This window comes from Streptomyces reniochalinae (genome assembly GCF_003323735.1).
In the GTDB taxonomy this organism is placed as follows: Bacteria; Actinomycetota; Actinomycetes; order Streptomycetales; family Streptomycetaceae; genus Streptomyces; species Streptomyces reniochalinae.
The window spans coordinates 57,672-111,524 of the sequence record NZ_QOIM01000018.1 but is presented as its reverse complement, the minus strand read 5'-3'; the positions used below and the strand labels follow the sequence as shown (position 1 = coordinate 111,524).

Below are 53,853 nucleotides of genomic sequence, written 5' to 3'. Positions count from 1 at the left end.
CGCCTCAGACGTCCACACCCCGGTTGCGCAGCCACGGCACCGGGTCGACGCCTGAGCCGACCTCCGGCGTGACCCTGACCTCGAAGTGCAGGTGCGGACCTGTCGAGTTGCCCGTGTTGCCCGACAGCCCGATCCGCTCCCCCGCGCGCACGTGCGCGCCCTTCTTGGTCTGGATGCGGGAGAGGTGCGCGTACTGGGTGTAGTAGCCGTTCGGGTGCCGGATGACGATGTGGTTGCCGAACGGGCCGCCGCACTCCGTCTTGACGACGGTGCCCGCGCCGACCGCCCGCACGGGGGTGCCGACCCCCACCGCGAAGTCCTGTCCCGTGTGGCTGTGCGCCCAGCGCTTGCCCGAGGAGGCGAAGCCCGCGGAGAGCGTGTAGCCCTTCACGGGCTTCACCCACTTCGCGCCGCTGTGCCCCCGCTTGGCCGGCGGCGGGCTGTAGGCGCAGCCACCCGAGGAGCTGGCGGGCACCGCCTGGAGCGCCGCGCGCGTCACCGGGCCTGCGGCGCGTGCCGCCCGGTCCGCGCGCTCCTGCCGCAGCCGCACCCTGGCCTGCGCGAGCCGCCGCTCGACGGTGCGCGCGGCGCGCTGCTGACGCGTGGCGTCCGCCTTCAGCCTGCCCAGCAGGGCGCGTTCGTGCGCCCGGTCGCGCACGAGCCGGCGCTGGGTGCCCTTGGTGGTGTGCAGCAGCCGCCGGAAGGCGTGGTCGCCCTGGCGCTGCGAACGCAGCTTGCCGAGCAGGACCTCGGGCGAAGAGGTCGTCAGCAGGCGGGTGCTGGGGGCCCAGCCGCCCTGCTGGTACTGCAGGCGTGCCACGGCACCGAGTTGCCTGTGCAGCGTCCGCAGTCGCCGCTCGCCACGGTGGACGGCGCGAGCGGCGTGCCGGGCGGCCACCCGCTGTGCCGACGCCTTGCGCTGGGCGGCCTCGAACCGCGCGGAGGCGGCGGTGGCCTCGCGGTAGAGGGCGGCGATCCGGTCGGGCAGGGGCTGCGCGGCCTCGGAGGGGCCCTTCGCCTGGGCGGCCCCCGTGGCGTGCGGCGCACCACCGGCGAGCACCGCGGCGCACAGCAGTGCGGCCAGTGGAGCCGCCGCCCGTCTCTTTCGTACGGCCTGAGTCATGGCACGATCGTGCGTCCGCGCACCCCGCAGGACGGGGCGCGCGGGCGCGGCACGCGGGCGGCTTGGGCCGTTCGACGCAGCCGGCTGTCGCCGGGACGGGTGCTTTTCGGCCCGGCCCTGATAGCCGGACCGAGCCGGCCCGGGCGCCCAGCGGACGCCCCCGAGGCCCCTCCGGCCCGCTGCCTGCTGTCCGGTGCCCGGTGCCCGCCGCACCCCCGAAAACTTGTTTCAACGTACACGGAAGTGCATCATGGGCGTATGCATAAGCGGGTTATGGACTCGACGGCCTCCCAGGAGGAGCCGGACGAGCTGATCATCGCGGTCGAGCAGATGGTCCGCTACGTACGCCGCAGCGCCACCGCGGGCGACCTGAGCACCGCGGCCAGCCAGGCGCTGGCCCGTCTCGGCCGCGAGGGCCCGCAGCGGCTGACCGAACTGGCCAGGGCCGAAGGCGTCTCGCAGCCGAACATGACCCAGCTCATGACCCGGATGGAGCGCGCCGGGCTCATCCGGCGCACCGCGGACACCAGCGACGGCCGCGGCGTGCTCGTGGAGGCCACCGACGCGGGCCTCGAACTCTTCCACCGGCGCCGCGCCGAGCGCGCCCAGGCGCTCGAGGAGCTCCTCGGCGAGCTGAGCGAACCCGAACAGCGCGCGGTGCGCCTCGCGCTGCCCGCGCTGGCCCGCGCGATCCAGGGCCGCAGGCCCGGCCCCTGACCCCGCGCCCCACCCATCCCCCTCGTCCCCTCGTCCCTTCGTCCCCGCATCCGCCAACGTCCCGGAAGAGAAGCACACATGAGTGCACCGCAAGGAAAGGCCGCCAGCCCCTTCAAGCAGCCCAAGGCCGTGTGGGCCGTCGCGTTCGCCTGCGTGATCTCGTTCATGGGCATCGGACTGGTCGACCCGATCCTGCCCGCACTGGCCGAGAGCCTCGACGCCACCCCCAGCCAGGTCTCCCTGCTCTTCAGCAGCTACCTGATCGTCACCGCGGTCGCCATGCTGATCGTCGGCTGGTTCTCCAGCCGCTTCGGCGCCAAACGCACCCTGGTCATAGGCCTGTCGGTCATCGTCGTCTTCGCGGCGCTGGCCGGCGCCTCCGGATCCATCAACGGCATCGTCGGCTTCCGGGCCGGCTGGGGGCTGGGCAACGCCCTGTTCATCGCCACCTCGCTGGCCGTGATCGTCGCCTCGGCCAGCGGCGGATTCGGCGGCGCGATCATCCTGTACGAGACGGCCCTGGGGCTCGGCATCGCCGTCGGACCGCTGCTCGGCGGCGAACTGGGAGCCATCAGCTGGCGCGGTCCCTTCTTCGGCGTCGCCGTCCTCATGGCGATCGCGCTGGCGGCCACGGTGGCCTTCGTGCCCAACCTCCCCAAACCCGCACGCCCCACCTCAGCGCTCGCCCCGCTCAAGGCGCTGCGCCACCGCGGCCTGCTGACCATGGGCATCATGGCGCTGCTCTACAACTGGGGCTTCTTCACCATGCTCGGCTACGCGCCCTACCCCATGGAGCTGAGCGCCCACGAACTCGGGCTGGTCTTCACCGGCTGGGGGCTGCTGGTGGCCGCCTTCAGCGTCTTCTTCGCCCCGCGCCTCCAGGCCCGCTGGGGCACGGCGCCGGTGCTCTACGCCAACCTGCTGGGCCTGGGCATCGTGATGGCCGTCATCGCGGCGGGGGTCACCACACCGACGACGGTGATCGTCGCGGTCATCGTCAGCGGCGCCTTCATCGGCATCAACAACACCCTCACCACCCAGGCCGTCATGCTCGTCGCCCCCGTCGAGCGCCCCGTCGCCTCCTCCTCCTACGGCTTCCTGCGCTTCATCGGCGGCGGCCTGGCCCCCTACGTGGCCGGCAAGCTCGCCGACGCCACCGACCTGAGCGTCCCCTTCTACCTGGGCGCCGCCACCTTCCTGCTCGCCATCCCGGTCCTGGCCAGCGGCCACCGGCTGCTGCGCCAGGCCGAGGCGAGCCCCGACGCGGAGGAGCCCGTCACCCCGGCCCTGCGGCCCGTCGGTGACGCGGCGGCCGCGGGCGGCGCGCCCCCGGTCATCGTGGCCGTCGGCGCCCACGCGCGGGCCGCCACGATCGTGGACACCGCCGCCCGGTACGCCGAGCACTCCGGGAGTCCGCTGGAGGTCGTCCACGTCCGGCAGTCCGCCGTCGTCGAGGAGCAGGCCGTCGAGACGGAGGACGCCGACCAGGCCCGCGCCGCCGTCAAGGCCCACCTGGACCGGCTCGCTGCGGGCGGTGTCCCCGCGACGGGGCAGGTACTCGACAGCGTCGGCGACCACGCCGCCGCGGGGCGCGTACTGGCCCGGCACGCCGCCGAGGTCGGGGCCCGGGCCGTCACGGTCGGCCGCTCGCCGCGCGGCGCGCTCGCCCAGTTCGCGGACGGCAGCTTCACCGCGGCGCTCACCCACGCCGCCGCCTGCGACGTACTCCTCGTCGACCCCGACGCCGGGCCGCGGCCGCTGACCGCAGGCACGCTGACCGAACTGCGGAGCGGGGCGGCGTGAGCGCCACCGGCGGCTGAACGCGGCAGGGCCCCGGGGGACTTCCCCCGGGGCCCTGCCGCTTGAGAGGCCGGGGCGCCTGACACGGCCCCCGGCGTCACGCCCGGCGGGTGGACGACGTGGGCGTCAGGCCCGGGGAGAGTGCCTGGCGCCCGGCTGCCCGCGGCCGGTGTCCGGGTGCCCGTGGCCGGCGTCCGGCTGCTCGTGGTGGGAAGTGCCGGACTCGGCGTCGTGGCCGCCGGGTTCGGGCCGCGGGCGCAGCAGCACCCAGGCCAGTGCGGCGGCCACCACCAGGAGGGCGGCGCCGGCCATGCCGGTGAAGCGGATGCCGGTGGCGAAGGCGTCCCTGGCCTCCTCCGCCAGTACCCTGCCGGGCTGGCCGCCCAGCCGTGCGGCGGCCGCCAGCGCGTTGCCGAGCGTCTCGCGCGCGGCCTCCAGCACGCGCGACGGCACCCCGTCCACCGGGTCGAGGCCCATGCGGTACGCGGAGGTGAGCACGCTGCCCAGCACGGCGATACCCAGCGCGCCGCCCAACTCGATGCCCGTCTCGGAGACGGCCGAGGCGGCACCGGCCCGTTCGGGCGGGACGGTGGAGAGGACCATCTCGTTGGTCAGCGTCATGACCGTCCCCACCCCGAGGCTCACCAGGCAGAAGGCGAGGACGACCACGGCGACCCCGTGTCCCAGGGGCACGGCGGTCATGGCGGCGAACCCGAGCGCGGCGGTCGCCAGCCCGGCGCTGATCAGCTGCCGCAGCCCGGTGCGCCGCGCCGCGGCCGCGGCGAAGAAGCCGGAGGCCACCGACAGTGCGGCGCCCGGCAGCAGCATCAGTCCGCCGCGCAGGGGCGAGAGCCCTTCGGAGAGCTGGAGGAACTGGGGGATGAAGAAGAGGGATCCGGCCATCACGAAGATGACGAGCATGTTGGTGACGATGGCTGCGGAGAAGTGGCGGATGCGGAAGAGCGAGATGTCGATGAGCGGGTCGGCCAGGGTCCGCTGGCGGCGTACGAACACGGTGCCGAAGGCCAGGCCCACGAGCAGGAACGGCAGGGATTGCAGCGCGTCGCCGTGCGCGAAGGTCTTGATGGCGTAGACGACGGGCAGCACCGTCAGCAGGGTGAGCGCGGCGCTGGGCAGGTCGAAGCGGCCCGGCGCGGGATCCTTGGTCTCGGGCACCAGCAGCGGCAGCCCGACGAGGGCGAGTACGACCAGCGGCAGGTTGATCAGAAAGACCGAGCCCCACCAGAAGTGCTCCAGCAGGATGCCGCCGACGACGGGCCCGAGCGCTGATCCGGCGCTGAACGCGGAGCCCCAGGCGGCGACGGCGACGAGGCGCTGCCGCTGGTCGCGGAACATGCTGCGCAGCAGCGAGAGCGTGGAGGGCATGAGCGTGGCGCCGGCGACACCGAGCAGCACGCGGGCGCCGATCAGGGCCACGGCGCTGGGGGCGTAGGCGGCGAGTGCGGAGGCCACGCCGAATCCGGCGCAGCCGGCCATCAGCAGTTTGCGCCTGCCGATGCGGTCCCCGAGCGTGCCCATGGTCACCAGCAGCCCGGCGAGGACGAAGGAGTAGATGTCCACGAGCCACAGCAGCTGGGTGCTGGAGGGGGCGAGGTCCTCGCTGAGCGCGGGTACGGCGAAGCCGAGGACCGTCAGGTCGACGGCGATCAGCAGCACGGGCAGTGTGAGGACGACCAGCCCCGCCCACTCGCGCGGTCCGGCCTTCACGGTCGCCTCGGGTGCCATGGGAGGGGTCTCTCCGTTCGTGTCAAACGATTTTTGTGTACGAGCGTACATAAAGCTGTGTACTAGGGTACACAAAATCGCCGCAGGAAACGGAGAGAGGCGGGGTGCGCCCATGGGAGCCAAGCGGGGACCTGCCGACCCGGAGCGCCGGGAGCGGATCATGGCCGCCACCGAGCGGATCCTGCTGGAGAACGGCATCACGGGGCTCAGCCACCGCGCGGTCGCCCGCGAGGCGGACGTACCCCTCGGCTCGACCACCTACTACTTCGCCACCCTCGACGACCTGCTGGACGCGGCCATCCGCAGGCTCAGCGAGCGCTACGCGCGCGCCCTGCACGAGTGGGGCGCGGCCCTGGGCGAGGTCTCCCCCGGCGAGCTGGTCGAGGCGCTGGCCGACCTCGTCGTCAGCCAGCTGCGCGACAACCGCGCCGAGCTGGTGCTCTCCTTCGAACTGTCCACCGCCGCCATGCGCCGCCCCGAGCTGCGCGACTCGGCGCTGCTCTACGCCGAGACCGAGCGCGAGGTGCTGAGCGCGCACACCGACGAGCAGACCGCCCGGGCACTCTCCCGCGTGCTCGACGGCCTGCTCCTCCAGTCCCTCGCAGCCGCGGCGCCGCCCGACCGGGCCGACATCACGGGCCCGCTCGCGGCGCTGCTGACCCCCTGAGAGGCCCCGACGCCAGGTCGGCGCCTGGTGCGGCGCCGGCCGTACGGGCAGCGGCAAGGGGCAGGGCCCGGATCCGCCCCGTTGCGGGTGGATCCGGGCCGTGCCCCTTCGAGGTTCCCGTCGAGCCGGCCGGGATCAGCCGGGGCCGCCGCTGCCGAAGGACCCGCTCTGGCCGGGCTCCCACTTCTTGCGGCGCGGCGGCTCGCCGGGATGGTCCTCCCGGTCGCCGGTGTCGTGCACCCCGTCGTGCGGCAGCCTGCGGACGCCGTCCCTGGGCATCTCGTCGGGCTCCCGGTTGCCGACGATCTCGTCGGTCGGCCCTTCCTCGGGCAGGTGCGGCTGGTCCTCGGGCTCCGGCGGCTCGGGCTCGCGGTTCTTCACCCGGATGCCCAGCCAGACCGCCGCGACGAGCGCGCAGACGATCAGCAACCCGATGATCAGGGGCGCGAGGCCCACGAGGTGGTCACGGGCGGCGAGGTCCATGGCCGTCTGGGTGACGTCCGCGTTCATGTGCTCAAGCCCCCTTCGGCTCGCGTGTCATACGACGGGGTTTCCGCGGGGGACGAGGGGAAACGTGCGGCCGCCGATCAACGGGCACCCGGGCGTGCCCGGCGCGCGTCACCCGCGCGCGCCGCGTCTACTCGCCCGACATCCCCGGCTGACGGGCGTTCACGGCGATCATTCCGGGAATCTCGATCAACTCGGCCACCAGTTCGGGCACGGACCCCTTTCCCGCGACGGCGAGCGCCAGCCGGGTACGCGGCGTCCGCGCCACGTCGTCGCCGAGGTCGTCCTGCGTGGCCTGGGTCTCGGTGACGGCGAAACCGCGCTCCGTGCAGTGGCCCAGCGCCGTGCGCAGCACCCCGCGCCCCTCCTCGTAGGTGAGCAGCAGCCGGCTCGGTTCCACGTCGGGCAGGTGCTCGCCCAGCTTGGTGAAGCCCCACACCGTGAGGAAGTGCAGCGCCACGACGACGAGCGCCAGCAGCGGCAGTCCGGCACCGCACGCCATGCCCACGGCGGCGGAGACCCACACGATCGCGGCCGTGGTCAGTCCCCGCACCACGTCCCGCCGTACGAAGATCAGCCCGCCGCCCAGGAAGCCGACGCCGGAGACGACCTGGGCGGCGATCCGCGACGGGTCGAAGGAGACGCTGTCGGCGTCCATCAGGTCGGTGAAGCCGTACTTGCTCACCAGCATGAACAAGGCCGCGCCGAGCCCCACCAGCGCATGGGTGCGCAGCCCCGCGCTCTTGCGTTTGGCCCGCCGCTCCAGACCGATCAGCGACGTCAGGACGAAGGCCAGGGCCAGGTCGGCGATCTGCGGCCAGCCCTGGCCCAGGGAAGAGGAGAAGGCGTCGTGCATAGCCGAGGTCTAGCAGTCGTCAGTCGGTGGGCAGCAGGGGACCCAGCGGGCCGAGGTCCAAGTTCAGCTCCTCGGGGGTCAGGCCGAAGCGCTCGCGCAGCAGCTCCATGCGGTCCTCCAGGAGCATGAGCGTCATGCCGATGCGCTCTTCCTGGTCCTCGCTCAGGTCGCCGACGTCCACCCGGCGCAGTGCCTGGCGCTCCACGAGCTGACGCAGCAGTTCGACGATGGTCAGCACCAGCGCCGCGAGGTCGCGCTCCACGGTGTCGGGGTCGAAGTCGAGGCGGCGTGTCGTCACAGGGGGTTCCCTCCCTCCCACGGCGAGGGGACGCGTTCGTTGACCGAGCTGACCAGGGCGCGCAGGTCGATCCGCACCAGGTCCACGTCGGCGATCCCGAGGGTGAGCGAGCCGGCGAGCACCACGCCCGAGCCCAGCAGCCGGTCCAGCAGGTCCACCAGTGCGACCTGCCGCCTGGCCATCGGCCGCTGGGAGTCGACGGCGACCGGACCGGGGGCCGGCGCCACGGACGGTTCAGCGGACGGCGCCGTCATGGCGGCCCTCCACGTTCGCCTCGGCGCCGGCCTGACCGGACGCGAAGGAGTACGGCGCCCACGGCCCGGTCAGCTCGACCCGGACGGCGGGGTCGTGTCCGCCCAGCTGTTCGACGCGCTCGACGAACTCCTCCGACCGCTCGCGCGGCACCAGATAGGCCGCGTTGAGCAGGTTCTGGCCCGGGGCCTGGGAGAGCTGCGGGTTCTGTGCCGGATGGACCCGCACGTCCTCCGCCTGCGCGGCGAGCGCCGCGTGCAGCGTACGGCCGAGCTCCTCGGCCTCCTCCAGCGCGTTCTCCCTGGCCGTCACCTCCTGCTTGCGGCGGCGCAGGAAGTCCCGCCCGCTGCTGGGCGCGGCCCCGGCGGCGGCGGGTTCCGGTGCGCGGCGCTGCGCGTACACCTTCACCCCCCACTCGACGCGGCCCTCCAGCCGCTCCAGGGTCGCCGCGAACTCTTCCCTGCCCTCCTCCAGCGCGCGCCGTACGCCGTCGTCGTCGAGGTAGACGGTCGCCAGGCGCAGTGGAAGCGGACAGGTCAGCGCGGTCAGCGCGTCCACGACGCCCTGGTGGGCGCGTGCCGTCTCCTCCAGCCAGCGCAGGTCCTCCAGGTGGGCGCGCAACGGCTCCTCGGCGAAGTCGGCCTCGGGCACGACGCCCGTCACCGCCACCAGCCCCGCGTGCTCGACGGTGTAGGGGGCCGCGCCGCCGACGCCCCGCAGTTGCGCCGGCAGCGGACCGGCCAGTGGCGCGGTCACCGCGTAGACGTACCGCAGCTCACCGCTCACGGCCTTCCACCTCCTTGTGCTCCCTGTGCTCGGCTTCCTCGGCTCCGGTCGCCCCGGACCCCGGCGCCCTGCCCTCCAGCTCGGCGACGCGCTCACGCAGCCGCGCGTTCTCCTCGGACAGTTCGCCCCTGCGGGCGTTCGAGCTGAGCGCCGGATCGGTCTCCCACCAGTCGATGCCCATCTCCTTGGCCTTGTCGACGGAGGCGACGATCAGCCGGAGTTTGATGGTCAGCAGCTCGATGTCGAGCAGGTTGATGCGGATGTCCCCCGCGATCACCACGCCCTTGTCGAGGACCCGTTCGAGGATGTCGGCGAGGTTCGCGCTGCTGCCGCCCTCGTAGCGGTCGGGCAGCCTGCTCGCCCCCGGCATCGGCGTGCTCACCGGCGCTCACCCGCCGTGGCGTACTCGCCCTCGGCCTCCTCGGGCTCGACGTCCTCCGCTTCCTCGTCCGTCTCGTCGTACTCGCCCTCGGGCTCCTCGCCCTCCTCGTCCTCGGGTTCGCCGTCCTCGTCGTAGGCCGCCTCCGGCTCCTCGAACTCCTCGGAGTCGTCGGTGTCCTCCTCGTCCTCGGCGTAGGCGTCCTCGGGCTCCTCCGCTCCGCCCTCGGCGTCCTCGTACTCCTCGTCGTCGTACGTGTCCTGAGCCCGGTCTTCGGCCTCGCCGTCGCCCTCCTCGGAACTCCCGGCGTCCTCGGCCTCGTCCGGCGCGTCGGTTCCGGCGTCCTCGGCGTTCTCGTTCTCCTCCTCGGCGACCGCGTCCTCGTGGGAGACGACGACCTCGCCGTCGCGGATCTCACCGCGCCAGCCGTCGTCGGCCTCGCCCTTCATGGCGATGTGGCGGACGTAGTGCTTGAGGTCGAGCCTGGCCCGCCTGCCCTGGGCGCGCCAGATGTTGCCGGTCTTCTCGAACAGGCCCTTGGGGTAGTACTCGATCAGCAGCACGACCCGCGTGAGGTTGTCCGTCAGCTCATGGAAGGTCACCACGCCCTTCGTGCTGCCCTTGGCGCCCTCGGAGGTCCAGGCGATGCGCTGGTCGGGGATCTGCTCCGTGGTCGTGGCCTTCCAGCTCCGGTTGGACCAGAAGATCTTCGCCTTCCAGTCGGAGGTCGTGTCGTCGGCGACCGTGACGTCCTTGACGCCCTTGCTGAAGGAGCTGAAGTCCTGCAACTGGGTCCACTGGTCGTAGGCGTCTCTTATCGGCACGCCCACGTCCACGTACTCCAGGATGACGACCGGCTTCTGGCCGCCGCCCTTGCGCTTCTTGCCTCCGCCGCCGAACACGCCCTTGATGCCCTCGACGGCCTTGTCCTTGAGGTGGCCGCCGCCCACCTCCATGGCGGTGCGCAGCGGTCCCTTGCCGTCCATGATCTTGCGGCCGCTGTCCAGCGCCAGCTTGCCCAGCCCCGGGCTGTTGCCCTCGGCGACGTCGTTGAGCTTGCCGGTGGTCTGGCCCAGCTTGCGGCCCACCCCGCTGAGCAGCTTCTCCGCCTCCGCCATGGCGAACTCCTTCGCCACCGACTTCAGCCGGTCGGTCGCCGCGGTGTCGAGCCCGCCGAGCAGCTTTCCGCCGCCGTCCTTCGCCTCGGTGTCAGCCACGGCTCCGGCCTCCCTTCGCGCCACTGCCCTGCGCCCTCGTCGATGCCGACTTGGCGGCCGACGCGGTGCCGGTCCGCTTCTCGGTCGAGGAGCGGGACGACGACCTGGCGGTGCCGGACGAGGACGAGGCCGCCTTCTTGCCCGGCGCCCGCCCCTGCGACTGCTTCTTGGCCGGGCGCTCGGCGGCGGTCTTCTTCGCCGTGCCGGCGGACTTCCTCGCCCTGCCGGCCGTCTTCTTCGCGCCGCCGGCCGTCTGCCGGCCGGTACCGGAGGAGCGGGAGTCCGTCGGGGCCTCGGACTCGTGCTCCCCCTCGGCGCGCTCGTCGCTCTCCTGACCGTCCCGCTCCCGCGCGTCCTCGGCCTCGTCGGCCTCGTCCCGGGTGCGTGCGCGGCGGCTGCCCGGCAGGGCCTTGGTTGCGGCGCCCGCGGCGCCCTCGCCCGTGTCCTTGGCGGTGGAGGCCGCGGTCCCCGCCGTCTCCTTCGCGCTGTCCGAAACTCCGGACAGCTGGTCGCGCACGTCGAGGGTGCGCTCGTGCAGCCGGTCGGCCAGCGCGTTGACCTGGCGGTTGACCAGGGCGCCCGTGGCGGCCTTGCCCGCGCCGCGCAGATCGGTGCGCAGCTGGTCGCCCAACTCCTTGAACTGCGGATTGTTCGCGAGCTGGTCCTTGGCGAAGCCGACCAGCGCCTGCGGGTCGAGCTTGAGCCGCTTGCCGGCCACCATCGTCGCGACGCCGAAGGCGAACTTCGCCTTCTTCGTACGGCCGAGGACATAGCCCCCGGCGACGGCCAGCGCCATCGTCAGTCTGTTGTTCATGTCCATGGGTTCCTGTTCTCCAGACGCGCGAGGAGTTCGTCCTCGCGCCGGTCGAACTCGGCTTCGTCGATCTCACCGGCCAGCAGTGCCCGCTCCAGCTCGCGCAGCTCGCGCTGCACCGTGGCGGGGTCGCGGTACTGCCGTTCGGCCTCGTCCCGCACCTGCCGCAGCACCCACGCGGTGCCGCGCAGCGGAGCGGCGGGCAGCAGCAGCAGTTCGCTGATCAGGCCCATACCGGCCGCCCGTCAGCCCGCCGCGGGAGCGGTTCCCGCGGTGCCCGCGGCGCCGGCCGACGCGTCGGCCTTCTCCACGAAGCTGTAGGGCGGGAGCGGGCCGTTGACCGTGAGGTCGAGCTGGGGCGCCGAGGTCTGCAACTCCTCCAGCGCCGCGAGCAGTTCGTCGGCGCCTTCCCGGTCGACGAGGAAGGAGAGGTTGGTCAGCCAGCCACCGCTCTCGGGCCCCTCGCTGACCTCGGCGGCCAGCGGTTCCAGCGCCCGCCGCACCAGGGCGGCGTCGGTGGCCTCCCGGGCCTGTACGGCGCGGGCGACCTTCTCACCGAGCTGGAGCTTCTGCTCGTAGGTCCCGCCTCCCGCCGCGCGGTTGGCCTCGCTCTCGGCCCGCAGCTCGGGCTGCTCCGCCATGACGACGTGCAGCACCGCTTCCTCGTCGTGGCTGGCCTTGACGTTGTACTCGACCCTGCCCTCCAGCGCGTCCAGCCGTTCGCGGAAGTGCTCGGCGCGCTCCACCAGGACGTCACCGACGGTGTCGTCGTCCTCGGAGAGGCTGCCGAACCGCATCGGCAGGACAGGGCGCTCGGCGCTCGCCTGCGCCAGCACCTGCTGGTGGGCGAGGAGCTCCCTGCGCTTGGGCTTCAGATCGTCGGGGGCGTCGCTCACCAGCGCGACCAGCCCCTCGCGCTCGACCACGCGCACCGGGCGCGGGGGGTCGCCCACCCCGGTCAGGTCGCCGTGGAAGGGCGGGGCAGGCGTCCGGGCGATCCCGTAGACGTAGGTACTCACTCCCGCTCCTCCTTCCTGCGGGCCGGGGCGGCACGGCGCTTGCCGCCGCCGTTCTCCTGAGACTCGTCACGCGCCTGCTGGAAGGCGTCGGACACGGTCTGCGCCGCGCCGCTCAGCGCTCCTTTGGTCTTCCCCTTGGCGCCCGACTCGGTCATCTCACCGACCAGGTCCGGCAGCCCGGGGTCCTTGCGGGGGCCCGCCTCCAGGTCCAGCCTGTTGCAGGCCTCGGCGAACTTCAGATACGTGTCGACGCTCGCGACCACGACGCGGACGTCGATCTTGAGGATCTCGATGCCGACGAGGGACACCCGCACGAACGCGTCGATCACCAGCCCCCGGTCGAGGACGAGCTCCAGTACGTCGTAGAGATTGCCGGTGCCGCCGCCTTGCTGTTGTGCCGGAGCGACAGTCATGAGGACGGAGCCTCCTTCGCTTCTTGGCGTCACTTGTGGCCCAGCTCGCGGTCAACTACCGCGCATGGCCCGCCATTTCACGGGCCTCATCTGTCTCGATGGCCGCGGCCTCGCCGCGGCGCCGGACCGGGTAGCCCTCGGGCCAAAGGTCAAACCCCGCGTGCTCCGTCGCAGGTCAGAGCCCGTTCCACGGCAGCACCCAGCTCCCGCCTCTCGCGGTGTCCCAGCCGTTCCCGCAGCGGTGCGAAGACCTCTTCCTCGTCGCCGCGCGCCGTGGCACGGACCGCGTCCAGCACCGCGGCGATCTCCTGGTCGGCGGCCGGCGCGTCGGGCGCGAGGCCGTGCAGACGGCGCACCGCCGCGCACGTCGCGGCCGCGCGCCGGGCCGCGGCGGCGGCGACCCGGTCCCCGTCGGGCAGCACCCGCCGCAGCACCGGGCCGAGTTCCCGCTCCAGGGCGAGAGCGCGCCGCCTGGCCCCGGAGCCCAGCTCCTCGGCCAGAGCGGCGCGCCGCTCGGGGTCACTCGTCGCCTCGTACGCGGTGACCAGCCGCTCCGTCTCGGCGTACGCGTCCGCGAGCAGCTCGGTCACCTCAGGGTTGTGCGCCATCTCATCTCCTTGGTCCCCTTCCCTCCCCCGGTGACCGTTTCGCCCCGCGAGGCGTGGGGACCCGGGTGTGCGTCGAACACGGAGGTGATCGCGGTGCAACGAAGCCAGGGCACCAGGCACGAAGAGGACGCCCGGGACCAGCGTCACGCTCCCGTGCTCCTCGCACGGACGACGCGCCGCCCGGACGGCCCGATGGGCTACGGGCCGCGTGCTCCGTCCGGGGACCGGGACCCGGAGTCCCACATCTTCCGCGGCGAGGACTGACCCGCCCGGTCTCCGGCCCTCACCGGTACCCGGCCTGCCCAGGTTCACTCGGCGCACAGCGGGCACCCGCCCGGTCCGCCGGACTTCCCCGCACGCGTGGGGAGAGAGGAGAACCGGGATGAGTGAGAGCGCGGGCGGCACGGCCAAGAAGACGGCCCAGGCGGCAACCCCACGCAAGAAGACCGGCTCGGCGAGCCCGGGCACGGGCACGGGCCCGGGCACGGGCAAGCAGCGGAACGCCACCTCGGGTACGCGGCAGAACACCGTGCGCAAGCGGACCACCGACGAGACCCGCAGGCGGCCCGCGGCCGAGGAGCGGAAGCAGTCCGCGCCCGAAGACGGCAGGGAGTCCGGCGAGGAGAGCCGCGAGCAGCCCACCGTCGAGGCCAAGGCGCCCAGCACCGCTCAGGTGCTGCGGTCCGCGCGGGAAACCATCGAGGAGCTGACCGGGCTGGAGGCGGAGACGGTCTCCTCGGTCGTCAGAGGCGAGGACGGGGGGTGGACGCTGCACGTGGAGGTCGTCGAACTGCGGAAGATCCCGGACAGCGTGAGCATGCTCGGCTCGTACGAGATGACCCTGGACTCCGACGGGGAGCTGACCGCCTACCGCAGGCTCCGCCGCTACGAGCGCGGCAAGGCCGACCCCCGGTGACGCCGGCGCCCCGCGGGCGCTCCCCCTCGCCGGCTCGCGCCACAGCCGGCTCGCGCCACAGCCGGCTCATGACGCTCAGGACACCTGGATGGCGAGGATCGTCGCGTCGTCCTCCGCCTCGGGGCCCAGCAGCTGGGCGACCATGCGCTCCGACGCCGTCTCGGTGAGCCGCCCCTGGGCCATCCACCTCCGCACGGCCTCCAGGAGGGCGGCGGAGCCGGTCTCCAGGTCGCTGCCGCGGCGCTCGACGACGCCGTCGGTGTAGAGGAGCAGCAGGTCGCCGGGGTGCAGTTGGGCGGTGTTGGTCGTGTAGTCCGCGTCCGCGAGCACGCCCAGCATCATGCCGTGCTCGCCCTCCAGCAGCCGCGGCTCGCCGTTCCTGACCAGGATCGGCGCGGGGTGTCCCGCGCTGGCCCAGCGGAAGGCCCGCGCCTCGGGGAACAGGTGCCCGACCACGCAGGTCGCGGTGGTGTCGAGGTTGCCGTAGTAGTCGTTGTAGACGACCTCCCCCAGCGCCCACAGCAGCTGCGCCGCGTCCCCGCCCGTGTAGGCGAGCCCGGCGAGCGCGGAGCGCTGCTGCACGGCACGGCTGGCCGCCTGCACCCCGTGCCCCGAGGCGTCCCCCATGGCCAGCAGCACCCGGCCGTCGGGGAGCTCGCGGCACTTGTACCAGTCACCGCCCACGCCCGAGTCGGAGGGCACGTAGGCGGAGCTGACCGAGATCCACGGCGGTGTCAGCGCCTCCAGCGGCGGGACGAGGGCCTTGCGGAACGTCTCGGAGACCCGCCGCTCGGTGGCCGCTTCCTGCCGCAGCCGTTCGGCCTCGACGAGGGCCTGGCGCAACTGCTCCTCCTGCCCGGTGATGTTGCGCGCGGCGAACAGCAGGGACTCGGGCACCTCGGCGCCCTCCGGCTGGGCGTGCCCCACCCAGCGGATCCGCCGCCGCGAGCCCTCCACGCGGACGGTCAGCTCGCGGTCGGGCACCCCGACGCCGCGCAGCAGGGCCCGCATGTCGGCCACGAACCCGGGCAGGTCCGCGGGGTCGACCTTCCGTCCGACGGTGAACAGATCCGCGGCGACGTCCCTGGCCGAGGCGACCGTGCGCGCCGCCCCCTCCGCCGCGTGCACGTCCTCGAGGGTGACGCCCTCCGGCGGCGGCGCCCGCAGCCCCAGCAGTTCGCGCAGCCCGTGCGACCAGCGGGTGCGGCCGCTGATCAGATCCCATTCGGCCCACCCCATCCGGCCGCCCTCCTGGACGCGGTGGCTGAGCCGGGCCTCGCCCGCCGGTTCCCAGTTCGTCAGCAGCAGCCCGAGCCGGGGCAGCACGGTGACGGTGCCGCGCAGCCTGGCGCGCTGGAGCACCCCGTCCACGACGTCCACGTAGTCGACGGTGCCGCTGGAGACTGGGGTGCCCTTCTCCAGTGCCGCGCGGTACACGTCGTACAGCCCGCTGGTGCGCACCCCCGGCCTGGTCTCTGACAGGCGCTTGCCCAGGAAGTCGAACGAGCCGCGTTCCACCCCGCTCAGCTCGAAGTGGTTGGCCCCGACGACCGTGAAGTCGCACACCGTCCCGTCCGGCGCGATGTCGGGCCGCAGCACCGTCGAACTGCCCCGCAGGACGCCCAGCACCGCCGGCACCCAGGACGGCAGGCCCGGCAGCACCGCCACGTCGCTGGGCGGCGCCTGCCCGGCGCCGTCGGACACGAACGGGCTCGGTGGGCCCTCCTCCCGCCCCGAGCGGCCCCCGGTCCGCTCGGCGGCGATACGGGCGCGCGCCCTGTGCCGTGCCCGCGCGACCGTACGCAGCGCGAGCCGGTGCAGCTCGGCGAGAGCGTCCTCGGTGGCGCGGTCAGACGAGACGTCCATATGTCGGCATTGTGCGCCCGCACGCGGCGCCGTGCCGGGTGGGAGCCGGCCGGTACCGCCGAGCGGGTCCCAGCCGGCCTCCCCTGCCTTAGAGTCGGACAGCATGACGGCAGACGAAGGACCGGTGCGGGTCGACAGCTGGATCTGGTCCGTGCGGCTGACGAAGACCCGCTCCCAGGCGGCGACCGCGGCGCGCGGCGGACACGTCAAGGTCAACGGTGAGCGGGTGAAGGCGGCGCACTCCGTCAAGGCCGGGGACGAGGTGCGGGTGCGGCACGCCGGGCGCGAACGCATCGTCGTCGTCAAGCGCCTGCTCAAGAAGCGGGTCGGGGCGCCCGTGGCCGAGGATGCCTACGTGGACAACTCTCCCCCTCCGCCGCCCGTCACCGAGATCCCCGTCGTCGCCCGCCGCGAGCGCGGAGCCGGGCGTCCCACCAAACGCGACCGGCGCGAACTCGACCGCCTCCGCGAGACCCGCTGAAGCGGAGGACCGCGTGTGCGGCCGGGCGGACCGGCGCCGAGGACCTCAGGAGCCGCGCGGCCCCACACGGCACGCCCCGCGCCGGGCCCGGGCGCCTACAGTGTGAGGTCTCCCGGCAGGCGACCGCCGCCGGGTACGGGGGGCTCCTCCCTGAGCCGCTCGGCGAGCACCGCGGCCTGCACCCTCCGCCCCACGCCGAGTTTGCCCAGGATCGCCGAGATCCGGTTCTTCACGGTCTTCTCCGCGAGGAAGAGCCGCTCACCGATCTGCCGGTTGGTCAGCCCCTCCCCCACCAGGGCCAGCACCTCCCGCTCGCGCGGGGTGAGCCGCGCCAGCTCGGCCGGTACGGCCCGGGCCTCACGGCCCGCCCCCGGCGCAGCGGCGCGCGCCGTGACCCGCGCCCGCGTGCCCGAGTCGATCAGCGAGCCGCCGGACGCCACCGTCCGGATCGCGCTCACCAGGTCGGCGCCCCTGATCTGCTTGAGCACGTACCCGGCGGCGCCCGCCATGACCGCGTCGAACAGCGCCTCGTCGTCGTCGAACGAGGTCAGCATGAGGCAGACCAGGTCGGGACTCAGCGCCCGCAGCTCGCGGCAGACCTCGATGCCCCCGTGGTCGCCGCCAGCCTCCCCGGTCTTCTCGCCGCTGCTCCCGCCGGGTCCCGCGCCGCTGCCGAGGCGCACGTCGAGCACGGCCACGTCGGGTCTCAGCGCGGGGACCCTGGCCAGCGCCTGTGCCGCGTCGCAGGCCTCGCCGACGACGCTGAGGTCGTCCTCCGCCTCCAGGAGGTCGCGCAGCCCGCGCCGCACCACCTCGTGGTCGTCGAGCAGAAACACACGGACAGGGGCGGCGGGGCGCGCTGACCTCGCGCCCCGGCTCTCGGAACCCGGCACTTGACCTCCTCGGAACGCCCCCAGCCTGGGGCATGGCCCGCCCGGTGAGTAGGGGCCGTTCGGCACCCGGAGCACGGGGGTCCCGCGGCACGGGGCGGCCCGGCGACCGCGAGCCCGCACCCCTTAGAGTGCGGTCCATGACGGAGCACCCCCGGCGGAGCAGGAGCATCCGCCCGCTGGCGGGCGTGCTGACGGCGATGGCGGTCTCCTTGACCGGCACCCGGATATCGGCCATCGCGCTCCCCTGGTTCGTGCTCGTCACGACGGGCAGCACGGCGCAGACCGGTCTGGTGTCGCTCTGCGAGCTGGCGCCCTACGTCCTGATCAAGGCCCTGACCGGGCCGCTCGTCGACCTGGCGGGGCCGCGCACGGTCTCGTGGAGCACCGACGTGGTCAGCGCGGCGGCGATCACCGCGGTCGCGGTGCTGCACCTGGTGGACGTGCTCTCGTTCTGGCTGCTGCTGCTCCTGGTCGCGGTGATCGGCGCGGCACGGGGTCCGGGCGACCTGTCCAAGGAGATCATGGTCCCGCAGGCCGCGGCGCGCGGCCTGGTGCCGCTGGAGCGCGCGGCGGGCCTCGCCGGGGTGACCGAACGGCTGGCCTCAACGGTCGGCCCCGCGGCAGGCGGCACGGTGGTGGCGCTGCTCGGCGCACCCACCGCGCTGATCGCCATCGCGGTCTGCTTCGCCTCCGGTTCCCTCGTCGTCGTCCTGGCACTGCCGCACCGGCGGCGACCGGCGGCGGGCGAGGAAGCCCCGCCCGCGGTGACGGCCGGCCCCGGGCCCGGCTACTGGCAGCGCATGGGCGAGGGGTTCCGCTTCCTGCGCGGTGACGGGCTGCTGCTCACCGTCATCGTCATGGTGGGCGTGACCAATCTGCTGGACGCGGCGTTCAACTCGCTGCTGGTCCCGGTCTGGGCGCGCGAGTCGGGCCACGGGCCCGAGGCGATGGGGCTGGCCAACAGCTCGCTGGGGCTCGCGGCGGTCGCCGGGAGCCTCGTCGCGGCGGCCGTGGGGCACCGCATGCCGCGCCGTGTGGTCTTCTTCGCCGGGTTCCTGCTCGCGGGCGCGCCGCGGTTCTTGATCCTGGGCGTCCTTCGGGCTGGCCCCCGTGCTGTGCGCCGGCGGCGCCGCCTACTTCCTGACGACCAACCTGACCGGGCTGCGGCCCGAGTGGCGCCGGATGGACGAGCAGCGCAGGGCCCCGGGCCCGCCCGTCCCGCGCCGGCGCGCCCCGGCGGACCCTGCCGAAGGTGGGCGGGCCGCCCCGGCGGGCACGAAGCGGGGCCCTTCGCCGGGCGGGGAGGAGCACCGGAAGCGCCCTTCCCCCGGCCAGGAGGAGCGCTCTCCGGCGGGCGGTGGTGAGCGCTCCTCGACGGGGGCCCGGAGCGCTGAACGACAGGCGACCTGAGGTCAGTTGGCCCGTAGACTGCCCCTCTGGGGGCTCGCGGCCGCTCGGGGGCCCGGCTGTCGTACCGTCGCACGGAGGCGCGCATGGCGGAGGCTGCCGGAGACGGCGGGCAGCACCACCCGGACGGGGGCCGGCTGCCCCAGCCGAGGCTGGACGAGTTGCTGGACGAGCTCCAGGCCCGGCTGGATGCCGCCCGCACCACACAGGACCGGATGCACAGCCTGCTCGAAGCCGTTCTGAGCGTGGGCCGTGAGCTGGATCTGGCGCAGGTGCTGCGCCGCATCGTCGAGGCGGCGCTGGCCCTGACGAACGCGCGGTACGGGGCGCTGGGCGTCATCGGCGAGGGACAGCGCCTGGTGACGTTCCTGCCGGTGGGGATCGGCGAGGAGGAGGCGGCGCGGATCGGGCCGCTGCCCTCGGGGCACGGGGTGCTGGGCGAGCTGATCCGCGTCCCTGAGCCGCTGCGGCTGTCCGATCTGAGCACGCACCCGGCCAGCCACGGCTTCCCCGCGCACCATCCGCCGATGCGCACGTTCCTGGGGGTGCCGGTGCGGGTGCGCGACGAGGTCTTCGGCAACCTGTACCTGACCGAGAAGCGGGGCGGCGCGGAGTTCGACGCCGACGACGAGGCCGTCGTCACCACCCTCGCGGTCGCCGCGGGGGTGGCCGTGGACAACGCGCGGCTGTACGCGGAGAGCAGGCGCCGCGAACAGTGGCTTGAGGCGCTCGGGGAGATCACCCGGCTGCTGCTGAGCGGCGCCCCCTCCAGCGAGGTGCTGCGGCTGATCGCCTGGCGTGCCCTGGATGTCGCCCAGTCCGACTCGGCGTGCGTGCTGCTGCCGGACGCCGCGGGGCCGGCGGACGGTGCGCAGGGGCTGCGGGTGGTGGTGGCGGTCGGGGCGCTGGCCGAGGAGCAGACCGGGGTGGTGGTGCCCTACGACGAGACGCTCTCGGGGCTGGCGGCGCGCACCGGCGAGCCGGCCGTGTCGGCGGACGTGACCGTCGACCCGCGCAACCGCGCCTTCCTCGCGGGACAGAGCGTGCACGGCCCCGTCGTCGCCGTACCGCTGCTGGCGCAGAAACACGCGCCGGGCGCGCTGCGGCTGAGCCGGCTTAAGGGGCGCGAGCCGTTCGAGGAGACGGAGGTGGAGCTGCTGTCGGACTTCGCGGCGCAGGCGGCGCTCGCGCTGGAGATGGCGCAGCACCGCGCCGAGTCCGAGCAGCTGGCGCTGCTGCACGACCGCGACCGGATCGCCCGTGACCTGCACGACCTGGCCATCCAGCGGCTGTTCGCCACCGGGATGACGCTACAGAGCGCGGGCCGGCTCATCGACCGGCCGCAGGCGGCCGAGCGGGTCAGCCGCGCCGTGGACGACCTGGACGAGACGATCAAGATCATCCGTTCGACCATCTTCGCGCTGCGCACCTCGGGCGAGGGACCGCAGGACGCCCCGGCCGGCCTGCGCCGCACCCTGGCGAAAGCCGTCAGCGACGCGGCGGACCGGCTCGGTTTCCTGCCCGCGCTGCGCGTGGAGGGCCCGGTCGACACGAACGTGCCGGCCGAGGCGGCAGCCCAGGTGAGCGCGGTGCTGGGCGAGGCCCTGAGCAACATCGTCCGCCACGCGCGGGCCCGCCGCGTGGACGTGGCGCTGTCCGTGGGCTCCGCCGTCGCGCTGACGGTCACCGACGACGGTGTCGGCGTCGGTGACGCGCCCCGCACCGGAGGGCTGGCCAACATGCGCTCGCGGGCCGAACTCCTGGGCGGCACGTTGACGGTGTCCCACGGTGCGGCCTCCGCCGCCGGGCCCGGCACCCGCCTGGTGTGGGAGGTTCCCCTGCCGCGCGAGGCCGAGTAGCCGGGGCCTGGGGCGCGAGCGGCCGGGTGGCCGGGGCCCGCGGGCGCCCACCCGGGCGGCAATGCCCACGAGCACGCATGCCGCCGCCGTGGCCAGGGGACCCGGCACGCATGACGAAGCTCGGTCTGCCCGACGGCATCCGCGCATGCCTGTTCGACCTCGACGGTGTCCTCACCAAGACCGCCGTCGTGCACGCCGCCGCGTGGAAGGAGATGTTCGACGTCTATCTGCGCGGGCGCGACGGGCCGGGATTCCGGGTCTTCGACCCGGTGGCGGACTACGACGCCTACGTGGACGGACGCCCCCGGGCCGACGGCGTCCGCACCTTCCTCGCCTCGCGCGGTATCGAACTCGCCGAGGGCACGCCCGACGACCCGCCGGAGCGGGAGACGGTGGCCGGACTGGGCAACCGCAAGAACGCGCTGCTGCTGGAGAAGATCCGCAAGGACGGCGTCGAGGCGTACGACGGCTCCGTGCGCTACCTGCACGCGGTGCGCGCGGCGGGGCTGCTGACCGCCGTCGTCTCCTCCAGCGCCAACTGCCGGGACGTGCTCGCCTCCGTCGGCATCGAGGACCTGTTCGACGTGCGGATCGACGGCGTGGTGGCGAGGGAGCGCGAGCTGCCCGGCAAACCCCACCCCGGCACCTTCCTCGCCGCCGCGCACGACCTGGCCGTGGAACCGGGCGCGTCGGCCGTCTTCGAGGACGCGCTGGCGGGCATGGACGCCGGCCGCGCGGGCCACTTCGGGTACGTCGTCGGCGTCGACCGCACGGGCCAGGCCGCCGCGCTGCGCGCCCACGGCGCCGACACGGTCGTGACGGACCTGAGCGCGCTGACGGACGCGGCCGGGGACCGCCCGCGCGCCGACGGGGAGGAGAACGCCAGGTGATCAGCCACTCCTGCTTCACGGTACAGCCCTGGACGCTGCACGAGAGCGAGCTCCGCCTGGACATCCTGCCGCAGAGCGAATCCGTCTTCGCCCTCTCCAACGGGCACGTCGGGTGGCGCGGCAACCTGGACGAGGGCGAACCGCACGGGCTGCCGGGCACCTACCTCAACGGGGTGCACGAGCTGCGCCCGCTGCCGTACGCGGAAGCCGGCTTCGGCTACCCCGAGTCGGGCCAGACCGTCATCAACGTCACCAACGGCAAGGTGATGCGGCTGCTCGTCAACGACGAGCCCTTCGACGTGCGCTACGGCAGGCTCCGCTCCCACGAGCGGACCCTGGACCTGCGCTCGGGCCTGCTGCGCCGGGTCTGCGAGTGGACCTCGCCCGCAGGATGCACCGTGCGGGTGACCTCGACCCGGCTGGTCTCCTTCACCCAGCGCGCCATCGCGGCCGTCGCCTACGAGGTGGAGCCGCTGGACACGGACGTCCGCGTCGTCGTCCAGTCGGAGCTGGTCGCCAACGAGCAGCTGCCCCACAAGAGCGGCGGCGACCCGCGGGCGGCCGCCGCGCTGGAGGACGTGCTCACGCCCGAGGAGGACTTCGCCTCCGACATGCGGCTGCGGCTGGTGCACCGCACCGGCACCAGCGGACTGCGCGTCGGCTCGGCCGCCGACCACGTGGTGCACGGGCCCGAGTCCACCGCCACCAGTGCCGAGAGCGGCGAGAACGTCGCCCGGCTCACCGTCACCTCGCGGCTGAGCCCCGGACAGCCGCTGCGCGTCGAGAAGCTGGTCTCCTACGGCTGGTCGGGGGTGCGGTCCCTGCCCGCCGTCCGCGACCAGGTGGACGCGGCCCTCGCCGGCGCCCGCACCGCGGGCTGGCAGGGCCTGGTGGAGGCGCAGCGCGCCTACCTCGACGACTTCTGGTCCCGCGCGGACGTGGAGGTCGACGGCGACGCCGAGATCCAGCAGGCGGTGCGCTTCGCGCTCTTCCACGTGCTCCAGGCCGGGGCGCGGGCCGAGAAGCGCGCCATCCCCTCCAAGGGCCTGACCGGCTCGGGGTACGACGGGCACACCTTCTGGGACGGCGAGTCGTTCGTGCTGCCCGTCCTCACCTACACCTCGCCGCCCGCGGTCGCCGAGGCCCTGCGCTGGCGCCAGGAGACGCTGCCCGCGGCCCGCGCCCGGGCGCGGCAGCTGGGCCTGCGCGGCGCCACGTTCCCCTGGCGGACGATCGACGGCTCGGAGTGCTCGGCGTACTGGCCGGCCGGCACGGCGGCCTTCCACGTCAACGCCGACATCGCGGAGGCCGTGGTGCGGTACGTCGCCGCCAGCGGCGACACCGGCTTCGAGCGGGAGACGGGGGTGGAGATCCTGGTCGAGACGGCCCGGCTGTGGCACTCGCTGGGCCACCACGACCACCACGGCACCTTCCACTTCGACGGGGTGACGGGGCCCGACGAGTACAGCGCCGTCACGGACGACAACCTCTACACCAACCTGATGGCCCAGTCGAACCTGCGGGCGGCGGCCGACGCCGTGGAACGCTACGGCGAACAGGCGGCGGCACTCGGCGTCGACGACGAGGAGGCCGCAGCGTGGCGGGACGCGGCCGACGCCGTGGCCATACCGTTCAACGAGGCGTTGGGGGTGCACGAGCAGTCGGCGGGTTTCACCGGGCACCAGCTGTGGGACTTCGGCGCCACCCGCCCCGAGCAGTACCCGCTGCTGCTGCACTTCCCCTACTTCGACCTCTACCGCAAGCAGGTCGTCAAACAGGCCGACCTGGTGCTGGCCATGTACAAGCGCGGCGACGCCTTCTCCGAAGAGCAGAAGGAGCGCAACTTCGCCTACTACGAGCAGATGACGGTCCGCGACTCGTCGCTGTCCGCCTGCTGCCAGGCGGTGATGGCCGCCGAGGTCGGACATCTCCAACTCGCCTACGACTACACGGGCGAAGCGGCGCTGATGGACCTGGAGGACCTGGAGAACAACACCCGCGACGGGCTGCACATCGCCTCGCTCGCGGGCACGTGGATCGCGCTGGTGGCCGGCTTCGGCGGGATGCGGCACAGCGACGGCACGCTGGACTTCTCCCCCACGCTGCCGGACCAGCTGCGCCGGCTGACCTTCGCGGTGCAGATCCTCGGCCGCAGGCTCCGGGTGGAGATCGAGAGCACATCGGTGACCTACACGCTGCTGGAGGGCGAGCCGCTGCGGCTGCTGCACTGCGGTGAACCCTTCACCGCGAAGGCCGGCTCACCCCGCACCCACCGGCTGCGCGGCCATCCGCCCCGCCCCCGCCCCGAACAGCCCGCGTGCCGCCGGCCCGCACGACGCCACTGACCCACCGCGGGCCGGCGGCAGCCACCGCCCCGCCGGCGGCCGGGGCCCGGGGTCACCGGCTCTGCCGCCGGCCGGCGGCCTGGTCCAGGCGGAACGCCTCGTCGCCCTGCCCGATGCGGGCGAAGGCGTGCGGGGCGCGGGCCCGCAGCACCGGGCCGACGGTGAGGCCGACGACGGCCGCGGCGCCGACGCTTCCCACCGGCGAGTTGGGCGACACCCCGGGGCACCGGCAGGGGGATCCCCCCTGCCGGGCCGGCGCGTCACAGGTGGCGCTTCAGCTCCCGCCGGGCCAGCGACCGCTGGTGCACCTCGTCGGGCCCGTCGGCCAGCCGCAGGGTGCGCGCCGCCGCCCACAGCTCGGCGAGGGGGAAGTCCTGCGAGACCCCGCCCGCGCCGTGCAGCTGTACGGCGTCGTCGATGATGCGCACCACGGCCCGCGGGGTGGCGATCTTGATGGCCTGGATCTCGGTGTGGGCGCCGCGGTTGCCGACCGTGTCCATCAGCCAGGCCGTCTTGAGCACCAGCAGCCGCAACTGCTCGACCTGCACCCGCGCGTCGGCGATCCACTCGTGCACCACGCCCTGCCGGGCCAGCGGCTTGCCGAACGCGGAGCGCTCCACGGCCCGCCGGCACATCAGCTCGATCGCCCGTTCCGCCATGCCGATCAGCCGCATGCAGTGGTGGATGCGGCCCGGGCCCAGCCGGGCCTGCGCGATGGCGAAGCCGCCGCCCTCCTCACCGATCAGGTGGTCCGCCGGCACCCGTACGTCGTGGAAGAGGACCTCGGCGTGGCCGCCGTGGTAGTGGTCCTCGTAGCCGTAGACCGACATGGCGCGGCGCACCTCGACGCCCGGGGCGTCGCGCGGGACGAGCACCATGGACTGCTGGCGGCGCACGTCCTCGCCGTCCGGGTCGGTCTTGCCCATGACGATGAAGACCTTGCAGTCCGGGTTCATGGCACCGGAGATGTACCACTTGCGGCCGGTGACGACGTAACCCCCCTCGCCGTCCCGCCGGATGCGGGTGGCGATGTTGGTGGCGTCCGAGGAGGCCACCTCCGGTTCGGTCATGGCGAACGCGGAGCGGATCTCACCCGCCAGCAGCGGCTCCAGCCACCGCTCGCGCTGCTCGGCCGAGCCGAACTGAGCCAGCAGCTCCATGTTGCCGGTGTCGGGCGCGGCGCAGTTGAGGGCGGTCGGTGCGAGCTGCGGGCTGCGTCCGGTGATCTCGGCCAGCGGCGCGTACTGGAGGTTGGTCAGGCCCGCGCCGTACTTCTCGCCCGGCCGGCCGTGCTCGTCCACGAAGAAGAGGTTCCACAGGCCCAGCCCGCGTGCCGCCTCCTTCAGGTCCTCGACCACCGGCGGGGTCTGCCAGGGCGACTCCAGTGCCGCGCGCTGCTCGCCGGCCAGTTGTTCGGCCGGGAGCACGTGCTCGTCCATGAAGGCGAGCAGCCGCTCGCGAAGCTCCTCGGTCCGCGCGTCGTATGCGAAGTCCATGCGCGTGCTCAGCCCTTCCGCAGTGTGGTGAGTCCGTTGTCGATGAAGACCGGGACGAGCTCCCCGATCCGGTCGAAGCCGGCGCCGACGGTCTGGCCGAGCGTGAAGCGGTAGTGGATCCCCTCCAGGATCACGGCGAGCTTGAAGTAGGCGAACGCCGTGTACCAGTTGACGCGGGACACGTCCCGTCCTGACAGCCGGGCGTAGCGCTCGATCAGCTCGGCGGCCGAGGGGTGCCCCGGCGCGGTGCTGGTCGTGCTGACGGGCGAGTCGGTGACGTCCTGGCGCTCGCTGTACATGGCCAGCAGGCCCAGGTCGGTCAGCGGGTCGCCGAGGGTGGACATCTCCCAGTCGAGCACCGCGGCCACCTGGTCCTCGGCGTCCACCAGCACGTTGTCGAGGCGGAAGTCGCCGTGCACGACCGTGGGCGCGGGCGAGACGGGCAGCGTGTCGCCCAGCGCGCCGCGCAGCTCGTCCATGCCCGCCAGCTCCCGGCTGCGGGACGCCTCCAGCTGCTTGCCCCACCTGCGCAGCTGCCGCTCCAAGAACCCCTCGGGACGCCCGAAGTCGCCGAGCCCGACCGCTTCGGGGTCCACGGAGTGCAGGGCAACCAGCGTCTCGGGCAGGGCGAGGACGACCTGACGGGTGCGCTCGGGGCCGAGCGGGGCGAGCTGCCCCGCCGTGCGGTACGGGGTGCCCTCGACGTGTTCCATGACGTAGAAGGGCGCCCCGAGCACATCCGGGTCCTCGCACAGCAGCACGGTGCCCGGCACGGGTACGGGGGTGTCGCGCAGTGCGCTGATGACGCGGTGTTCGCGGGCCATGTCGTGTGCCGTGGCCAGGACATGGCCGAGCGGAGGACGGCGCACGATCCAGCGGCCGACCCCGTCGGTGACCCGGTAGGTGAGGTTCGAGCGACCGCCCTGGACCACCTCGGCGCTCAGCGGACCCCGCAGGAGGCCGGGCCGCTCGCGCTCCAGGTGCGCGGCCAGCCGCGCCAGATCGAGGCCGGGCGGATTCTGTTCGCTCATCGTGCGCGCTCCTTCAGCATCGGTCGCGTCCGATCATGCCGACTAGTCGGTATGGCGTCCAGAGGGGGCGGCACGGATCACCGCACCGCCGCCCCATACGTCCCCGGTGTCCCGGGAATCTTCACGAGGGTGCCCTGCCCGCCTCGCGGAGGACGGGGCGGGCAGGGCAAGGCGGCGGGCGCCGCGTCAGCCGAGCGCGACCACGGCCAGGATCAGCACGCCGACCGTGAGCACCACGATCAGGGCGAGCCCCGAGGGGTTGCGGTGGTTGAGGACGTAGCCGTTCCTGGAACGCTCGTCGCGGACGAACAGCGGCTCCTTGTCACCCATGGGCATGGCACGAAGGCTAGGGCGCCACCCGCCCGCCTGTCACCGGACTTCGGGCGGAAAGCGGTGTAACGCACACGGTTCCGCACACGAACGGGGCGAAGGAGGCAGAAGGGGTGGACGAGACGGAAGGGGCGGACGAGGCGGGCGGGAAGCGCTCAGCCGGGAAACGACGGGGAGACGAGGGGCCCGGCGGGGAAGGCGATGCGGGCGTGGCGGGAGCACCCGCGCCTCAGCAGACCCCGGCGCGCTCCAGCACCGCCAGCGCCTCCGCCCTGGTCTCCTCCGGCGTGCCCGCCACGGAGACCGCCGCGCCCCGCTCGTCGGCCCCCAGCGGCTCCAGCGCCTCGAACTGGGAGCGCAGCAGGCTCGGCGGCATGAAGTGGCCCTTCCGCCGGGCCACCCGCTCGGCGATCAGCTCGAAGGAGCCCTCCGTGTGGAGGAAGAAGAGCCGCGAGGAGACCTGCCGCAGCCGGTCGCGGTAGCGGTGCTTGAGCGCGGAGCACACCAGCACGGCCCCGCTCTCGCCGTGCCGGGCGAGCCAGTCGGCCATCGCGTCCAGCCACGGAGCCCGGTCGGCGTCGTCCAGCGGCACCCCGGCGGACATCTTCTCGATGTTGTGCCGGGGGTGGAAGGCGTCGGCGTCGGCGAACGGCACGCCGAGCGCTTCGGCCAGCCACTCCCCCACGGTGCTCTTGCCTGATCCGGACACGCCCATCACCACGACGAGCGGCTCGCACGGGTTCACTCCACGGTTCACAGCAGCAGTCCTCCCACCACGACCAGCACCAGCACACAGACGAGTGTCCCCATGACCTGCACGGCGCCCATGGGGGACGGGCGGGTACCGGCGAGGACGCCGATCCTGCGGTGCGCCGTCAGCAGCAGGGCCAGCCAGGCGAGTACCCCGACACCGGCCGCCGCCACGGCGGTACCCGTCCGCTGCTCGACGGCCACCCGGGCCGCCAGCGCGACGGAGACGGCGAACGTGAGCGTCGTACGGCGCCAGGCGAACCAGGTGCGCTCGGGTTGTGCGCCGGGGTCGCGGGGCGCGGGCTCGTCGCGCTCACCCGCGGGTGTCCCGCCGGGCGGGGGCGTCATCGGCCCCCCAGTCCGAGCACGACGACGGCGATCACCAGCACCGCCGCCGCGGCCGTGGCCGCCGCCAGCACCACGGGGAAGCGGGAGGCGGGCAGATCCTCACCGCGCCGCATGGCGCGCTCGCAGCGCACCCAGTGGTTCACGGCGCGGAAGGCGCACAGCACCGCGCCCGCCAGCAGCACGATCGCCACCGTCGTGCGCACCCCCCAGCGCAGCCCCGTCAGGAACTGGTCCACCGCGATCCCGCCCGCGACCAGGGCCAGCGAGGTGCGGATCCAGGCGAGGAAGGTGCGCTCGTTGGCGAGCGAGAAGCGGTAGTCGGGCGTGGTGCCCTCCTCCCTGAGCCGCTGGGGGGCCAGCCACAGCCTGACGGACGCCGTAATCCGGTCGAGCATGGCTCAACCGTACGCGGTGACCTGCGGCATTCCCGCGCGGGGACGCCTTGGGGGCCTTGCGCGCGGACCTGCCGGGCTCGCCTCGGAGTGCGCTTACGCCTCAGAGTGCCGAGAGCCGGCGGTGGCACTCCAGCCCGTCGGGCACGACCAGACCGTCCCGCTCCCACCCCTCCAGCCGCCGCTCCAGCTCCTCCGGTGCGAGGAAGTCCCACCACTCGACCTCTTCCGCCTGCGGCCGGACGGGCAGCGTGCACACGACCTCGTAGACCGCGAGGAACCAGGAGTACTCGGCCGTCTCGAAGAGGAACTTCGTCCGCCGCTCGGGCATCGGGAGCCCCTGGACGCCCAGCTCCTCCTCCGCCTCGCGCAGCGCGGCCGTGTCGTAGTCCTCGCCCGCGCCGACGACGCCGCCCACCACCACGTCGTACATCCCCGGAAAGATCAGTTTGGTGGGGGTGCGGCGGTGCACGAAGAGCCGGCCGTGCGCGTCGCGCACCCGGATGGAGGTGCTGCGGTGCCGCAGCCGCTCGGTGTAGACGTCACCGCGCAGCCGCTGCCCGACGACCCGGTCTTGTCCGTCCACGATGTCCAGCAGCTCGTCCGCCGCGCGCGCCTGCTCCGTCATGCCGCCCATCCAAGCACCACGGCGACACCCGTACAGGACGGGGCGCCGTCCGCGCGGGACAGGAGGGGGTGTGCGCACCCCGGCCCGGAGGTTACTCTCCGGTCACCAGTGCGGGACACGCGTCGACGGAAGGTGGGAGCATGGCGTACGACGCCGATGTGATCGTGGTCGGAGCCGGGCTCGCGGGGCTCGCCGCGACCGCGGAACTCGCCGAGGCGGGACGACGCGTCATCCTGCTCGACCAGGAACCCGAACAGGCTCTCGGTGGCCAGGCGCACTGGTCGTTCGGCGGCCTCTTCTTCGTCGACTCCCCCGAACAGCGCAGGATGCGCGTCAAGGACAGCCGCGAGCTCGCCTGGCAGGACTGGCTCGGCACCGCGGCGTTCGACCGGCCCGAGGACCACTGGCCACGCCGCTGGGCCGAGGCCTACGTCGACTTCGCCGCGGGCGAGAAGCGCGCCTGGCTCCGCTCCCAGGGCCTGAAGATCTTCCCCGTCGTCGGGTGGGCCGAGCGCGGCGGCTACGACGCGGGCGGACACGGCAACTCGGTGCCCCGCTTCCACATCACCTGGGGCACGGGCCCTGGACTGGTCGAACCGTTCGAGCGGCGGGTACGGGCCGGCGTCGCGCGCGGCCTGGTCGAGCTGCGCTTCCGGCACCGGGTGACCGGCCTGGAGCGGACCGGCGGTGCGGTCGACACCGTGACCGGCGAGGTGCTGGTGCCCAGCGCCGCGCCGCGCGGCACCGCCAGCAGCCGAGAGGCCGCCGAGACCTTCGCGCTCCGCGCCCAGGCCGTCATCGTCACCTCCGGCGGCATCGGCGGCAACCACGAACTGGTGCGCGCCAACTGGCCCGAGAGGCTGGGCACGCCGCCCGAGAAGATGCTCTCCGGGGTGCCCGCGCACGTGGACGGCCTCATGCTCGGCGTGACCGAACAGGCGGGCGGGCGGATGATCAACCGCGACCGGATGTGGCACTACACCGAGGGCATCGAGAACTGGAACCCCATCTGGCACCGGCACGGCATCCGCATCCTGCCGGGCCCCTCCTCGCTGTGGCTGGACGCCACGGGCGAGAGGCTGCCCGTCCCGCTCTTCCCCGGCTTCGACACCCTCGGCACGCTCGACCACATCATGCGCACGGGACACGGCTACACCTGGTTCGTGCTCAGCCAGAAGATCATCGAGAAGGAGTTCACCCTCTCCGGGTCCGAGCAGAACCCCGACCTGACCGGGCGGTCCGTGCGCGACGTCCTCGGGCGGGCCCGGCACGGCGCGCCAGGGCCCGTGCGCGCGTTCATGGAACACGGCGCCGACTTCGTCATCGAGAGCGACGTGACCGCGCTGGCACGCCGCATGAACGAACTGACGGGCGAGGGACTGATCGACGCCGACACGCTGCGCCGTGCGATCACCGCCCGCGACCGTGAGATCCGCAACCCTTTCGCCAAGGACTCGCAGGTCACCGCCATCCACGGCGCCCGCCGCTACCTCGGCGACCGCCTCATCCGCGTCGCGTCCCCGCACCGGCTGCTCGACCCGGCGGCCGGGCCGCTGATCGCCGTCCGGCTCAACATCCTCACCCGCAAGTCCCTCGGCGGGCTGGAGACCGACCTGTCCTCGCGCGTCCTGACCGACAGCGGCGACCCCCTCCCCGGCGTCTACGCCGCCGGGGAGGCCGCGGGCTTCGGCGGCGGCGGCGTCCACGGCTACCGCTCCTTGGAGGGCACCTTCCTCGGCGGCTGCCTCTTCTCGGGCCGGACGGCCGGAAGGGCCGCGGCGCGGGACGTCGGCTGACCAGGGGTTGAGGAACATCCGTGGCAGATCGTGCGGCCCGCGGGTGGCGCGGTGTGGTGTCGCATCAGTGGCTGCGGGACGGTTCCGGCTCGGGCTGCGACGGCTGGTCCTGCCGGGGAAGCAGGAGCGGCGTCGTGAGGATGAGCAGTCCCGCGACTGTGAGAGCGGTGCGTGGGCCGGTGACGTCGGCGAGCAGCCCGGCGAGTGCGGTGAGCAGGGCGATGGACGCCTGCTGGCCGATCGACCAGGCCGACAGCGTGCGGGCGAGAAGATGCTCGGGGGTGTGTTCGAGCCGGTAGGTGGCGAGCACCGGGCTGTACAGGCTCATGTTGATGATGATCGCCAGCTCGACGGCCATCACGGTGACGAGGCCGACGACGCCGGGGCGGACGAAGGTGAGGCCGATCAGCCAGACGGCGAGCAGAGTACCGACGGTCCGGAACACCCGGTGCCGGCCGAAGCGTGCCACGACACGGCGGGCCAGCCGGGAGCCGATCAGTCCGCCGAGGCAGGGGGCGGCGAAGGCGAGGGCGTACTGCCAGGGCGGGAATCCGAGTTGGCGCAGCAGGAGCACGGCCAGCAGCGGCTCGGTGGCCATGATCAGACCGGCGACGAGCATCTGGTTGAGGTGGAGGGGCCGCAGACCGGGGTGGCCCATGATGTGTCGCCAGCCGGCGAACAGTGCGCCTGCCCCCAGCGGGCTCTTGCCGGCCGTTCGCGGTGCTTGTTCCCGGCCGCGGATCGCGGTGATGCCGAGCGCGGAGAGCAGGTAGCTGAGCGCGTCGGCCACCACGGTGGTGACCGGGCCGAACAGGCCGATCGCCGCCCCGCCCAGCGGTGGCCCGACCGCGATGGAGCTCCAGTTCGTCGACTCGAACCGCGCGTTGGCGACGAGCAGGTCGTCCGGTCGGACGAGGGCCTTGAGGTAGGCACCGCTCGCCGCGTTGAACGCGATCTTGGCCGCGGCGACCGCAGCCGAGACCACGAGCAGTTGGACGAAACCGAGCCACCCGAAGGCATAGGCGACGGGGACCGTCGCCATGGCCGCGAACCGGGCGAGGTCCATCGCGATCATGACCGGGCGCTTGCGCCGGTGCTCCACCCACGGCGCGAGCGGCACCGCGATCAGCGCGCCCACCGCAGGCCCCACCGCCGACAGCGCGGACACCTCAGCGGGCCCGGCACGCAAGACCAGCACCGCGATCAGCGGCAACGCCCCGAACCCCAGCCCGGACCCGTACGCACTCATCGCGTATGACGCCCACAGCCAGCCGAACCGCCGGCCCAGCCGTCTCCTGCCCTCCATGCTCAGCGCACTCCCTCTGAGGCCCCACTCGCACCGGCTGACGTCGACCGGGGAGAGACAAGCGGACAGAGGAAGAGCACGTCAAACAACCGACCTGCCGGCAGCCCACAACCCGCAGTCGTCATCCGAGGTAAGTCCGCGTGGATCCGCAAGCGGTACGCACTTCCTCGCCGTCGCGGAAGCGGGCCGGTACCAGAGGCCAGCCCGGCAGGTCAGCCCGGCAGGACCACGACGCGCCCCGTGGTGACGCCGTCGAAGACGCGCTGGACCGCGTCGGCTGCGCCATCCAGGGCGACGCGCTCGCTCACCAGGGGCTTGATCAGGCCCTCGGCCGCGAGCGCGGTCAGCGCCTCGTGGCAGCTGTCGACCGCGGCGGGGTCCCGCTGCGCGTACAGGCCCCAGTGCAGGCCGAGGATGGAGTAGTTCTTGACCAGCGCGTGGTTGAGCCCCGGCGTGGGTACGGCGCCGCTCGCGAAGCCGACGACCACGATGCGGCCCTCGAAGGCGACACACTTGGCGGAGGCGGCGTAGGCGTCACCGCCCACCGGGTCGTAGACCACGTCGGCGCCCGCGCCGCCGGTGGCCTCCTTCACCGCGCGCACGACGTCGTCGCTGCGCCGGTCGACGACGACGTCGCAGCCCAGCTCGCGGGCCACCGCGGCCTTCGCCTCGCCGCCGACGACGCCCACCACCCGCGCTCCCGCGGCCTTGCCCAGCTGTACGGCGGCGCTGCCGACGCCACCGGCGGCGGCGTGCACGAGCAGGGTCTCGCCCGCGCGGAGGCCGGCACGGCGGTGCAGACCGAACCATCCCGTCTGGTACCCGATGTGCAAGGCGGCGGCCTCGGCGTCGTCCAGCGCCTCGGGCGCGGGCCTGGCGCTCGCCTCGCTGACGACGGCCAGCTGACCGAGGGCACCGCAGGGCAGCTCGGGCGCTCCGAGTACGCGTTCGCCCGCGCGGGGCCCGCCGACGATCTCGCCGCACAGCTCGACGCCGGGCGTGAACGGCAGGGAGGGACGGACCTGGTACTCGCCGCGGCACAGCAGGGCGTCCGGGTAGTTGATGTTCGCGGCCCGCACCCGTACCAGCAACTGGCCCTCGCCAGGTTCCGGGTCGGGTATCTCCTCCAGCCGCATCACGTCGCGGGGTTCGCCGTTGGTGTGGACGCGCCAGGCTCGCACGGACTTTCCTCTCGTTGACGGGGCGGGCGCAAGGTGCCCGCAGCTTCAGGGACGCAGGGAGCGCAGCAGCAGGCCGGCCAGGTGGTCGGCCACCTCCTGGGGGGTCAGCCGGCCGCCGGGCCGGTACCAGCTGCTGAGGTGGTGCACGGATCCGAAGTGGTAGTCCACGACGAGGTCGGCGGGGGTGACGTCGCTGAACACCCCGCCGCGCTGGCCCTCTTCGATCAGCGCGCGGAACCTCTCGTGGTAGCGGCGCCGCTCGGCGCGCACCTGTCTCTGCTTCTCGGGCGAGAGCTGGTGCATGGAGCGGAAGAAGATCATGGCGTCGTCGAGGTTGTCGATGGTGGTGACCACGACGTCGGCGGCGGCCTGCCGCAGCCGGTCCTCGACGGGGGCCTGGCGCCCGGCGAGCAGGTCGAGCCGTTCCTGCTGGAGCCGCAGCAGGCGGCTGTAGATCTCGTGGAGCAGGTCGTCCTTGGAGCCGAAGTAGTGGTAGAGGGCGCCCTTGGTGACGCCCGCCGCCTCCACGATCTCCTGCACGGAGGTGCGGTCGTAGCCCTGCTGGGCGAAGAGGCGGGTGGCGGCCTCCATCAGGCGCTGCGGGACGGGCGCCGGAGTGCCGCCCGAACCGTCCGCGCCCGCCGGCGCCGCCGCACCGTCCCGACCTGCCGAACCGGCCCTGGCCGCCATGGCCGTCACCTGCCTCTCCTTCGTCGTTCACCGAGCGGGGCCGCCGCGGTCCGCCGCGGTCGCACGCTCACGCGTCCCCGGGGCGGGAGCGCAGCTCCCGCCGCAGGATCTTCCCACTGGTGGTCTTGGGAAGCTCGGCCAGGATCTCCACCTCGCGGGGATACTTGTAGGCGGCCAGCCGCTCGGCGCAGTAGGCGCTCAGCTCCTCGGGCGCCGCCTCGGCGCCGCCGCGGAGACTGACGTACGCCTTGACGGTCTCGCCGCGGTAGGCGTGCGGGACGCCGACGACGGCGGCCTCGCGGACGGCGGGGTGCGCGTACAGGACGTCCTCGACCTCGCGGGGCCACACCTTGAACCCGGCGGCGTTGATCATGTCCTTCTTGCGGTCGACGACGTACAGCCAGCCGTCCTCGTCCATGAACCCGATGTCGCCGGTGCGCAGTTCGCCGTCGGGCATGGCGGCGGCGCTGGCCTCGGGCCGCCGCCAGTAGCCCGGGACGACCTGCGGGCCGCGCACGGCGATCTCGCCCTGCTCTGTGAGGGGAACCGGCGAGCCCGCCTCGTCCAGGATGCGTACGAGGGTGTCGGGGCCTGGCACGCCCACCGCGAGGGTGCCGGAGGCGGGGTCGACCGGTGCCTGCCTGCCCGGCGGTACGGAGGCGCAGGGCGCGGTGCACTCGGTCAGCCCGTAACCGTTGCCGATGTAGGGGCCGAACGCGGCGCGGAACTCGTCCACCAGCGCCGGCGGCAGGGGCGCGCCGCCCGAGGAGATGTGCCGGAAGGAGCTGAAGTGCTCGCGGGTCACGTCCGGGTGCGCGGCCAGTGCCATGAACGCGGTGGAGGGGCCGACGGTGAAGGCGGGCCGGTGTTCCAGGAAGGCGTCGAGGACGACGCCCGCCTCGAACCTGTAGGCGAGTGCCAGCGTGCCCTTGTTGGCGAGGCAGCCCGACAGCTGGGCGACCATGCCGGTGATGTGGAACAGGGGCGCCAGCGCGAAGACGGTGGAGCCCTCGGGCAGGCCGGAGCCGACCCGCTGCCGTTCCGCGTTGAAGGAGATGTTGGCGTGCGTGTTCATGGCACCCTTGGGGGCGCCGCTGGTGCCGGAGGTGTAGCTGATGAGGGCGATGTCGGCGCCGGTCACCTCCCGCCCGGCGGGTGCGGGCGCGCCGGAGCGCGCGGCCGCGAGCAGGTCGGTGGCGTCGGGCGCGGGTGCGCACCGCGCGAAGTCGAGTACGCGCGCGTCGTCGCGTGTTTGCAGGTCCCGCTCACAGGCGGTCAAAACGGTGTGCACGCCGGTGCCCTGGGCCGTGGCGCGCAGCCGGCTCTCCCAGGCGAGGTCCGAGCACACCAGCGCGGAGACCTCCGCGTCGGCGAGCACGTGGGCGACCTCGCCCTCCTTGTACATCGGGTTGACGGGCACGACGGTGCCGCCGGCCTTCCAGGCGCCGAGCAGCGCGAGCACGTAGTGCGGGGTGTTCTGCAACATCACGGCGACCCTGTCGCCGTGCCGCAGCCCGCGCCCGGCCAGGTGGGCGGCCACGGCGTCGGAGAGCGCGTCGGTCTCGGCGTAGGTGAGCCGGCCGTCGAAGTAGGCGAGCGCGGTGCGTTCGGGCACCTCGCAGGCCGCCGCGCGGAAGGCGTGCAGCAGCGTCTCCGGCGGGCTGACGGGGGCCCGCTGCGCGGCGGTGAGCTGGGCGAGCCAGGGCTTGTCCTCGTAGGTGAGACCGGACGGTGTCATGCTCGCTCCCCCTCTGCGACTTCCGGTTCGGCTGCCGGCCGGGCCGCCTGTCCGGTTGCCGGTTCGGCTTCGGTCTGCGCGCCGCCTCGGACGCGCGCCTCCGCGCGCTCGACCTTCTGCTGCAAGCGGTTCATCCCGCTCAGCCAGGTGTCCGTGTCACCGGCGCGCGCGGCGTAGAGACTCTGCGTGGTGGGGTGCGGCAGGACGAGGAACCGGCCCTCGTCGAACGCCGCGAACAGCGCGTCGGCGACGGCCTCCGGGTCGATGGCGCCGGGACGGAGCACGATGTCCCCGGCCGTTCCGGTGGTCGTGAGCATGTCCGTGCGGACGCCCTCGGGGCAGATGGCGTGGACGTCCACGCCGCGGTGCCGATAGGTGACCGACAGCCACTCGGCGAACGCCAGCGCCGCGTGCTTGGTGACGCTGTAGGGGGCCGAGCCCACCATCGTCAGCAGGCCGGCCGCCGAGACGGTGGAGACGAAGCGGCCCTGCCCGCGCTCCAGCCAGCCCGGCAGCAGTTCGCGGGCCGCCCGCACGTGCGCCATGACGTTGAGGTCCCAGGTGGCGTCCCACAGCGCGTCGGGCGCGTCGGGGCCGCCCTCGGTGCCCGCTCCCGCGTTGGCGCAGAAGATGTCGACCGTTCCGCCGAGCGCTTCGCGCGCGCGAGAGGCGACCGTGGCGGCGTCGCCGGGGACCGCGATGCCGCCGGTCTCCTCGGCGACGGCCTCGGCGGCCGCGGCGTCGAGGTCGTTCACGGCGACCGAGGCGCCCTCGGCGGCGAATCTGCGGGCAAGGGCCGCTCCGATACCGCCACCCGCCCCGGTGACGACGACGGCACTGTCGCGCAAAGACTTCATCGGCTGCGCCTTTCAGGTGTGCGGGCTCGTTCTCTTCGGGCCCCGTTGCGGGCCCGTGCGGCGGGTGGTGCCGACCGCGCGCCCGCCCGGCAGACTAACCAGTCGGTATGTTGTTGCGGAAGGGGTGCTTCGACAATCTGGACGACGGTCCGACACAGGTTCGGGAACGACAGCGGGCCAGGGCTCGTTCTCCCGGATGTGCGCGGCGCGCGGCGGCGCGTGCGCGTGACGGGTGGAGAGCACGGAAGCGGCTGCGTCCGGTGAGGCGGGAAACCGTCCCTTACAGGAATAGCGGCCCGTTTCCGGGGTAATCCGCCACGCCGAAGCAACTGCGCGCTGCCCGCGCGAAAAAAGCATCGCCGGAGACGGATCCGCGACGCGGGGTCGTACGTCACATCCTCGACGACACGGGTCCTCTCCGCCGGAGGTGGGATGATTGGCCGGTTTCAGAGCGCTCGCTCGACAAGTCCGTGACCCTGACAGAGACCCGTCGCAACGGCGGCAGGCCCTGCGCAAGTGCCTGGAGCGGTTCGCGCCGTACGGCCACCGCGCCACGTGGCAGCACCTGTGCGCCAACGCCGGGTTCCACCCCGACGACCGGGAGCCGGATCCCGCGCTGCTCGTCGCGGCGCTGGAGGAACTCGAAGAGGCCCGCGCGGTCTGGCTCAGCTACGAGTCGGAAGTCGCCGCCCGCCGCAAGCGGGAGAAGCGGGACGGCATCAGACAGCCGACGGCGCTGGACGAGTGGCACCGCCTCACCTGGGGCGGCAGATCGCTGCTGCGGTGCGATCCGTCGCAGCCGCCGACACCGCGCCTCGCCGACGTACTGCGCCGTCTGATCTCCGTGATGGACGTGTGCGAGATCCCGCCGCAGCGCCGCGGTCTGCGCCTCGACCCCGGCGGTGCGCGTACGGAGATCCGTACGGAGGGCGCGGGCCGGCGCGAGCCGCGCAGGGCCCACCGCCCGGGCGCCGCCGCCCGGCTCGGCTTCAGTTCCCCGCTCCCCTCCCAGGGCTGAGGTCCCACCCGCTCCTCGGGACGGGGCTGGCGTACCGGTGGAACGTGCTGGCATGCTGACCCACGAGTGCTGAGCAACCGCTTAGACGCACCCCGCTTGATGACACAGCGCGCGTGGGAGGATATTCGCATGGCGGAACCCCGGGTCTTCACCTCGGCCGACGAGCTGCGGGCAGCGGTCGGCGAGGAACTGGGCGGCAGCGACTGGCTCGAGGTCGACCAGAAGCGGATCGACCTGTTCGCCGACGCGACGGGCGACCACCAGTGGATCCACGTGGACCCGGAGCGCGCCGCCGGCGGCCCGTTCGGCGGCACCATCGCGCACGGCTACCTGACCCTCTCCCTGCTGCCCGCTCTGGTGCCGCAGATCATGCGCGTCGAAGGCATGAAGATGGGCGTCAACTACGGCGTCAACAAGGTGCGTTTCCCCTCCCCCGTGCCCTCGGGATCCCGCGTGCGGGCCCGCGCGACGCTGACGGACGTGAGCGAGGCGTCGGACGGCGGCGTGCAGGTCGCCGCGCAGGTGACGGTCGAGCGCGAGGGCGGCGGCAAACCGGTGTGCGTCGCGGAGAGCCTCAGCCGCTACTACTGGTGAGCCCCGGGCCGTCCGGCACGGGCACGGCCGGGCGGCCGTGCCGGCGCGCGGCCCCGGGTCAGGCCCTGTGGCCCGCCATGCGCAAGGCCAGGTCGGCGTAGAGCGCGCCGATCTCGTCCGGTGTCCGGCGGCCTTCGGGGCTGAACCAGCGCGCGACGTCGATGCACAGCGACATCACCGCCAGCGCCGTACCACGGATGTCCGCGATGTCGAACTCGCCCGTCGCCACGCCGTCTTCGAGTACGCCGCGCAGGATCTCCTCGCTGCGGCGCCGGAGCGCCACGATGTGCTCGTAGTGCTCGGCGTCGAGCGCCGCGAGCTCGTACTGCACCACCCGCGCGGTGGTGTGGTGCTCGGCGTGCCAGCGCACGAAGGCCCGCACGGCGCGGGCGAGACGCGGGGCGCTCCCGCCCGTGCTCTCCTCCCGCGCGCCGCCGCCCGCTCTCCGCGTGGCCCCGGTGGACTGCGCCGCTTCCGTCAGCACCGCGACGGAGCGCTCGTGGCCGACCCTGCTGATGTGGAAGAGCAGCTCTTCCTTGGTCTTGTAGTGGATGTAGAGCGCCGCCGGGCTCATGCCCGCGCGGCCGGCGATGTCGCGGGTCGTCGTGGCGTGGAACCCGCGTTCGGCGAAGGCCTGCACGGCGCCCAGCAGCAGTCTGCGGGCGGCGTCGGGGGTGACGCCACCGAAGGATTCATCGGTCTCGACCGTCGTCATCCGGCCAGCCTACCCCGACAGTGAGCGGCCGCTTAGCCCTTCGTACGCCACCTCCGCCTCCGGGGCCGTGCCTCAAGAGCCGCCTCCGCTCAGAACACGACCAGCGTGCGCCCGCCGCGCCCGGCGCGCATGGCGTCGAAGGCGGCGCCCACCTCCTCCAGAGCGACCCGCTCGGTCACCAGCGCCCCGAGGTCCAGCCGCCCTTCCCGCACGTGCTCGGCCAGCAGGGGGACGTCCCGCGCCGGGTCGGAGTCGCCGTAGACGCAGCCGCGCAACTCGCGCGCGAAGTGGAAGATCTCCAGAGCGGAGAAGGCCACCCGCTCGTCCTTCCCCCCGATGCCGACGACCGTGGTGCGCCCGCCCCTGCGGGTGGAGTCCCAGGCCGCGCGGATCGTCTCGGCGCGGCCCACGCACTCCAGCGCGACATCCACGCCGTACCCGCCCTCGCTCAGCGCGCGCACCTCCTTGGCGGTCCTGTCCGTGGCGGGCACGAAGTCCGTCGCCCCGGCGGCCCGCGCCAGCCCCTCCTTCCCGCTGGAGGCGTCCACCGCGACGATCCGCCCCGCGCCCGCCAGCCGCGCCGCCTGGAGGGTGGCGAGGCCGACCCCGCCCACGCCGTACACGGCCACCGACTCCCCGGGCCGCACCCGCGCGCTGTGCAGGACCGCGCCGTACCCGGTGAGCATCGCGCAGCCCAGCAGGGCCGCGTCCTGGAGCGGCACGCCGTCGGGCAGCGCAAGGACGGCCCGGTGCGGGACGACGGTCTCCTCGGCGAAAGCGGCGACGGACAGCCCCGGATAGAGCGCGTCACCGCCCGCCGTACGCGCGTAAGGGGCGGTGGTGGCCTCGTTGGCCCGTACGCACAGCCACGGCTCGCCCAGGCGGGCGCAGAAGTGGCACTCGCCGCAGTTGGGCGCCCAGTTGAGAACCACACGGTCGCCCGGCGCGAGCCCGGCCACCTCCTCGCCCACGGCGACGACGGTGCCCGCGCCCTCGTGACCGAGCACGGCGGGTACGGGCTGGCGCAGCGTGCCGCCCGCCAGGGACAGGTCGGAGTGGCAGACCCCGGCGGCGGCGAGCCGCACCCGCACCTGCCCGGGGCCGGGCTCCGGCAGGTCTATCGCGGTGATCTCCAGCGGGGCCGAGACGGCGGGCAGGACGGCGGCACGGATCATGGTGGCTCCAGGCGGGGTGGGCTGCGCGTGACCGGTCAGAACTGGAGGGACTTGGTCTGTAGATACTCCTCCAGACCGTGCCGGCCCAGCTCCCGCCCGACGCCCGACTGCTTGTAGCCGCCGAACGGGGCGAGCGGGTTGAACCGGCCGCCGTTGATGTCCACCTGGCCGGTCTCCATACGGCGGGCGAAGGCGACGGCCTCCTCCTCGTCGTCGGACCACACGGCGCCTGCCAGCCCGTAGACGGTGCCGTTGGCGATGCGCAGCGCGTCCTCGGTGTCCTGGTAGCTGATGAGGGACAGGACCGGCCCGAAGATCTCCTCCTGCGCGAGGGTCATCTCAGGGGTGACGTCCGCGAAGACGGTGGGCCGCACGTAGTGGCCGCGCTCTCGCCCCTCCGGCCGCTCCGCGCCGCCCGCGACGATCCGGGCGCCCTCCTGCCGGCCGCGCCTGATGTAGCCGGTGACGCGCTCGTACTGCTTGGCGTTGACGACGGGGCCCACCCGGGTGGCCTCGTCCAGGGGATCGCCGGTGACGTAGGCGGCGACCGCGTCGGCGGCCAGCCGTACGGCCTCGTCGTAGCGCTCGGCGTCCACCAGCATCCGGGTCCAGGCGCTGCACGTCTGCCCCGAGTTGGACATCACGTTGGCGACGCCGACCCTGACGGCCTTGGCCAGGTCGGCGCCCGGCAGGACCACGTTGGCGGACTTGCCGCCGAGTTCGAGGGCGACCCGCTTGACGCCGCGCGCGGCCGCCGCGCCCACCTGGCGGCCGACGGCGGTGGAGCCGGTGAAGGAGAGCAGGTCGATGCCGTCGTGCTCGGCCAGGGCCTGGCCCGCTTCCTGGCCGAGCCCCGTGACGAGGTTGAAGACGCCCGCCGGGACGCCCGCCTCGTGCACCGCCTCGGCGAACAGCTGGGCGACCAGCGGAGTGTCCTCGGCCGGTTTGAGCACCATGGTGCAGCCGGCGGCGAGAGCGGGAGCGGCCTTGGCGACGATCTGGTGGAGCGGGTAGTTCCACGGGGTGATGGCACCGACCACGCCGACCGGCTCGCGCAGCACCCGCGAGTTGCCGACCCGCTCCTCGAACGGGTACTCGGCGGCGAGCTGAGCGTAGCTGCCGCAGACCGCGATCGGCGCCGCGGCGTGCACCTTCCGGGAGAGCGTGAGCGGCGAGCCGAGTTCGGCCGTGACGGTCTCGGCGATCTCTTCCCGCCGGGCGATGAGGACCTGCTGGAGCGCCTCGAGCCGCGCGGCTCGCTCGGCCGGTGGCGTGGCCGACCAGCCGGGGAGCGCGGCGCGGGCCGCGCGGACGGCCGCGTCGACGTCCTCGGGCCCGCCCGCGTCCACGGTGGCCAGCAGCGTGCCGTCGGCGGGGTTGGTGACCTCGATCGTGCCGGAGCCTGCCGCGGGCCGCCACGCGCCGTCGATGAACATGCCGTCGTGTGCCTTCATGGGCCAAACCTACTGTCGGGTCACCGCGGTGTCAGCAGGCCGTCGGGTGCGGTGGGTCACCGGGGCGCGGCCCGGCACGGCGGTCGGGCGCAGAGCGTTGACGGGGCCCGGCGGCATTCCTATGGTCTCCTACAGGATTCCTCTCTGCGGCGGGAGTTGGCGATGGGCCAGGGCACGACCAGCACGACCAGCACGGCGGCAGTCCGGTCACGGGAGCGGGCACGCGAGGAGGCCGCCGCCCTCACCTACCTGACGGGGTTCGGCAACGAACACAGCAGCGAGGCCGTGGCCGGCGCGCTGCCCACCGGACGCAACTCCCCCCAGCGCGCCCCGCTCGGCCTGTACGCGGAGCAGCTGAGCGGCACCGCCTTCACCGAGCCGCGCGCCCACAACCGCCGCTCGTGGCTCTACCGCATCCGCCCCTCCGCCGCCCACCCCCGGTTCGTGCGCGGGGACAACGGCGGGCTGCGCGGCACCCCGTTCGACGAGACGGTCCCCGACCCCAACAGGCTGCGCTGGGGCCCGGTGCCCGACCCGGCCCCCGGCACCGACTTCCTGCACGGCCTGTGGACGCTGGGCGGCAACGGCGACGCGCGGGAGCGCAGTGGCATGGCCGTCCACCTGTACGCCGCCAACACCTCGATGAGCGACCGGGTCTTCAGCGACGCCGACGGGGAGCTGCTGCTCGTCCCCGAGCGCGGCGGGCTGCTGCTGCGCACCGAGTTCGGCCTGCTGCACGCCGCCCCCGGACACGTGGCGCTGATCCCGCGCGGGGTGCGGTTCCGCGTGGAGCTGCTGGAGGAGACCGCGCGCGGCTACGTGTGCGAGAACCACGGCCGCCCCTTCGTGCTGCCCGACCTGGGCCCGATCGGCGCCAACGGCCTCGCCAACCCCCGCGACTTCCAGGCGCCGACGGCCGCCTACGAGGAGCGGGAGGGCCCCGTCGAGGTCGTCACCAAGTTCTGCGGCAACCTGTGGCACGCCGTCTTGGACCACTCGCCGCTCGACGTGGTCGCCTGGCACGGCAACCACGTGCCGTACGTCTACGACCTGCACCGGTTCAACGTCCTGGGCAGCATCAGCTACGACCACCCCGACCCCTCCCTCTTCACCGTGCTCACCTCGCCCTCGGACACCCCGGGGCTCGCGGGCGTGGACTTCGTCGTCTTCGCGCCCCGCTGGCTGGTGGGCGAGGACACGTTCAGGCCGCCGTACTTCCACCGGAACGTGATGAGCGAGTACATGGGCCTGATCGAGGGCGCCTACGACGCGAAGGCCGAGGGGTTCGTGCCCGGCGGCGGGTCGCTGCACAACATGATGTCGGCACACGGCCCGGACCGGGAGACCTTCGAGCGGGCCTCGGCGGCCGAGCTGGCGCCGCAGAAGATCGACGACGGGCTCGCCTTCATGTTCGAGACCCGCTGGCCCCTCTCCCTCACCCGCCAGGCATCCGAGGCCGGACACCTGCAAAGGGACTACGACGCGGTGTGGCAGGGTCTGGAGCGCCACTTCCCGGCTCCCTGACGGCTCCTGGCCAGCTCCCCCTGTCGCGGCCGGGCGCCCGGCAGGGGGGCAGCCGCCCACACCCGTTCGAGGCACGCCCATGACGCCACTGTTCACCCCCGACCCCGTCGAGCTGAACCGGAAACTGCCCCTCTGGTACCAGGTCACGCAGTCGCTCCGCGCCTCCATACTGGGCCGGCCTCCCCAGGCCCCCGACCGGCTGCCCCCCGAGGACCAGCTGGCCGGCCACTACGGCGTCAGCGTGCTGACCATGCGCCAGGCCCTCAAGGAACTGGAGACGGAGGGCCTGATCAGCCGGCACCGCAGGCGCGGCACCTTCATCGAACCCGACGCGCGCCGCGCCCGCCCGGTGCGGCTGCTCGGCTCCGTCGACACCATCGTCGCCCAGCAGTCCGGCGAGCCCACCACCCTGCTCGGGCACGGGCCCGAACCCGTGCCTGCCGAGCTGGCCGAGCACTTCCCCGGGCAGCCCGAAGCGGTCGCCTACCGCAGGCTGCGCCGCGACCGGGAGAGCGACGAGCCCACCAACTGGGCCGTGAACCTCATCCGCGCCGACGTGGCCGAACGCATCGACGTGGCGGACCTGCGCCGCGGCTGGCCGATGACCAAGGTGCTGCGGGACGGTGTCGGGGTCCGTATCAGCCGGATCACGGACACGGTCGAGGCCCGGCTGGCCGACCCGGAGACGGCGCGGCTGCTCGACGTACCGCTGCTGAGCCCGATCCTGCACTACACGGGGGTGACCTACGACGGGGAGGGGCGCGTGGTGGACGTCGTGCGGATCCACTATCGGGGAGACCGCTTCGCCTTCTCCGTCACGCTGGAGAACGTCGCGGACTGAGCCGGACGCGGAGCCCGCCTCGCCTCTCGTGGCGTGGCGCCCGCATGACGAGGCGAGGAGAGCGAGCGACGCGGGCGTCGCTCGCGCGGACGGGGCCGGGAAGTCGGGCCGGGGCCGGGCGGGCCCGAAGGTGGCGGTCGGTGCTGCGGGGAACAGCCGCCGGCGCTGTCGTCGATGAACAGCCCGGCGGCCGTCGTCAGCCGCGCCCGCCGAAGAGCGAGCGGCGCAGCTTGCGCAGCGGCGCGAAGAGCGAGACGCGCGCACTGCGGTTCCTCGCCCGGCTCCGCACGGCGTCGCGCTGCGTGATCTCCCGCATCAGCGTCGTCGCGTCCTCCGCCTCGACCTGTGGGACGGCGGGTCCTGCGAGCACGGAGAGGTGCCGGTCGAGGCGCGAACTCGTCGCGCCAGTGCCGCATGTGATCGCGGGCACTCGCGCCCTGCTGCCGACTGTTATCTGTTCCATGTCACTCCCCACCCGTACGAGGGCACCCGGCCCGGGCAGAGTAACCCTATCTCCCGACTACGACATGCGTGCATCCCGGTCACAGCATTCACCTGCCCCACAAGGCGGTTGACGAACACGGTACGCCGTTTTCCGCTCGCCCGGACACCCCGTGAAACGGTGCAGAACCGGACACAGCACCGGAGTTCGGGAAGCGCCGGGCGCGCCCCAAGCGCCTCACGGCACGTCGCCGGTGCCTGGTGACGCGCCGCGAAACCCCTGTGCGGGGCGGGCCACCATGCCGGATCATGGCCGTCATGAGTACCGACCGGAAGCAGACCGCGGCCCCGCCACCGACCGCCCCTGAGGCGGCGCTGGTCTCCCGGCTCCAGATCGACGACAGCGACTCGACCGGCGACGTCATCGACGCCCTCTTCCTGGGCCGCTTCACCCTCGGGGAACAGCCGTTCTCGCGCAGCCACACCGTCGACCGCGTCAAGAAGGGGAGCACCCTGCTGCCGCCGGGCGCCCACGTGCTGCGCGAGGCCAAGGACGACAACTCGGGATCGGTGCTCGCCGAGGGGGACGGCTGGACGGTCCGCGTCTCGCGCTGGCAGCGCGGCGCGGAGGTCACCGTCACCGCGGTCACCGACGAACTCGCCGAAGCGCGGCTGAAGCAGGCCGTCGACGGCGCGGAGGACGAGCCCGAACCCCAGGAGGACCAGGTCTCCATGGGCTTTTGGTACCACTCCCCCATGCGCGGCCCGCGCCGCACCTCCCGCACCATCAGCGCGGGCTCGTGGTCCGACGTACGGCAGAACTACACCGCGCGGGTCGCCACCGCCATGGACGACCTGATGAAGGTCACCCCCGACGACATCTCGGGCCGCCTTCTGCTGCTGCACGGGCCGCCCGGCACCGGGAAGACCTCGGCGCTGCGGACGCTGGCACGCTCCTGGAGCGACTGGTGCCAGGTCGACTGCGTCCTCGACCCCGAGCACCTCTTCAACAACATCGGCTACCTGATGGACATCGCCATCGGCGCCGACGACTCCGACCCCGAGACCGGGCGGTGGCGGCTGCTCCTGCTGGAGGACTGCGACGAGTTGATCCGCGGAGAGGCCAAGTACGCCGCCGGGCAGGCGCTCTCCCGGCTGCTCAATCTCACCGACGGGCTGCTCGGGCAGGGGCGCAACGTCCTGGTCGGCGTCACCACCAACGAGGACCTGGAGCGTCTGCACCCCGCCGTGGTGCGCCCCGGGCGGTGCCTCGCCCGCATCGAGGTCGGCTCCCTCAGCCGGGAGGAGGCCGTCTCCTGGCTCGGCACCGACGAGGGCATCGGCCGCGACGGCGCCACCCTCGCAGAGCTCTACGCCCTGAAGAAGGGCAGGCCCACCGCCCACGTCCCCGGCCAGGAGCGAGCCGGAGCCGGCCTGTACCTGTGACGTCCCGGGGCCTGGCCCCCGCTGAAACGGAAAGTGGCGGTCCCTCCCCGCAGTTCGTCCGGGGAGGGACCGGGGCCGCCGCGGACAACCTTCCGCCTCCCCCGGCTGTCTGTCACCACACGACAGCCCGCGTCCTGGGGAGGACCCACCCATGCGCACCCGCACCCGCACACTCACCCGCACGGCCACCGCCGCCGCCACTCTCGCCCTGCTGGCCACCACGGCGACCGCGACCGCCACAGCGGCCGAAACACCCGGCTTCCTGGAGGCGGACGACCTGCCCCCCAACGCCTCGTCCCCGTGGCACGCGGGCGAGGTCACCCAGGGCCTGCCCGATCCCGAGCCCTTCTGCATGGAGGGCGCCGTCCCGGACGAGAGCGCGACCTACCACCGCTCCTTCGGCACCGACTACGACACCCACGCCGTCCAGGTCGCCGTCACCACCGCTTCCCCGAAGGCGGCGGCCGCGCTCGCCGGCAGGCTGGAGACCCGCGCGGCGCACTGCGCGGCCGACTGGCTGCGCGAGCACCCGGGCAGCTCCGCGTCCTGGGACGACTACGGCACGGTGGACGCGGGCGAGAGCGCCCACGTCTGGGGAGTGCACACCGCGCCGCCCGAGTCGGAGCACGGCGTCAACCTGTTCGCCGTGGTCAGCAAGGGGAAGAAGGTCACCGTCGTCCGCTGGGCCGAGATGGGCACCCTGGAGCACGCCCCGGTGGACGCCTTCCGCACGACGACCACCAAGGCGGCGGCCCGCCTGTGAAAGAGGCGGGCCGCCCGGGGAAGGGGGCGCGGGTCGCTGCCTGCTCCAGCAGGTCGCCGACTGGCCCGGCCTGCCCGGGGCCCTAGGAACCGTATGCGGCCCGCAGGGCCTCGTGTGCCGCGGCCAGCGCCGTCTCCCGCGTGGCCCCGAGGCGGCGGGCGCGGGCCGCGAAGACCTGGGCGGCGTCGGCCAGTTCCCGCTCGGTGGCGCCGCCCGCGGCCGCGACGAAGGTGCCGTTGCGGCCGCGTGTCTCGATGACACCGTCGGCCTCCAGCGCCCGGTACGCCTTGGCGACCGTGTTCGCCGCCAGGCCCAGCTCCTCGGCGAGCCCCCGCACGGTGGGCAGCTTGTAGCCGGTCGGCAGGTCGCCGCCGCGGACCAGCTCGGCGACGCGTGCGCGCACCTGTTCGTAGGGCGCCTCGGGCGCCTCGGTGTCGACGGTCAGGTCCAGGGCGTACGACGGTGTGTGCGGCACGAGACCTCCGGAGGCGAGCGGTCGTTCCCCACGATTCTCCCCCACCGGGAAAAACGGGAGGCGCCGCACCCGCCCACCGCCGTACCCTCCGCGCCATGACGCTGACAGTCCGCGCCCTGCGCGCGGGGGTCCCCGAGGACGCCGAGGCCTTCGCCCGCACCCGCCGGGCGACCATCCCCTACCTCGTCTGCACGGCCGAGGCCCTGGCCTGGGAAGCGGCGCACGCACCGGCCGGCCAGCGGCTGCACCGGCTGCTGGCCACCGGTCCCGACGGCACGGTCGCGGGCTGCGCCGACACCGGACTCCTGGCGGGCAGCACAGCACCGGGGCACGGGTTCCTGCACACGGCCGTGCCGCCCGGGCAAGCGGGGCGCGGCGCGGGAGCCGCGCTGGTGGCGGCCGGCGAGGCGTATCTGGCGGGGCTGGGGGTCCGGCGGGTGCACAGCTGGGTCGCCGACGAGGACGGTGCGCGGCGCTTCGCCGAGCGGCTGGGCTACCGGCGCTCCCGGCAGGCCCGCTTCCTCGGGCTCGACCTGCGCCACGCGCCGCTGCCCGAACTGCCCGCGACGCTGCCCGCGGGGGTGACTCTCGCCTCGGTGGCCGACTTCGCCGACGATCTGCGGCCGCTGTACGAGGCGGACGTGGAGTGCGCGGCGGACGAGCCGGGTGACGTCGACGTCGGCGCGACACCGTACGAGGTGTGGCTCCGCCTCAACTGGGGGCGCCCCGACTGGGACGCCGGACTGAGCGGCGTGGTGCTGGTGGACGGGCGCGTCGCGGCGTACAGCGTCGCCCAGACCGACGGCGTGGACCGCTACTGGTCGGGCATGACGGGGACCCGCCGCGCCTTCCGCGGACGGGGGCTGGCCACGCTGGCCAAGCTGGCGGCGCTGCGGCGGGCCCGCGCGGCCGGTTACGTCCACGCCTACACGGGCAACGACGCGACGAACGCCCCGATGCTGGCCGTCAACCGGCGCCTCGGCTACCGCGTGGTGGCCTCGGAGTGGCGTCACCTCAAGGCGCTGTGAGGCGCGACCCGGCGCGGCGGGGAGGTCACAGGGCCGAGCGGTCCCCGGTGTCGACCGGGCGGCTCGCGTGCGCGGCCGCCCGCGCGGCGTCCCGCACCTGGTCGGCGGTCAGGGCGTAGCCGGTGCCCGCGTCGGTGGTGGAGCGGGCGAAGACCACCCCGTAGACCCGCCCGCCGGTCGTCAGCAGAGGCCCGCCGGAGTTCCCCGGCCGCACCTGGGAGCGCAGCGCGTAGATGTCGCGGGTGGTCAGCGCCTCCCCGTAGATGTCCTGGCCCCGCGCGGGCGTGCGGGCGGCCACGGCTGCGGCGCGCAGGTCCAGCCCGCCGTTCTCGGGGTAGCCGGCGACCACGGCCTGGTCCCCGCGGGTGGCGTCACCGGCGAAGCGGAGAGCGGGTGCGGTGAGGCCCGGCACGTCGAGGACGGCGATGTCCTTGTCCGGGTCGAAGAGGACGACCTTCGCCGCGTACGGGCGCGAGGTGCCGCCGACGCGGACGGTCGGCCCGTCGACCCCGGCGACGACGTGGGCGTTGGTCATCACGTGTTCGCGCGCGTAGACGAAGCCGCTGCCCTCCTGGCCCTGCCGGCCGCCGCCCACGTCGGCGACGCCCTCGACCTTGACGGTGCTGCGCTGGGCAGCGGTCGTCGCCGCCTTGGTGACCGAGTCGCCGGACGGCTGCGGCACCGAGGCGCCCGGCTCCTGCTCGAAGGGGTTGAACACCGGCGGGAAGCCGGCCGTGGTGAGCGCCCCGGTCGCCCGGTTGAACCAGGTGGCCGCACCGGACGGCATCCGCTCGTGCACCCCCTCCAGCACGGCGGAGCCGCGTATGGCCTGGTTGAGCGCGGGCGAGGGGGAGGCGGCGAGCGCGCTGCCCGCCATCCAGCCGACGACGAGCACGGCGACCACGTTGACGACGGCACCGCCCGCGCCGTCCACCCAGCGCGCCGGAGTGCGGCTGAGCGCCTGGCGGAGGCGCCAGCCGAGCGGGGCGGCGAGGGCCTGCCCGCCGAGGGCGGGAGCCAGCACGGCCAGCAGGGCGAGCACCGTGGCGGTGGTCGTCCCCCGGTCGACGAGGTCGAGCACGTACGGCAGGAGCCAGACGCCGACGGCGGCGCCGCCGACGAAGCCGGCCAGGGAGACGACCCCGGCGACCAGCCCCCTGCGGAACCCCGATCCGGCGTAGGCGAGCGCGGCGACGATCAGGAGCAGGTCCAGCAGGTTCACGGCTGCGCCCCCTTTCTCCTTCTCGTTCCACGAACTCGCGTCGGTTCAGGAACTCGCGTCGGTTCACGAACGCGCTTCGTTCCTCGGGCTCGCGTCGTTCCTCCAAAAAAACGCACAACTCCGACGTCCGGTTCCGTGTGTGACAGATCGCACGCGGACCGTTGTGCAGGTCCAGACCAATGGCTACGGTCGAGAACAGCTCGAGCGTCTGACGCATCTCTCACCACGGGGGTCCGAACCGACGTAGGGAGTCGACCTCATGCCCACCCCCCACGGCACACTCGATGGGCCCGCACCGCTCTCCCCCACCTCCGCCGGCGCTCCGGAAACCCCCGGCGCGCGGCACCCCTCCCCCTCGGCGCAGCGCGGGTACGACACCGGGCTGCTGGTCCTGCGCCTCGTCCTCGGCCTCGCGATGGCCGCGCACGGCAGCCAGAAGCTCTTCGGCTGGTTCGGCGGCAACGGGCTCGACGGCACGGCGCAGTTCTTCACCTCCGTCGGCTATCCGGCGGGCCGCACGATGGCCCTGGTCGCGGGGGCCACCGAGACGTTCGGCGGCCTCGGTCTCGCCGTGGGCCTGTGCACCCCGCTCGCCGGTGCCGCCGTACTCGGCACGATGATCAACGCCTCGGCCGTGACCTGGGGCGACGGCTTCTTCGCCCCGGGCGGCGTGGAGTACGCGGTGGTGCTGGCCGCGGGCGCGGGCGGTCTCGCCCTGACCGGCCCGGGCCGGTACGCCGCCGACAGCCTGCTGCCCGTCCTGCGGGACCACCGTCTCGCCCACGGCGCCCTGGCCCTGCTTCTGGGCCTGGCCTCGGCCGCCGCCGTCCTGCTCACCCGCTCCTGACCGTCCGCCCGTACCGCGCCCGCACCCGGGGCGCGGTACGGGCACCGCGGTCTCCGGGCCGCTGTCTGTCGGCGTGCTTAGCGAACCCTTAAGCGCCTCCTAAAGATCGCCCGCAGGGGCTTCGAGCAGGCGTTTTGCGGCTTCTTGAGCGGCTAACGTGCGGATCGCCGGGGCGGGTTCGCGTCCGTCGCTGGGGAGGCGGCGGGCGAGTGGCCCGTCCCGGCAGCCACGTCCCCGCACGTCTGCGCACGTTCTGCGTGCGTCCGTGTGTCCCCCCACAAGGAGCCACTCACCATGACCGCTGGCCGCAGGACCGCAGGAATCGCCGCGCTGGGTTTCGCCCCGCTGATACTCACCGTGGTGGTGGCGGGCCCCGCCGCCGCGCACGGCTCCATGGCCGACCCCGTCAGCCGGGTGGCGGCCTGCTTCGCCGAGGGGCCCGAGAGCCCGACGTCGGCGGCGTGCGAAGCCGCCGTCGAGGCCGGCGGACCGCAGGCGTTCTACGACTGGAACGAGGTGAACATCCCCCAAGCTGCGGGCGAGCACCGCCGCGTCATCCCCGACGGCAAGCTGTGCAGCGCGGGCCGGGACAAGTACAAGGGCCTGGACCTGGCCCGCGCCGACTGGCCGGCCGGCGCGATGACGCCCGGCAAGCACACCTTCCGGTACAAGGCGACGGCCCCCCACAAGGGCACCTTCGAGCTGTACCTCACCAAGGAGGGCTACGACCCGGCCAAGCCGCTGAAGTGGTCCGACCTGGAGTCCGAGCCGTTCGCCAAGGCGACGGATCCGAGTCTTGAGGACGGCAGTTACGTGATCGAGGGCACCGTGCCCAAGCGTTCGGGGCGTCACCTGGTCTACGCCATCTGGCAGCGGTCCGACAGCCCCGAGGCGTTCTACTCCTGCTCCGACGTGACCTTCGGCGGCGGGTCGGCCACCGCGTCGAAGGACGCCCCCTCGGCGCCCGACGAGCAGCAGATCGAGGCGGGCAGCGAGAAGTCGACCGTGGACCACGGCGGACACGGCGGCGACGGACACGGCGAGAGCCCCCGGGCCCACGCGTCCCACGGCGACGCGGGCCACGGGGAGGCCGGTCGCGGGCAGGGCTCCGCCGGCGCGAACGCGCCCGCGCCCGACGGACGGGCGAAGAAGGCGGACCTCGCACAGACCGGCGGCGACGAGAGCGCCGCCCCGCTGGCCCTCGGCGGCGCCGCCGTGGTGGCGGCCGGCGCCGGGGTGCTCCTGGCGACCGCCCGCCGCCGCGCCGCGAGGTCGCGCCGCTGAGCAACACCCCTCCGCACGGCGCCGCTTCCCCTCCCGGCGGGGGAGGTGGCGCCGTACGCTCTTACCCTCCACGGCCCTCGACGGCCCCGAAGGCGACGAAGCGGAGCGCTCATGGAACAGAGAACCATGGTGGAGGTCACCAGCGAGGAGGAGTTGCGCGCCCTCGTCGGTGAGCCGGCACAGCACACCCGGAACAAGGTCCGCACAACGCTGCACCAGCTCGACCGCGAGTGGCTGGCACACTCACCGTTCTGCCTCGTCGCCACCTCGGCGGCGGACGGCAGTTGCGACGTCTCGCCCAAGGGCGATCCGCCCGGCTTCGTCAAGGTGCTCGACGACCGCACGCTCGCGATCCCCGACCGGCCGGGCAACAAGCGCGTCGACGGGCTGCTCAACCTGCTGTCCAATCCGCACGTGGGCCTCGTCTTCTTCCTGCCGGGCCGCGGCGACACGCTCCGGGTCAACGGCCGGGCGCGGATCGTGCGCGAGGCACCGTTCCTCGACGAGATGGTGGCCAGGCGCAACCGCCCGAGGCTGGCGCTCGTGGTGGAGGTGCGGGAGGTCTTCCACCACTGCGCCAAGGCGTTCTTGCGCTCCGGCCTCTGGGAGCCGGAGACCTGGCGGCCGGACGCGCTGCCGCACCGCGCCCGGCTCGCCAAGGCCCTCGACCGTTCCGGGGACTCGCTGGAGTTCCTGGAGGCGTACTACGGTCCGCGGTACGCCGAGAAGATCCACACCGAGGGCTGATTCCCTACCGGGTCACGACAGGCACGTGGTGGGGGTGGCGTGCGCGGGATCGAGGGCGTTCGCCGTCTCGTGCCAGGCCACCCGGTCGGTCAGCCCGATGGCCAGGTGCTCGGCCAGGTCAACGGGGCACAGGTCCTGGACCGTCACGTTGTGCACGTCAGGGCCGTCGAGGAACTGCGTCTCGTAGGGCGTGACGACCTCGTCGTACCTGCTGGCGATCACGGTGTACGCGACGCCCGGCACCGTGTCGCCGCCCTCGTTGAGCTTCTCCAGGAACGCGGAGCCCTTCTTCTGCTGGAGCAGGGAGGGGCCGATCTCCTCCACCATGTCGCCGACCGGCGGGAACTGGTCGGCGAGCGCGGCGAGCCCGCTCAGGGTGGTGCCGTGGTTGCTGGGGGCGATGCCGACGAGGGCGTTGACCTTCTCGGCGCCGCCACCGAACTTGAGGTACTGGCGGGGCATCATGCCGCCCTGCGAGTGGCCGACGATGTCGACCTCGTTGGTGCCGGTGGCGTCGAGGACCTTGTCGACGTAGGCGGACAGCTGCTTGGCGGAGTCCTCGATGGGGCCGAGCCCGTGGAAGAACGGCTTGCCCGGCAGCTGTCCGTAGTCCAGGGAGAAGACGCAGTAGCCGCGCTTCACCAGATAGGGGGCCAGCCCCAGCCAGTTGTCCACGGAGTTGCCGAAGGTGCCGTGTACCAGGACGACGGGGCGGGGGTGCCGGTCGGACGGCTTGCAGGAGTAGTCGTTCCAGCCGCTGCTGTGCGCCGCGCCGTCGGCCGGTGCGGCCGCGGTCGCGGTAGCGGGAAGGGCCACCACCGCGCATGCGGTGGCCACGGCGGTGACGACGGATCTGCGGGTGCGCCGGGCGGCGGGGGCGGTCGGCTTGCGCTTCATGTCCTGCTCCTCGTGCTGTGAGGGGTGAGGGTGGGAGCGGAGCTGCTGAGCGGCCGATAACTTACGCGCGAGTAAGGAAACTGACCAGTACCCGCACAGGACGAATTGCGGTGCGCGTGCCCGCGGGCCTGCCCGCCCCGCACTCCGGCGAGGGAACCCGCAGCCCGTCGTACCCCCGGGGGGTAGCTGATCCCCTCTGGGGGACACTTGCGCTACATACGGGCGGGGGGTATACATGGCCTCAGTGCTACCGATACCCCAGCCGGGTATGACACAGTAGGGGCGGCGCTCGACGCCGCGCCGGACACGCCCTGACAGCCGGGCCGCCGAGGAGACACGATGACCACCACCCGTGAGAACACCCCAGGAGACACCGGTCCGGCACCGGCGGAACCCGCCACCGGTGTCGAACTCGCGATCGGCGGCATGACCTGCGCCTCCTGCGCCGCCCGGGTCGAGAAGAAGCTCAACCGCATGGAGGGCGTCACCGCGAGCGTCAACTACGCCACGGAGAAGGCCAAGGTCAGCATGGACGACGGCGTCCGCGTCGCCGACCTGATCGCCACCGTCGAGGCCACCGGCTACACGGCCGCCCCGCCTCAGCCCGAGCGCACCGAACCGGGCAGCGCAGCCGAGGGCGGAGCAGCGCCTGGCGGCCCTGACACCGCTGCCGACGACGAGCTGCGGACCCTGCGCCGGCGGCTGATCGGATCGGTGGTGCTGGCCGTGCCGGTGATCGCCATGGCGATGGTGCCCGCCTTGCAGTTCGCGTACTGGCAGTGGCTCTCCCTCACCCTCGCCGCGCCCGTCGTCGTGTGGGGGGCCTGGCCCTTCCACCGGGCCGCCTGGGTCAACCTGAGGCACGGCGCGGCCACCATGGACACGCTGATCTCGGTCGGCACCTCGGCCGCGATGCTCTGGTCGCTGTGGGCGCTGTTCTTCGGCACCGCGGGCGAACCGGGGATGACCCACCCGTTCGA

At 73.5% G+C, this 53,853-nt stretch carries 56 protein-coding genes and 1 pseudogene (1 of these 57 cut by a window edge); 21 read left to right on the top strand and 36 right to left on the bottom strand.

What is annotated here, in order from left to right; genetic code table 11:
- Positions 1-4: 4 nt before the first annotated feature.
- Positions 5-1,123 (bottom strand): M23 family metallopeptidase, encoded by a 1,119-nt coding sequence (locus DQ392_RS01340; protein ID WP_245981026.1) that lies wholly within the window; start codon positions 1,121-1,123, stop codon positions 5-7.
- Positions 1,124-1,381: 258 nt separating this feature from the next.
- On the opposite strand from DQ392_RS01340, the gene DQ392_RS01335 reads away from it, so the two are divergent.
- Positions 1,382-1,840 (top strand): MarR family winged helix-turn-helix transcriptional regulator, encoded by a 459-nt coding sequence (locus DQ392_RS01335; RefSeq protein WP_114013576.1) that lies wholly within the window; start codon positions 1,382-1,384, stop codon positions 1,838-1,840.
- A gap of 78 nt (positions 1,841-1,918) precedes the next feature.
- Complete coding sequence (locus tag DQ392_RS01330; protein ID WP_114013575.1) at positions 1,919-3,643, top strand: MFS transporter; 1,725 nt, start codon at positions 1,919-1,921, stop codon at positions 3,641-3,643.
- A 123-nt stretch (positions 3,644-3,766) separates the two neighbouring features.
- On the opposite strand, the gene DQ392_RS01325 is transcribed toward DQ392_RS01330, so the two are convergent.
- A complete protein-coding gene (locus tag DQ392_RS01325; RefSeq protein ID WP_114013574.1) occupies positions 3,767-5,386 on the bottom strand; it encodes an MFS transporter in 1,620 nt (539 codons plus the stop codon).
- Positions 5,387-5,498: 112 nt separating this feature from the next.
- Here DQ392_RS01325 and DQ392_RS01320 point away from each other — a divergent pair, with 112 nt between their 5' ends.
- A complete protein-coding gene (locus tag DQ392_RS01320; RefSeq protein ID WP_114013573.1) occupies positions 5,499-6,053 on the top strand; it encodes a TetR/AcrR family transcriptional regulator in 555 nt (184 codons plus the stop codon).
- 135 nt (positions 6,054-6,188) lie between these two features.
- Here DQ392_RS01320 and DQ392_RS01315 read toward each other — a convergent pair whose 3' ends face one another.
- The 12 genes from DQ392_RS01315 to DQ392_RS01260 all read right to left on the bottom strand — a co-directional run bounded on the left by DQ392_RS01315 (position 6,189) and on the right by DQ392_RS01260 (position 13,202).
- A complete protein-coding gene (locus DQ392_RS01315) occupies positions 6,189-6,563 on the bottom strand; it encodes a DUF6479 family protein (RefSeq protein WP_114013572.1) in 375 nt (124 codons plus the stop codon).
- Between the two features lie 127 nt (positions 6,564-6,690).
- Complete coding sequence (locus DQ392_RS01310; protein ID WP_114013571.1) at positions 6,691-7,416, bottom strand: MgtC/SapB family protein; 726 nt, start codon at positions 7,414-7,416, stop codon at positions 6,691-6,693.
- Between the two features lie 19 nt (positions 7,417-7,435).
- Positions 7,436-7,714 (bottom strand): gas vesicle protein K, encoded by a 279-nt coding sequence (locus tag DQ392_RS01305; protein WP_114013570.1) that lies wholly within the window; start codon positions 7,712-7,714, stop codon positions 7,436-7,438.
- A complete protein-coding gene (locus tag DQ392_RS01300; RefSeq protein ID WP_342774896.1) occupies positions 7,711-7,896 on the bottom strand; it encodes a gas vesicle protein in 186 nt (61 codons plus the stop codon). Before DQ392_RS01300 ends, DQ392_RS01305 begins: the two co-directional genes overlap by 4 nt.
- Before the next feature lie 52 nt (positions 7,897-7,948).
- The gene (locus tag DQ392_RS01295; protein ID WP_114013568.1) at positions 7,949-8,752 is read right to left on the bottom strand and encodes a GvpL/GvpF family gas vesicle protein; all 804 of its coding nucleotides are present in this window, start codon (positions 8,750-8,752) and stop codon (positions 7,949-7,951) included.
- Complete coding sequence (locus DQ392_RS01290) at positions 8,742-9,122, bottom strand: gas vesicle protein (RefSeq protein WP_245981058.1); 381 nt, start codon at positions 9,120-9,122, stop codon at positions 8,742-8,744. Before DQ392_RS01290 ends, DQ392_RS01295 begins: the two co-directional genes overlap by 11 nt.
- Before the next feature lie 8 nt (positions 9,123-9,130).
- Complete coding sequence (locus DQ392_RS01285) at positions 9,131-10,348, bottom strand: SRPBCC family protein (RefSeq protein WP_425470455.1); 1,218 nt, start codon at positions 10,346-10,348, stop codon at positions 9,131-9,133.
- Positions 10,341-11,162 (bottom strand): DNA primase, encoded by an 822-nt coding sequence (locus DQ392_RS01280; protein WP_245981024.1) that lies wholly within the window; start codon positions 11,160-11,162, stop codon positions 10,341-10,343. Before DQ392_RS01280 ends, DQ392_RS01285 begins: the two co-directional genes overlap by 8 nt.
- Entirely contained in the window at positions 11,159-11,395 is a 237-nt protein-coding gene (locus tag DQ392_RS01275; protein ID WP_027737327.1) for a gas vesicle protein GvpG, read from the bottom strand. Before DQ392_RS01275 ends, DQ392_RS01280 begins: the two co-directional genes overlap by 4 nt.
- Positions 11,396-11,407: 12 nt before the next feature.
- Entirely contained in the window at positions 11,408-12,181 is a 774-nt protein-coding gene (locus DQ392_RS01270) for a GvpL/GvpF family gas vesicle protein (RefSeq protein ID WP_114013567.1), read from the bottom strand.
- Complete coding sequence (locus DQ392_RS01265; RefSeq protein ID WP_114013566.1) at positions 12,178-12,594, bottom strand: gas vesicle structural protein GvpA; 417 nt, start codon at positions 12,592-12,594, stop codon at positions 12,178-12,180. The genes DQ392_RS01270 and DQ392_RS01265 overlap by 4 nt, the downstream gene beginning before the upstream one ends.
- A gap of 149 nt (positions 12,595-12,743) precedes the next feature.
- Positions 12,744-13,202 carry a hypothetical protein gene (locus tag DQ392_RS01260; RefSeq protein WP_114013565.1) on the bottom strand — a complete coding sequence of 153 codons (459 nt, stop codon included), beginning with the start codon at positions 13,200-13,202 and terminating at the stop codon, positions 12,744-12,746.
- 382 nt (positions 13,203-13,584) lie between these two features.
- Here DQ392_RS01260 and DQ392_RS34950 point away from each other — a divergent pair, with 382 nt between their 5' ends.
- Positions 13,585-14,118 carry a gas vesicle protein GvpO gene (locus DQ392_RS34950; protein WP_245981023.1) on the top strand — a complete coding sequence of 178 codons (534 nt, stop codon included), beginning with the start codon at positions 13,585-13,587 and terminating at the stop codon, positions 14,116-14,118.
- A gap of 75 nt (positions 14,119-14,193) precedes the next feature.
- Here the strand turns inward: DQ392_RS34950 and DQ392_RS01245 are convergent, their stop codons facing one another.
- A complete protein-coding gene (locus tag DQ392_RS01245; RefSeq protein ID WP_114013563.1) occupies positions 14,194-15,984 on the bottom strand; it encodes a PP2C family protein-serine/threonine phosphatase in 1,791 nt (596 codons plus the stop codon).
- 103 nt (positions 15,985-16,087) lie between these two features.
- Here DQ392_RS01245 and DQ392_RS01240 point away from each other — a divergent pair, with 103 nt between their 5' ends.
- Positions 16,088-16,465, top strand: a complete 378-nt coding sequence (locus tag DQ392_RS01240; RefSeq protein WP_114013562.1) for an RNA-binding S4 domain-containing protein — start codon at positions 16,088-16,090, stop codon at positions 16,463-16,465.
- Positions 16,466-16,560: 95 nt separating this feature from the next.
- On the opposite strand, the gene DQ392_RS01235 is transcribed toward DQ392_RS01240, so the two are convergent.
- Positions 16,561-17,301 carry a response regulator transcription factor gene (locus DQ392_RS01235; protein ID WP_425470454.1) on the bottom strand — a complete coding sequence of 247 codons (741 nt, stop codon included), beginning with the start codon at positions 17,299-17,301 and terminating at the stop codon, positions 16,561-16,563.
- Positions 17,302-17,495: 194 nt separating this feature from the next.
- Here DQ392_RS01235 and DQ392_RS01230 point away from each other — a divergent pair.
- The 4 genes and pseudogenes from DQ392_RS01230 to DQ392_RS01215 all read left to right on the top strand — a co-directional run bounded on the left by DQ392_RS01230 (position 17,496) and on the right by DQ392_RS01215 (position 23,859).
- Positions 17,496-18,768 (top strand): annotated as a pseudogene (locus DQ392_RS01230) (MFS transporter).
- 83 nt (positions 18,769-18,851) lie between these two features.
- Entirely contained in the window at positions 18,852-20,624 is a 1,773-nt protein-coding gene (locus DQ392_RS01225; RefSeq protein ID WP_114013560.1) for a GAF domain-containing sensor histidine kinase, read from the top strand.
- A 110-nt stretch (positions 20,625-20,734) separates the two neighbouring features.
- The gene (locus DQ392_RS01220) at positions 20,735-21,514 is read left to right on the top strand and encodes a beta-phosphoglucomutase family hydrolase (RefSeq protein WP_114013559.1); all 780 of its coding nucleotides are present in this window, start codon (positions 20,735-20,737) and stop codon (positions 21,512-21,514) included.
- A complete protein-coding gene (locus DQ392_RS01215) occupies positions 21,511-23,859 on the top strand; it encodes a glycoside hydrolase family 65 protein (RefSeq protein WP_114013558.1) in 2,349 nt (782 codons plus the stop codon). Before DQ392_RS01220 ends, DQ392_RS01215 begins: the two co-directional genes overlap by 4 nt.
- A 52-nt stretch (positions 23,860-23,911) precedes the next feature.
- Here the strand turns inward: DQ392_RS01215 and DQ392_RS34240 are convergent, their stop codons facing one another.
- The 8 genes from DQ392_RS34240 to DQ392_RS01185 all read right to left on the bottom strand — a co-directional run bounded on the left by DQ392_RS34240 (position 23,912) and on the right by DQ392_RS01185 (position 28,834).
- Positions 23,912-24,076 carry a hypothetical protein gene (locus tag DQ392_RS34240; RefSeq protein ID WP_181856224.1) on the bottom strand — a complete coding sequence of 55 codons (165 nt, stop codon included), beginning with the start codon at positions 24,074-24,076 and terminating at the stop codon, positions 23,912-23,914.
- 43 nt (positions 24,077-24,119) lie between these two features.
- A complete protein-coding gene (locus tag DQ392_RS01210) occupies positions 24,120-25,355 on the bottom strand; it encodes an acyl-CoA dehydrogenase family protein (protein ID WP_114013557.1) in 1,236 nt (411 codons plus the stop codon).
- 8 nt (positions 25,356-25,363) lie between these two features.
- Positions 25,364-26,386, bottom strand: a complete 1,023-nt coding sequence (locus DQ392_RS01205; RefSeq protein WP_114013556.1) for a phosphotransferase family protein — start codon at positions 26,384-26,386, stop codon at positions 25,364-25,366.
- 186 nt (positions 26,387-26,572) lie between these two features.
- Positions 26,573-26,722 carry a hypothetical protein gene (locus tag DQ392_RS34235; RefSeq protein WP_181856222.1) on the bottom strand — a complete coding sequence of 50 codons (150 nt, stop codon included), beginning with the start codon at positions 26,720-26,722 and terminating at the stop codon, positions 26,573-26,575.
- Between the two features lie 223 nt (positions 26,723-26,945).
- Positions 26,946-27,431, bottom strand: a complete 486-nt coding sequence (locus tag DQ392_RS01200; protein WP_114013689.1) for a gluconokinase — start codon at positions 27,429-27,431, stop codon at positions 26,946-26,948.
- Positions 27,432-27,469: 38 nt separating this feature from the next.
- Positions 27,470-27,814 carry a DUF202 domain-containing protein gene (locus tag DQ392_RS01195; protein WP_114013555.1) on the bottom strand — a complete coding sequence of 115 codons (345 nt, stop codon included), beginning with the start codon at positions 27,812-27,814 and terminating at the stop codon, positions 27,470-27,472.
- Complete coding sequence (locus DQ392_RS01190) at positions 27,811-28,209, bottom strand: YidH family protein (RefSeq protein WP_114013554.1); 399 nt, start codon at positions 28,207-28,209, stop codon at positions 27,811-27,813. The genes DQ392_RS01195 and DQ392_RS01190 overlap by 4 nt, the downstream gene beginning before the upstream one ends.
- Before the next feature lie 100 nt (positions 28,210-28,309).
- Positions 28,310-28,834, bottom strand: a complete 525-nt coding sequence (locus DQ392_RS01185) for an NUDIX domain-containing protein (RefSeq protein ID WP_114013688.1) — start codon at positions 28,832-28,834, stop codon at positions 28,310-28,312.
- A gap of 140 nt (positions 28,835-28,974) precedes the next feature.
- Between DQ392_RS01185 and DQ392_RS01180 the strand changes: the two genes are divergently transcribed.
- Positions 28,975-30,630 carry an FAD-binding dehydrogenase gene (locus DQ392_RS01180; RefSeq protein WP_114013553.1) on the top strand — a complete coding sequence of 552 codons (1,656 nt, stop codon included), beginning with the start codon at positions 28,975-28,977 and terminating at the stop codon, positions 30,628-30,630.
- A 64-nt stretch (positions 30,631-30,694) separates the two neighbouring features.
- Here DQ392_RS01180 and DQ392_RS01175 read toward each other — a convergent pair whose 3' ends face one another.
- From DQ392_RS01175 to DQ392_RS01155, 5 genes are all read right to left on the bottom strand, one after another.
- Complete coding sequence (locus DQ392_RS01175; RefSeq protein WP_114013552.1) at positions 30,695-31,936, bottom strand: MFS transporter; 1,242 nt, start codon at positions 31,934-31,936, stop codon at positions 30,695-30,697.
- Between the two features lie 212 nt (positions 31,937-32,148).
- Complete coding sequence (locus tag DQ392_RS01170; RefSeq protein ID WP_114013551.1) at positions 32,149-33,117, bottom strand: NADPH:quinone oxidoreductase family protein; 969 nt, start codon at positions 33,115-33,117, stop codon at positions 32,149-32,151.
- Between the two features lie 45 nt (positions 33,118-33,162).
- Complete coding sequence (locus DQ392_RS01165; RefSeq protein ID WP_425470459.1) at positions 33,163-33,807, bottom strand: TetR/AcrR family transcriptional regulator; 645 nt, start codon at positions 33,805-33,807, stop codon at positions 33,163-33,165.
- A gap of 67 nt (positions 33,808-33,874) precedes the next feature.
- Complete coding sequence (locus tag DQ392_RS01160; protein WP_114013550.1) at positions 33,875-35,545, bottom strand: class I adenylate-forming enzyme family protein; 1,671 nt, start codon at positions 35,543-35,545, stop codon at positions 33,875-33,877.
- Positions 35,542-36,402: an SDR family oxidoreductase gene (locus DQ392_RS01155; RefSeq protein ID WP_114013549.1), complete on the bottom strand. Its 861-nt coding sequence runs from the start codon at positions 36,400-36,402 to the stop codon at positions 35,542-35,544. Before DQ392_RS01155 ends, DQ392_RS01160 begins: the two co-directional genes overlap by 4 nt.
- Before the next feature lie 436 nt (positions 36,403-36,838).
- Here DQ392_RS01155 and DQ392_RS01150 point away from each other — a divergent pair, with 436 nt between their 5' ends.
- Together DQ392_RS01150 and DQ392_RS01145 are read left to right on the top strand one after the other, a co-directional pair.
- Entirely contained in the window at positions 36,839-37,420 is a 582-nt protein-coding gene (locus DQ392_RS01150; RefSeq protein WP_114013548.1) for a hypothetical protein, read from the top strand.
- A gap of 129 nt (positions 37,421-37,549) precedes the next feature.
- The gene (locus DQ392_RS01145; RefSeq protein ID WP_114013547.1) at positions 37,550-38,014 is read left to right on the top strand and encodes a MaoC family dehydratase; all 465 of its coding nucleotides are present in this window, start codon (positions 37,550-37,552) and stop codon (positions 38,012-38,014) included.
- A gap of 58 nt (positions 38,015-38,072) precedes the next feature.
- Here the strand turns inward: DQ392_RS01145 and DQ392_RS01140 are convergent, their stop codons facing one another.
- The 3 genes from DQ392_RS01140 to DQ392_RS01130 all read right to left on the bottom strand — a co-directional run bounded on the left by DQ392_RS01140 (position 38,073) and on the right by DQ392_RS01130 (position 41,358).
- On the bottom strand, positions 38,073-38,729 hold the full coding sequence (locus DQ392_RS01140; protein ID WP_114013546.1) for a TetR/AcrR family transcriptional regulator: 657 nt from the start codon (positions 38,727-38,729) through the stop codon (positions 38,073-38,075).
- Positions 38,730-38,818: 89 nt separating this feature from the next.
- The gene (locus tag DQ392_RS01135) at positions 38,819-39,904 is read right to left on the bottom strand and encodes an alcohol dehydrogenase catalytic domain-containing protein (RefSeq protein ID WP_114013545.1); all 1,086 of its coding nucleotides are present in this window, start codon (positions 39,902-39,904) and stop codon (positions 38,819-38,821) included.
- Positions 39,905-39,939: 35 nt separating this feature from the next.
- The gene (locus DQ392_RS01130) at positions 39,940-41,358 is read right to left on the bottom strand and encodes an aldehyde dehydrogenase family protein (RefSeq protein WP_114013544.1); all 1,419 of its coding nucleotides are present in this window, start codon (positions 41,356-41,358) and stop codon (positions 39,940-39,942) included.
- A 162-nt stretch (positions 41,359-41,520) separates the two neighbouring features.
- On the opposite strand from DQ392_RS01130, the gene hmgA reads away from it, so the two are divergent.
- Both hmgA and DQ392_RS01120 read left to right on the top strand, forming a co-directional pair.
- Entirely contained in the window at positions 41,521-42,882 is a 1,362-nt protein-coding gene (gene hmgA, locus DQ392_RS01125; RefSeq protein ID WP_114013543.1) for a homogentisate 1,2-dioxygenase, read from the top strand.
- 79 nt (positions 42,883-42,961) lie between these two features.
- Positions 42,962-43,723 carry a GntR family transcriptional regulator gene (locus tag DQ392_RS01120; protein ID WP_114013542.1) on the top strand — a complete coding sequence of 254 codons (762 nt, stop codon included), beginning with the start codon at positions 42,962-42,964 and terminating at the stop codon, positions 43,721-43,723.
- Positions 43,724-43,919: 196 nt separating this feature from the next.
- On the opposite strand, the gene DQ392_RS01115 is transcribed toward DQ392_RS01120, so the two are convergent.
- Complete coding sequence (locus DQ392_RS01115) at positions 43,920-44,186, bottom strand: hypothetical protein (protein ID WP_114013541.1); 267 nt, start codon at positions 44,184-44,186, stop codon at positions 43,920-43,922.
- Between the two features lie 296 nt (positions 44,187-44,482).
- On the opposite strand from DQ392_RS01115, the gene DQ392_RS01110 reads away from it, so the two are divergent.
- Both DQ392_RS01110 and DQ392_RS01105 read left to right on the top strand, forming a co-directional pair.
- Entirely contained in the window at positions 44,483-45,610 is a 1,128-nt protein-coding gene (locus DQ392_RS01110; protein WP_114013686.1) for a DUF5925 domain-containing protein, read from the top strand.
- A gap of 151 nt (positions 45,611-45,761) precedes the next feature.
- Positions 45,762-46,373 carry a hypothetical protein gene (locus DQ392_RS01105; RefSeq protein ID WP_114013540.1) on the top strand — a complete coding sequence of 204 codons (612 nt, stop codon included), beginning with the start codon at positions 45,762-45,764 and terminating at the stop codon, positions 46,371-46,373.
- An 82-nt stretch (positions 46,374-46,455) separates the two neighbouring features.
- Here DQ392_RS01105 and DQ392_RS01100 read toward each other — a convergent pair whose 3' ends face one another.
- Positions 46,456-46,848: a GntR family transcriptional regulator gene (locus DQ392_RS01100; protein WP_114013539.1), complete on the bottom strand. Its 393-nt coding sequence runs from the start codon at positions 46,846-46,848 to the stop codon at positions 46,456-46,458.
- A 95-nt stretch (positions 46,849-46,943) separates the two neighbouring features.
- Between DQ392_RS01100 and DQ392_RS01095 the strand changes: the two genes are divergently transcribed.
- On the top strand, positions 46,944-47,876 hold the full coding sequence (locus DQ392_RS01095) for a GNAT family N-acetyltransferase (protein WP_114013538.1): 933 nt from the start codon (positions 46,944-46,946) through the stop codon (positions 47,874-47,876).
- A gap of 25 nt (positions 47,877-47,901) precedes the next feature.
- Here DQ392_RS01095 and DQ392_RS01090 read toward each other — a convergent pair whose 3' ends face one another.
- The gene (locus tag DQ392_RS01090) at positions 47,902-49,098 is read right to left on the bottom strand and encodes a MarP family serine protease (protein ID WP_114013537.1); all 1,197 of its coding nucleotides are present in this window, start codon (positions 49,096-49,098) and stop codon (positions 47,902-47,904) included.
- A 259-nt stretch (positions 49,099-49,357) separates the two neighbouring features.
- Here DQ392_RS01090 and DQ392_RS01085 point away from each other — a divergent pair, with 259 nt between their 5' ends.
- The 3 genes from DQ392_RS01085 to DQ392_RS01075 all read left to right on the top strand — a co-directional run bounded on the left by DQ392_RS01085 (position 49,358) and on the right by DQ392_RS01075 (position 51,976).
- On the top strand, positions 49,358-49,945 hold the full coding sequence (locus DQ392_RS01085) for a DoxX family protein (RefSeq protein WP_114013536.1): 588 nt from the start codon (positions 49,358-49,360) through the stop codon (positions 49,943-49,945).
- 294 nt (positions 49,946-50,239) lie between these two features.
- Positions 50,240-51,229: a lytic polysaccharide monooxygenase auxiliary activity family 9 protein gene (locus tag DQ392_RS01080; protein ID WP_114013535.1), complete on the top strand. Its 990-nt coding sequence runs from the start codon at positions 50,240-50,242 to the stop codon at positions 51,227-51,229.
- A gap of 111 nt (positions 51,230-51,340) precedes the next feature.
- Positions 51,341-51,976, top strand: coding sequence for a pyridoxamine 5'-phosphate oxidase family protein (locus DQ392_RS01075; RefSeq protein ID WP_114013534.1), 636 nt, complete (start codon positions 51,341-51,343; stop codon positions 51,974-51,976).
- Positions 51,977-51,988: 12 nt separating this feature from the next.
- Here DQ392_RS01075 and DQ392_RS01070 read toward each other — a convergent pair whose 3' ends face one another.
- Positions 51,989-52,873: an esterase/lipase family protein gene (locus tag DQ392_RS01070; protein ID WP_114013533.1), complete on the bottom strand. Its 885-nt coding sequence runs from the start codon at positions 52,871-52,873 to the stop codon at positions 51,989-51,991.
- A gap of 339 nt (positions 52,874-53,212) precedes the next feature.
- On the opposite strand from DQ392_RS01070, the gene DQ392_RS01065 reads away from it, so the two are divergent.
- Positions 53,213-53,853: the start of a heavy metal translocating P-type ATPase gene (locus tag DQ392_RS01065; protein ID WP_114013532.1), read on the top strand. 1,681 nt of this gene lie beyond the right edge of the window; the window shows 641 of its 2,322 coding nt (coding positions 1-641); it begins with the start codon at positions 53,213-53,215; the stop codon falls past the right edge of the window.

What these genes read in the sequence shown, in the direction of transcription:
- DQ392_RS01340 (WP_245981026.1), bottom strand. Translation starts at nt 1,123, where the DNA reads ATGACTCAGGCCGTACGAAAGAGACGGGCGGCGGCTCCACTGGCCGCA.
- DQ392_RS01335 (WP_114013576.1), top strand. Translation starts at nt 1,382, where the DNA reads ATGCATAAGCGGGTTATGGACTCGACGGCCTCCCAGGAGGAGCCGGAC.
- DQ392_RS01330 (WP_114013575.1), top strand. Translation starts at nt 1,919, where the DNA reads ATGAGTGCACCGCAAGGAAAGGCCGCCAGCCCCTTCAAGCAGCCCAAG.
- DQ392_RS01325 (WP_114013574.1), bottom strand. Translation starts at nt 5,386, where the DNA reads ATGGCACCCGAGGCGACCGTGAAGGCCGGACCGCGCGAGTGGGCGGGG.
- DQ392_RS01320 (WP_114013573.1), top strand. Translation starts at nt 5,499, where the DNA reads ATGGGAGCCAAGCGGGGACCTGCCGACCCGGAGCGCCGGGAGCGGATC.
- DQ392_RS01315 (WP_114013572.1), bottom strand. Translation starts at nt 6,563, where the DNA reads ATGAACGCGGACGTCACCCAGACGGCCATGGACCTCGCCGCCCGTGAC.
- DQ392_RS01310 (WP_114013571.1), bottom strand. Translation starts at nt 7,416, where the DNA reads ATGCACGACGCCTTCTCCTCTTCCCTGGGCCAGGGCTGGCCGCAGATC.
- DQ392_RS01300 (WP_342774896.1), bottom strand. Translation starts at nt 7,896, where the DNA reads ATGGCCAGGCGGCAGGTCGCACTGGTGGACCTGCTGGACCGGCTGCTG.
- DQ392_RS01290 (WP_245981058.1), bottom strand. Translation starts at nt 9,122, where the DNA reads ATGCCGGGGGCGAGCAGGCTGCCCGACCGCTACGAGGGCGGCAGCAGC.
- DQ392_RS01280 (WP_245981024.1), bottom strand. Translation starts at nt 11,162, where the DNA reads ATGAACAACAGACTGACGATGGCGCTGGCCGTCGCCGGGGGCTATGTC.
- DQ392_RS01275 (WP_027737327.1), bottom strand. Translation starts at nt 11,395, where the DNA reads ATGGGCCTGATCAGCGAACTGCTGCTGCTGCCCGCCGCTCCGCTGCGC.
- DQ392_RS01265 (WP_114013566.1), bottom strand. Translation starts at nt 12,594, where the DNA reads ATGACTGTCGCTCCGGCACAACAGCAAGGCGGCGGCACCGGCAATCTC.
- DQ392_RS01260 (WP_114013565.1), bottom strand. Translation starts at nt 13,202, where the DNA reads ATGGCGCACAACCCTGAGGTGACCGAGCTGCTCGCGGACGCGTACGCC.
- DQ392_RS34950 (WP_245981023.1), top strand. Translation starts at nt 13,585, where the DNA reads ATGAGTGAGAGCGCGGGCGGCACGGCCAAGAAGACGGCCCAGGCGGCA.
- DQ392_RS01245 (WP_114013563.1), bottom strand. Translation starts at nt 15,984, where the DNA reads ATGGACGTCTCGTCTGACCGCGCCACCGAGGACGCTCTCGCCGAGCTG.
- DQ392_RS01240 (WP_114013562.1), top strand. Translation starts at nt 16,088, where the DNA reads ATGACGGCAGACGAAGGACCGGTGCGGGTCGACAGCTGGATCTGGTCC.
- DQ392_RS01225 (WP_114013560.1), top strand. Translation starts at nt 18,852, where the DNA reads ATGGCGGAGGCTGCCGGAGACGGCGGGCAGCACCACCCGGACGGGGGC.
- DQ392_RS01220 (WP_114013559.1), top strand. Translation starts at nt 20,735, where the DNA reads ATGACGAAGCTCGGTCTGCCCGACGGCATCCGCGCATGCCTGTTCGAC.
- DQ392_RS01210 (WP_114013557.1), bottom strand. Translation starts at nt 25,355, where the DNA reads ATGGACTTCGCATACGACGCGCGGACCGAGGAGCTTCGCGAGCGGCTG.
- DQ392_RS01205 (WP_114013556.1), bottom strand. Translation starts at nt 26,386, where the DNA reads ATGAGCGAACAGAATCCGCCCGGCCTCGATCTGGCGCGGCTGGCCGCG.
- DQ392_RS34235 (WP_181856222.1), bottom strand. Translation starts at nt 26,722, where the DNA reads ATGCCCATGGGTGACAAGGAGCCGCTGTTCGTCCGCGACGAGCGTTCC.
- DQ392_RS01200 (WP_114013689.1), bottom strand. Translation starts at nt 27,431, where the DNA reads ATGGGCGTGTCCGGATCAGGCAAGAGCACCGTGGGGGAGTGGCTGGCC.
- DQ392_RS01195 (WP_114013555.1), bottom strand. Translation starts at nt 27,814, where the DNA reads ATGACGCCCCCGCCCGGCGGGACACCCGCGGGTGAGCGCGACGAGCCC.
- DQ392_RS01190 (WP_114013554.1), bottom strand. Translation starts at nt 28,209, where the DNA reads ATGCTCGACCGGATTACGGCGTCCGTCAGGCTGTGGCTGGCCCCCCAG.
- DQ392_RS01185 (WP_114013688.1), bottom strand. Translation starts at nt 28,834, where the DNA reads ATGACGGAGCAGGCGCGCGCGGCGGACGAGCTGCTGGACATCGTGGAC.
- DQ392_RS01180 (WP_114013553.1), top strand. Translation starts at nt 28,975, where the DNA reads ATGGCGTACGACGCCGATGTGATCGTGGTCGGAGCCGGGCTCGCGGGG.
- DQ392_RS01175 (WP_114013552.1), bottom strand. Translation starts at nt 31,936, where the DNA reads ATGGAGGGCAGGAGACGGCTGGGCCGGCGGTTCGGCTGGCTGTGGGCG.
- DQ392_RS01165 (WP_425470459.1), bottom strand. Translation starts at nt 33,807, where the DNA reads ATGGCGGCCAGGGCCGGTTCGGCAGGTCGGGACGGTGCGGCGGCGCCG.
- DQ392_RS01160 (WP_114013550.1), bottom strand. Translation starts at nt 35,545, where the DNA reads ATGACACCGTCCGGTCTCACCTACGAGGACAAGCCCTGGCTCGCCCAG.
- DQ392_RS01155 (WP_114013549.1), bottom strand. Translation starts at nt 36,402, where the DNA reads ATGAAGTCTTTGCGCGACAGTGCCGTCGTCGTCACCGGGGCGGGTGGC.
- DQ392_RS01145 (WP_114013547.1), top strand. Translation starts at nt 37,550, where the DNA reads ATGGCGGAACCCCGGGTCTTCACCTCGGCCGACGAGCTGCGGGCAGCG.
- DQ392_RS01140 (WP_114013546.1), bottom strand. Translation starts at nt 38,729, where the DNA reads ATGACGACGGTCGAGACCGATGAATCCTTCGGTGGCGTCACCCCCGAC.
- DQ392_RS01135 (WP_114013545.1), bottom strand. Translation starts at nt 39,904, where the DNA reads ATGATCCGTGCCGCCGTCCTGCCCGCCGTCTCGGCCCCGCTGGAGATC.
- DQ392_RS01130 (WP_114013544.1), bottom strand. Translation starts at nt 41,358, where the DNA reads ATGAAGGCACACGACGGCATGTTCATCGACGGCGCGTGGCGGCCCGCG.
- hmgA (WP_114013543.1), top strand. Translation starts at nt 41,521, where the DNA reads ATGGGCCAGGGCACGACCAGCACGACCAGCACGGCGGCAGTCCGGTCA.
- DQ392_RS01120 (WP_114013542.1), top strand. Translation starts at nt 42,962, where the DNA reads ATGACGCCACTGTTCACCCCCGACCCCGTCGAGCTGAACCGGAAACTG.
- DQ392_RS01115 (WP_114013541.1), bottom strand. Translation starts at nt 44,186, where the DNA reads ATGGAACAGATAACAGTCGGCAGCAGGGCGCGAGTGCCCGCGATCACA.
- DQ392_RS01110 (WP_114013686.1), top strand. Translation starts at nt 44,483, where the DNA reads ATGAGTACCGACCGGAAGCAGACCGCGGCCCCGCCACCGACCGCCCCT.
- DQ392_RS01105 (WP_114013540.1), top strand. Translation starts at nt 45,762, where the DNA reads ATGCGCACCCGCACCCGCACACTCACCCGCACGGCCACCGCCGCCGCC.
- DQ392_RS01095 (WP_114013538.1), top strand. Translation starts at nt 46,944, where the DNA reads ATGACGCTGACAGTCCGCGCCCTGCGCGCGGGGGTCCCCGAGGACGCC.
- DQ392_RS01085 (WP_114013536.1), top strand. Translation starts at nt 49,358, where the DNA reads ATGCCCACCCCCCACGGCACACTCGATGGGCCCGCACCGCTCTCCCCC.
- DQ392_RS01080 (WP_114013535.1), top strand. Translation starts at nt 50,240, where the DNA reads ATGACCGCTGGCCGCAGGACCGCAGGAATCGCCGCGCTGGGTTTCGCC.
- DQ392_RS01075 (WP_114013534.1), top strand. Translation starts at nt 51,341, where the DNA reads ATGGAACAGAGAACCATGGTGGAGGTCACCAGCGAGGAGGAGTTGCGC.
- DQ392_RS01070 (WP_114013533.1), bottom strand. Translation starts at nt 52,873, where the DNA reads ATGAAGCGCAAGCCGACCGCCCCCGCCGCCCGGCGCACCCGCAGATCC.